Genomic DNA, 57,671 nt, shown 5'->3' on the forward strand with positions numbered 1-57,671 from the left:
TCGCGAATTAAACGAACGGAATTGATGCTCCGGATTGTCAGTGCGTATTTATCAAGTCCAGGAATACCAAATGTTTCAGGCTCTCCACCTAAAGCAATGACAAGATAATCGTACGATAGGGTACCATCCTCCAAAATAATCTTTTTCTGCTGAGTACGAATTTCCTGAACAGATGACTTCACGAGGTCGATCTTGAATTCATCGATTAGTTTCGAAATGGACACCCGAGTGTGTTCAATACTGTCCGTACCCGCCGCAGGCATATGTAGATGGGTAGTAAAATAGTGGTACTCGTGACGGTTTACAAGCGTGACATCCGCTTCATTATAATTCAAAGCCTTCTGCAAGCGCTGTGCGGTCAAAATACCCCCATAGCCCGCGCCTAAGATAACGATTTTGGGAATACTACTCATGTTCCGGCTCCTTCCAAGAGGTAAATCTGTCTTTGTATTTTTTATTGAAACAATGTACGGTCCTTTTTGTGAATTTATACACTTATATTTAGAAGAAATTCCAATCAAACTTGAAGCATTTCTAAATTGACCATATCCATTGTAAACCTTAGTGTAGCATTAATCAAACATTAAAATACTAAAAAACGTCACACTTTTATTGACTTCTAAAGTCTTTCTTTGCAGGTATGTGTCACAATGATTATAATAAGTAGGTACACAAGTATGGCAAAATGAATATATCAACTCGGAGGTGTAATATCCCGTGACCCAAGAGCAATCCAGCGTTCCTATGAGCGACCTTTTAATCATAGGTGGCGGGCCAGCTGGCATGTTTGCCGCATTTTACGGCGGAATGCGTCAGGCATCAGTAACCCTTATTGAAAGTATGCCCCAATTGGGGGGACAACTTGCTGCCCTTTATCCAGAAAAATACATTTATGATGTGGCAGGTTTTCCAAAAGTAACAGCACAAGAATTGGTCTACAACCTGTCTCGGCAAATGGATATGTTCCAATCCAATATCCGGCTGGAGGAGAAAGTGATTTCTGTTCAAAAACGGGACGAACGTCATTTTGTGGTTACAACCGATGTAGCCGAATACCACAGTAAGGCGATCATCATTACAGCTGGTGTAGGTGCATTTGAACCTCGTCGTTTGGAATTACCCAACGCTGGACGTTTTGAAAAAGCAAACCTCCATTATTTTGTAAATGATCTAAACGCCTTTAAAGATAAAAAAGTTCTGATCAGCGGAGGCGGTGACTCTGCAGTTGACTGGGCGCTCATGCTGGAACCCATCGCTGAACAGGTAACCCTGATTCACCGCCGGGATAAATTCCGTGCGCATGAACATAGCGTTGAGAACCTGATGGCTTCCAAGGTTAACGTAGTTACCCCTACTGAAATTACAGAGCTGCATGGTGATGAGTTCATTACCAAGGTTACATTGTCAAATATCAAGACCAAAGAAACTCAAGAAATTGAAGTGGACAGCGTTATTGTTAACTTCGGATTCATCTCTTCCCTAGGTCCTATTGCCGAATGGGGTATTGATATTGAGGGGAACTCCATTGTTGTTGACTCGCGTATGGAAACAAGCATTCCAGGCATTTTTGCTGCCGGCGATATCACAACTTATCCTGGTAAGCTGAAGCTGATTGCTGTAGGATTTGGCGAAGCTCCAACGGCTGTGAATAATGCTAAGGTGTACATTGATCCAGAAGCGAAGCTTTCACCGGGTCACAGCAGTAATATGAAACTCTAAATCTATTAACACAATAAAAAAGGGTATTCTTACAGACCTGTTAATAACAGCCTGTGAGGATACCCTTTTATGTTTGTTTGTGCCTCGCGGTTTTATATATGTAGCCTGCTACAAAGTTATCCTTTGCGCTTTTTAATGAAGAACCGCATGTACTGGAGAGTGTAAGTTTCGTTTGCGAATTTCAACGAGTAGAAGAGCGATGAAATCATGCTCTAGTTGCAGCTCTATTGCTCTATGGTAAGAGTCAAGCAGCATCTCATCCGACAATTCAACCATAAACTTCATCTACCTTTCCTTTATTTGGATCTGAATCTATCATATCAAACTATCATTTTTCGAACAAGCGTTCGCGTTATCCACAAGTACATGTGGAAATCCTGTGTATAAAATGTGTGTAAGCGTTATAAAGGTACTAGCTACACAGTGGACTATGGGGATAATAGTTATACACAGGATTGAACCACTTGTATACAGCTAAAAATATATTTTTATTGTAAATAAATTACAATGTTATTTACCCCAAAAGAACGCAACTAAACGCAATTTTATCTTACTACTCTATTATCGTCAATTCTTAAAATAATTGTTAATTTATTGAGGTCTTGTATTAACCTCCAAAATCCATATTTTCCCCGAATAATCCACAGCATAATCAAAGCCCAGCTCACCTATTCCCGGAAAATGCCGTTCCATAATTCCGATACATACATGGGTTAGTCTCCGCATTTCTGCTTTCTTCGCTGAAGCTTTAATCCGCGGCAACGATCTACGAAGTCCTTCACGACATGATAGCATCGTTCCCCCTTTACAAAGATTGGTTACGAACAGACCTGGCCGAGCCAATCTCCCTACCATGGAGCGAAATTCCCAAACCTCACCATTCTTAACTACTTTGACCCGATAATCAATAGGCCGTCCACCGATTCTCGCCAGGGAAATCCCTTGTTGAATCAAATATCTGCGTCTTGCCTTCACAGTATTAAGCGCACGTCTCATGGATCCAAAATCCTTGTAAATTCGAGTTCTGTCCATATAGGTGAATCCATAACCGCGACTATCCCGAAAAACTTTGATTACACCGTAACCTCCGCCACCCACAATAGGTTTAATGACAACATTTCCATATCTACGAAGCATTGCCAGGAGCGTTTCTGCCCTGTACCCCCTCGTCATTGGGATATAGGGTGCAACCCGAGCGTCGGTCAGCAACGCCTCTGTCTTCAGCCACTTACTGGCCAATTGTCTTCCTGCCATCGTCCTTTCCCTCCCTTCACAATCCAGCCTACCCTATACATTACTCAGAGAAGGTCTCGCCCTCTTGTATGATTGTCCGTGTAAGATGCCGCTCTTAGCAAAAAGGGCTTAGTGTTTAGCACAGCATCAGTCGACAGCGACAGGGTACAACCGCGGATTTTGTAGATTCAGTTCTCAAGAAATTCGACATCAATATCTTAATGGATGAGTTCACTATAACTAGAATAATCTTCAAAATCGTTGTATTATTAATAGCGGTTACATTTTCAATTTCTACTATTATAGTGAGTACTAACAGAATCACTAAAAAGCACAGCGCGGGGAGGGCTCAGAATGGCACAGTTTTTTGAGGTTTTATATTGGGTGGCTATGCTTGGGATGTCCATTGTATTGGCTGGAACGACTATCCTGATCTGCGGCATTGGCTTTAAATTTATTAAAGACAAACGCAGAGCACTGGGTACGGGCTGTATCGCCTTCTCCCTTGGAGCTGCAGCGCTCATCGTATTTATGATTAATTACAAGTTTATTATTCCAGCCTAATGTACGCAGGGGACTGCCTATAAACAGCTTACTTCTATGCACAGACGGTCCGACCCTCGCAAAAAAAACACAGAGCAGCGATTCTCCAGTTATGTGGAGAATCGCTGCTCTGTGTTTTTAAACAATAGCTATCTGCTTCAACAGTGTCGTTAACCCATGAGCATTTCGGACCCAGATGACGTTATTTGCAGATTTTCAACCTTTGAGGCGTGGTTTCGGACTCCAGTGACACTATCGCTTAGAAAGAGCTTCATATTTACTGATTTTCATAGCAATAGCGGCAATGCGGTCCGTTGGCACCACAAATATGGGAAAATGCGGCGTTTAGGGTCCTCTGTGTCCGATACCTGGCTTGCGATACATGGTTAGCGATATATCGTTTGCTTCCTATGTAAAAGAATAAAGAACTACCCCAGCGCCCATTAAATGACTTCTGAGAAACTCCCCTATTACTCATAAATCCAGCGACAGGCGTATCATATCTATGACTTGAATCCCATTTTCAAAGATTTCTTCACTGTAATGCCTAATAAAAAAATCTCTATCAATGCCGGTGATTCTGAATCCACATTTCTGATAAAGTGCCAATTGTCCAACGCTCGAATTTCCTGTGCCAATTTCAATGGTTTTGGCTCCAAGCAGCTTGGCATTCTGAATCGCATGGTTCAGCAGCTGCTTACCTATTCCTTGCCCGTGTTTATTTTCGTCGACGGCGATATTTACGATTTCTACAGTCTCCGGTCTTGTCTGCAGCACAACGTAGACTCCGATGATGCTGTTATCCACCTCAGCCACACAACATAACCCTCTTTGTAAATATCCGTTAACTAAGCTCTCCGAAGGATCTGCTAATAGAAGTAATTCTAATGGAGGCTGTTCACCAGCTTTTAATTTTCTGATTTCCATTTCCATTTCCGAACTCCTTGTGATGATTTTTGTCATTGAGAATAAAAAAAACTCCAAGCCTGTGTTGTTAGAATCCAACACGGGGCTTGGAGCCGTGATTGCTGTGATTAGCAAGGCTCTTCGTTAGGTTTCCCTGCATCCGTAGCTGTACGGAAGCTTGAACCGCAGCCGCAAGTTGCAGTAGCGTTAGGGTTGTTGATGGTGAAACCACCCGTCATGCCGGATTCTTCAAAGTCGATTTCGAGACCGTCCAGGTAACGAAGGTTCTCCTTCTCCACAACCACTTTCATGGCTTGAATGTCCATATATACGTCCTGATCGGTTTCATTATCATCAAAGCCCATAGCGTACGAGAATCCACTGCAACCGCCGGGCGTTACTCCAATACGGAGGAACATGTTCGGTACTTCTTGTTCAGCAAGCATCGCCTTTAATTGTTCTGCTGCCTTTTCACTAATATTAATCATGATCTCATCCTCCTACAAATTCGTCTCCCTTCATAAGCGGAAACTTATGTTTAAGGGACCTTCCGGCCAAAAGTTATTTCATAAAAATATAAGAAAGTATAAGTGTTGCACCTATTCTTTATGTCTTATATTTCTCGCTTAAACGCTTATCAACTTTATAAGGATGCCAATGACGTTTATGCTTGATAAATTCAGTATAACCGACTATTCCGTTACCCTCAAGTCACAACTGCCTTAGGCATGACCCTTCACAGCAAAAAACACCATCAATATCAAGCTGTTGATACCCTTAGGAGAGTAGGTTTATAATAGGGAAGGCACTCTAAGTAAAAATTCGGAAATTTGTCACGGAGGCAAGCTCGCCTCTTTCTTTTTTAGAATGAACAGCTACCACTTGGGTACGTCTGGAATTTATCTTCGAGCAATCTGCTCGTAAACTTTCAGGAGGAAATCATAATATGTCTACTCTTTTTACCCCCCACACGGATGCCCGAATGGCGAACATTATTGATAAGGTTCGCAGCGGCGAAAGATTGAATTTGGAAGATGGCGTTTATTTATATCAAAGCAACGATTTACTTACCATTGGCCAGCTAGCGAATGAAGTCAATATCGCCAAGAATCACAACCGGGTATATTTTATCGAAAACATGAGTCTATATTTCACCAATGTTTGCGAATCGCACTGTGCATTCTGCAATTTCCGCAAAGATGATGGAGAAGAGGGAGCCTATACCCTTTCCGGTCAGGAAATGGTGCAATATGTCGAACAGCATATCCACCCAGGCGTACGCGAATTCCACATTGTTGGTGGCCATAACGACAAGGTTCCCTTCCAATATTATGTGAATTCTTTAAAAGCTTTGAACGAACGTTTCCCTGAGGTTACCTTAAAAGCCTACACTGCCGCTGAAATTGATTTCTTTACCCGTATTAGCGGTTTGAGTATTCGTGAGGTACTGGAACAATTGCGTGCTGCTGGACTTAAAACACTCACCGGTGGTGGCGCAGAGATATTATCCGACCAATATCGTAAAAAAATGCGTGTAGACAAAGCTAATGTGGAAGAATATCTGGAAGTCCATCGGACAGCACATCAGCTTGGGATGAAGACCCATACCACTATGCTGTACGGCTCCATTGAATCTCATGAAGACCGTATCCGCCATATGATGCAAATCCGTGATTTGCAGGACGAAACCAATGGCTTTATGGTATTCATTCCATTGTCCATGCAGCCTAAGAATAAAAACGCTGGCATCATGCGCCGCAACTCTGCTTATGAGGATCTGAAGACCATTGCGATCAGCAGATTGATGTTGGACAATTTCGATCACATCAAAGCGTACTTCATTAACATTGGTCCTCAGCTTACTCAAGTCGCGCTGAACTTCGGTGCATCAGATGTGCATGGCACAATTCTAAAAGAACGTATCAGCCACGCGGCTGGCGCCTTAACACCGGAAGGTCTGACTCGCGACGAATTGATCTGGCTAGTGAAAGGTGCTGGACGAATTCCTGTCGAACGTGACACTTTCTATAATGAAGTTAAGGTATACGAATAAGAAGACTACCTGAGATTTGTTATCCCATATTGGAAAGGAAGTTCGGTCAGCATGAGAACAATACTCGTTCTTGGCGGTGGCTACGGCGGCCTAGCCTTAATTCAAGAATTACTCAATAATCATCTTCCTCATGATGTTGAAATTATCTTAATTGACCGAATGCCTTATCAAGGAATCAAAACGGAATATTATGCGCTCGCCGCAGGTACCGTAACTGATTATCACCTGCGCATTCATTTTCCGGTTCACCCCCGGCTTACTGTCCGGTACGGTGAAGTGAGTTCCATTGATTTGGAGAGCAAAATAGTCAGTATGGAGTCCGGTGAGATTGTATCTTATGATCTCCTAGCCATTGCTCTTGGCTGTACCGACAATTACCACAACATCCCTGGTGCTGATCAATATACCTGCAGCATCCAGACCTTTGCTGGTACTCGGGAAACCTACCGCCGTTTAAATGATGTGAAGCCTTACGGAACGATAAACATCGTAGGTGGAGGATTGAGCGGTGTTGAATTAGCCGCAGAGCTTCGGGAAAGCCGTCCAGACCTTAACATCGCTATTCTGGATCGCGGTGAACGTGTTTTATCTGCCTTTCCGGCAAAGCTGTCACAGTACGTAGAGGAATGGTTTCATCACCATCAGGTGCAAACGCTGGGACGAATCTCTGTATCTCATGTAGAGAAGGATTCGATTTTTAACGGTACCGAGGAAATCCTTTCAGATGTGACAGTATGGACCGCAGGGATTCAACCTGTAAAAGTAGTTCAAGATTTGAATGTGTCGAAGGACCGTGGTGGACGGATTATGCTGGATGAGTATTATCGTATACCGGATTATCCGGAGGTATATGTGATTGGTGACTGTGCCAGTCTGCCATTCGCACCAAGCGCACAAGCCGCTGGAGCACAGGGTGAGCAGGTAGCTCAGGTTATCCAAGCGACCTGGCGCGGTGAGACTCCTAAGCTTCATCCTATTCGCCTGAAGGGTACTTTAGGGTCACTAGGAAAAAAAGCAGGATTCGGACTTATGGGACAACGCTCCGTCAAAGGACGGGTTCCCCGCATCCTCAAGAGCGGAGTGCTCTGGATGTCGAAACGCACTTTAGGATAAGCCTATAATGGTTCATAAGTATTAAAGGAAGCTACTCTCAGATAAACACGAGAGTAGCTTTCTTACGTTATTGGTGCGTATACCCTTCGGACTCAGATGACCTTATTCGCAAATTTTCAGCCTTTGAAGGAGAGTTTCGGACTCCAGTGAAGTTATTGCTTATAATGAGGTTCATTTATGCTGTTTTTCAGGTGAATAGTGACTATGGGGTCCGATAGCAATCCAAATGTAGGAAAACACTCAATATAAGGTCGCCTGAGTCCGGTGGCACCTTCACGGTAGCCCCTGCACTCTCCAATATGTTGCCTAATCGATCAAATTGGTGGATTTTGTTCAAGTAAGGTTCCAAAAAGAGGGAGCACTCCATAATTTAGATTATGGAGTGCTCCCTCTTTTTTTCTCGAGAAATTTAGTCAAGATCTATATTAAACCAAGCCTCAAGCTCTTTGATCTTGGCCTCAATTTTCTCTTCTAGCTCTGCAACAGTGTCTGCTGCAATAATGTCACCTTCAACCATGGCGAAAGGCATTAAATAACACTCTCCACAATTGTTCAGACATCCGTATTCAATGACATCATAATCTGGATTTTCCTCCAGCTTATGCATTAGCTTGTCTGTTCCGTGACCCATGTTGCTGGAACAAAATTCAATAATTGGTCTCATGATGATCTCCCTATTCCGCCTAACCATTTTATTTTTTAACTTTTTGTACTATAATGAACTTACGAAAGGAGTGATTGAGAAATGAGTGAGAATGCACAAAGCACCGAAATGTATGATGAAGTACTAGAAGTGCTGGATAAGCTTCGTCCGTTCCTGCAGCGCGATGGCGGTGACGTAGAACTGGTCGATGTGGAAGACGGCATCGTTAAGTTGAAACTTATGGGTGCCTGCGGCAGCTGCCCAAGCTCCACGATCACCTTGAAAGCCGGGATTGAACGCGCCCTCCTTGAAGAAGTAGAAGGCGTTGAAGAAGTAGTTCAAGTATTCTAAATCCCGTTCAATAACCCTCCCGATTCTCCTGTAAAGGAGATCGGGATTTTCTTATTATAGAGGATTTAACATTCTCTCACAACCTTAGAACATAAAACCCGCAAGCCAACTTGGCTGCGGGTTCTTGTTATGACTATAGACGAATTTAGCTTCATTCCTTAAAACGCTGGAATGATCGCACCTTCGTACTTTTCTTCAATGAAAGCTTTAGCTTCTGGAGAATTCAGGGCAGCAACCAGCTTTTTGATGGCTTCGGAATCTTTATTGTCTTGACGGGTTACCAAAATGTTAGCATAAGGGGAATCTACACCCTCGATGAACAATGCATCTTTAGTTGGCACAAGACCAGCGTCTAGTGCAAAGTTCGTGTTGATCAAAGCAAGGTCTACCTCATCCAGTTGACGTGGGAGCATAGCAGCTTCCAACTCAATGATGTCGAGATTTTTCTTGTTTTCAGTGATATCTGCTTTTGTTGCAGCAATGTTTGTATCATCTTTCAAGGTAATCAGACCATTTTTTGCAAGTAGGATTAGTGCACGGCCACCGTTAGTAGCATCGTTCGGAATGGCAACTTTTGCACCATCAGCCAACTCATCGATCGATTTGATTTTTTTGGAATAAGCTCCAAAAGGTTCAACGTGAACGGATGCAACAGAGACCAGGTCGGTTTTATTATTTTTGTTTTGGTCATCCAGATACGGTTGGTGTTGGAAAAAGTTAGCATCTAACTCCTTCTCATCAAGCTGCACGTTAGGTTGAATATAGTCAGTGAATTCTTTGATTTCAAGTGTAATTCCATCTTTTTCAAGCAATGGAGCAATAGCCTTCAAAATTTCAGCATGAGGAACAGGTGAGGCACCAATCACCAATTTCACTGGATCTTTAGTAGGTTCACTTGTTGCTTCTGCGTTTGGTGCTGTTGTAGCAGCCGAGCTCCCAGCATTATTAGATGCATTGTTGTTACCGCAAGCCGCAAGCACCGCAACCAGTGTCAGGCTAAAAAATGTAAGTAGTACTTTTTTCATTGTAAATCCCCCTCTAATCTATATTTTGTATTGAATAAGGATATATATGGATGTACCTTATTTCCGTGTGTAATGTTTTACGAGTCGGTCACCGGCCATTTGTAGCAATTGCACCAGTACGACAATAAATATTATAGAAACAATCATAATCTCCGTCTCATAGCGGTGGTAGCCGTAACGAATCGCCAAGTCACCTAATCCGCCGCCCCCAACCATACCAGCCATTGCTGTATAGGAGACCAGTGTAACCAGTGTGATCGTAACTCCAGCGAGCAGGCCTGGACGAGCTTCTGGCAAAAGCACACGCATAACGATTTGGTTCGTCGATGCTCCCATACCTTGTGCGGCTTCGATGACTCCGCGGTCTACCTCTCTTAACGACGTCTCTACCAAGCGGGCAAAAAACGGAGCTGCACCAATCACCAGAGGTGGAATCGTACCGAGTACACCAATGGAGGTTCCAACAACGGCTTTGCTGAAAGGAATTAGAGCCACCATCAAAATGATAAAGGGTACGGAACGTAGAATATTTACAAGTAATGATAAGACCGAGTAAGTTACTCTGATTACTATACTATTCGATTTCCCCCATAAATACAATAGAATTCCGAGTGGCAAACCAAGAATAATTGTGAACAATCCGGAAAAAAATATCATTTTTATAGTAGCAACCGTAGCATCCATCATTTCTTGCCAATTTAGATCTGCAAAATTCATTACGAAATCACCTCCACATCAAGGCCTTGAGCAATTAGCCTGGAGATCGTTACAGCAATCGCCTCAGCTGGCCCTTCGAACCGCACAATCATCTGTCCATAAGGCACATCTTTAATCGTTGAAATGGTACCATGTAAGATTGCAAAGCTTACACCCGTATCACGCACGACATCGGATAGTGCCGAGCCGTAAGTTTTTTCTCCGAAAAAAGTAATTTTGACAGCTTGAGAGTTATCCCCGGCAGCAGCATCAAGCGCCACTCGAAGAGGTCCTTCATTCTGTGTCTCACTGCGGATGAAATCGCGTGTAACCTCATGCTGCGGCTTGAGAAATACCTCTGTAACTTTGCCTTGCTCAACAATCCCACCACCATGAATGACCGCGACACGGTCGCAGATGCTCTGGATTACATGCATTTCATGTGTGATCAGCACAATGGTCAAATGGAATCTTTTATTAATATCGAGCAGCAGCTTAAGAATGGAGTCCGTTGTCTGGGGATCAAGCGCAGAAGTGGCCTCGTCACACAGCAGTACATCAGGGTCACTGGCTAGTGCCCGGGCGATGCCGACCCGCTGCTTTTGTCCTCCAGATAACTGAGAAGGATACTTACCTTTATGTTCTTCGAGCCCAACTAAAGCGAGCAACTCTTTCACTTTTGTATCAATAGCTGTTCTAGATGTACCTGCAAGGCGCAGTGGAAAGGCAATATTATCGTATACGGTCGCCGAAGACAGCAAATTGAAATGTTGAAAAATCATCCCAATCTTGCGCCGCTGTTCCTGCAGCTGACCTTGGTTAAGACTGGTTAGCTCAACACCGTCTACCCAGACCTCTCCTTCTGTCGGACGTTCCAACAGATTAATGCAACGGATCAATGTACTTTTCCCGGCTCCAGAGTGGCCGATGACTCCGAATATTTCACCTTTCTCGATGGACAGATTCAATCCAGAAAGTGCTGTTGCCGCATTACTCCCTTTTCCATAAACCTTTGTTATCCCTTTTAGATTAATCAACTCTCGTCGCCCCCCCTTTATACTTCACTTATTCTATACAAAAAAACCTCCAACGATCGATGCAGATCGCAAGAGGCTCTGTGGGTTTATTAAGACAATGCCTTCTCATCTGCCAACGACCGCAACCTGCGCCATTGTAGGAATTAGCACCATGACATTTGTACAACGCTTCCCGCGCTGGATACAAATCGGTTGCCGGGCTTCATCGGGCCTATCCCTCCGCCGCTCTCGATAAGATAAAGTTATGAAATTATATTTTTTCTGAAATCGTACATACTTTAATGCAAGCATAAGTATAGTGAGTTTATCTATTTTTGTCAAAAGGAAATATATTGAACAATTACGATTTTATGCTCTTTGCCTTGCTTATTTCCTTACGCAGCTGTTCATTGCTGTAGCTGAATGCCGCGATTAATGTCTTACAGTTCATTTCGAGCGATTGTTTTAAATCCTGAAGATGGCTATCCAGATCCTCGAGCTGAATTTTGTCATGCAGACCTTGGTGCCGCTGCCACAAATCATCCTGCATTTCGGAATTCATATAATGAATTTCAGCATTTCTGCGCTTGCGTAAATTCTCCAATGGATCGCGGTAGGAGTTCTTAATCTCTTCCAGTTGATCCGCTAATGCAGGATGCACATTCAATAATTGAAGCTGACGCAGCACTGTAAAGTAAGAAAAGTGCGTTTTTAATTTGGATGTTTTGAGATCATAAAAATGATTCAGTACCGTCCCAAGCTTGTCCAGAAGAGAGAAAACCCGGATAAAGCCATCTTTATAAAAATAAACATAACGTGCATAATCGCCCTGTTCCACCGGTGTCATATCATCCATATAACCCGCAATCACTAATTTCCGGTAAAAAGCGGCCGCGAACCAACTTTGCTCCAGTTCATCCAGAGAGGAAATCAGCCCACGTGTCCAAATCTCCAGCTTGCGGTATTCATGGTCATTATCCTCATGGGCACTCATTTCCTTGCGCAGCAATGCTGCAAAAGTGGCCATATTCTCCATCGCATCAGCCAACACACCGCTGTTCTTTCGAGGCGGCTCTCCAAGTAATACCCGCAGCATATCCCAGTCCTCCTAAAGTTTTGTTCAGCGTCTGCTTCCATGGACTGCTTCGTACAAAACTCGCGACGTAAGCATCGGCCAATCAGCTCCACGATATACCGATTTCCACTTTATTATTCCGCGGGTGAAGCGCCTCTATCCACGGAGGGAATGTTCTACCAAGGCGGTGGAATCATTGGGTTCGTTACATTTTTTCCAGACACGACACTACTCGCGCGATTTAGCTGCCAGACTCTTACACTCATATAACATAAGACACCAAACAAACTGGCAATCAGCAAAATATGAGCCAAAGCGGCAAATATGTACAGCCTTTCATTATCTAGAGTGTAAACCACAGCCGCCCCACTAAATACCTGCATCAAGCATAACAGCACTGCAGCTATACCTAGCGCTCTAAGCTCTGGATAATCCTTATGTTTCCAAAATGCTAAATGCCCGAGCAGCGCAGTAAGCATGAATAAGATTAAAGCCGCAATCCGATGCGTAAAAACAACACCTACTCCTCCGGAAAGCTCCGGAACCCATTCTCCATTACAAAGCGGCCAACCCGAACACCCGCCTTGTGAATCCGTATGACTTACAAAGGCTCCAATATACACGACAATATAAGAATAGATGGCAGTAAAACAGGTTAAATTGCGAAATGCCTTACTTACGGGCTTCTTTTGAGCCTCCAGCTTATGATCATACTCGCGCGCTTCATGCCATCTCTTGGTTCCAAGAGCCAACATCATAGCGCTTGAAAAGGCGATCAAAGAAAAACCCATATGCAACGCCATTACAGCAGCGGATTGGGATTTAATTACTGCAAGCGCTCCCATACCACCTTGAACGATGACGAATACTAAGGTCATAAATGCATATCCCAGCAAATCGCGCCGCGTACGGGCATAACGCCAAAAAGCAAACATCGAGGCAAGTGAGAATAACCCTGCCAAACCGCTAAACAAGCGATGGGTGTATTCAATCATCGAGCCTATAGTATAAGCCGGAATTAATTTTCCATGACAGAGCGGCCATTCATTTCCGCATTCCAAGCCCGATCCAGTCTTCGTCACTACCGCTCCTCCGAGTACAGCGAGGAACATGATAAGGCAAGTAAGATAACTAAGCCATTTCAACTGATTTGTCGTCAAAAATATCACCCGCAGTTTTTAGTAATGAAGAAGCAGCCAGACTTATATTTCAAAAAACCACCGCTTTTGCACAAACAGGCGAAAGCGGTGGTTCCTTAGGAATTACTTTTGAAGGCTTTGATGCACTTGGACCGCTTTATCAAGGAAATTCTCAATCTCTTCACGGGATTTGCGCAATTTATTAACGAATCTAACCAATTCCCGTCCATCCGAATATGCGACGAAGCTTGGAATACCCATAATATTTTGTTCTTGGCTAACATCGCCCACGGCATCAACATCTACCTCAACCAGTGTAAGGCGGTCTGCATAAGCCTGCTCTACCTCTGGGATAAAAGGATCGATAAATTTACAATCCGAGCACCAGTCAGCCTTGAAGATGGCCACTGTTAATCGAGGTGATTGAATGGCTACCTGAAATTCAGCAGGAGAACTAATTTTGTCCATGATTTACTCAGTCCCTTCTTCAATATCTGTCTATTTTCTACTCTTTAAGTGAAGCAAAATGCAGTGTAGAAGTCAAACCTATTCTCTCATACGAACACGTGCAGGCTGTAACTTCATCAGCGGATTCAATAATTTTTGCAACGCCCGCGGATAACTGGAGATTTCCTGTTTAGTCAGCACACCCAGCACAATAAGCAGTACTAGATAAATAACAACAACGGCTGCCCCTACAACAAGACAAGTGATCAGAAACGCCAAACGTGCAGGCATCAGATCCGTTAACAGAATCCCAGCTTCATTCAAGCCATAACCAATCCCGCCGGACACAAGTACCGCAATCGCGAAACCGCCCCAACGTTTGCCCATAATTTCAAATGGCACAATCGATTTCAGCATCCGTAAGTTAAGCAAAGTAATGACCACGAAACAAAGTGCTGTTGCACCGATAATTCCGTAGATGCCAAATACCTTACTAAGTAATAAGCTTGCCACTAATTTTACAATAATACCCGCTAACACATAATACATGGAAATTCGCGATTTGCCCATACCTAACAAAATAGAGTTCGTTGTCATCATCGTAATCTGAAAGATCGTTCCTAAAGTAAGCATGGCTACGATACCACTGCCATCTAAACTACTGAACAAGAGACCATTAACTGAATATGCAGCAACTACGAGTGATAGAACAATCGGTGCTCCTGTTAAAATAGAGATTCGAAGTGCTAACGTCACTTGCCCTTTTAGATGTTTTTCATCCCGACGGGCATATGCAGCTGAAATAATTGGTATAAGTGATGTGCTAAGTGCTATAGAAAGAACCGGTGGAATCCCGGCGACACTCTGTGCCCGACTCCCGAAAATACCCAAAGCACGTGTGGCATCAGCTACACCAACTTGTCCACTCAGTAACGGTACAATTAAAGATGTATCAATAAAGTTCACTACTGGAACCGTAACTGAAGATAGAACGATAGGAATGGATAATTTGAATATATCCTTATAAATTCCAAATAGAGGAAGCTTTGCTTCATTCGTTTCGTATAATGCAGTTTGCCCCTCGCTACGCCGTAATTTCATAGCGTAATAGAGCATTACACCAAACGCACCAACACTACCAAATACACTACCGAATGATGCACCAGCAGCCATCCACGTGTTGTCGTACCCTTTTTGTAACAATACAAATGCCAGAAGAACAGCGGTAGATACCCTCGCGATCTGCTCCACAATTTGAGAGATGCCACCAGCCATCATATTATTCCGCCCTTGAAAGTAACCACGCATCATTGCAATAGAAGGGAAGAGTAGGAGTGCCGGAGCTATGGCCCGGATCGCCAAAGTACTTTCAGGAACTTTTGCATATTCTGCATAATAAGGAGCACCTATGTATAACAATGCGCTCATAATTACGCCAACTACAACACCAAAGATTAATGCCGCCCGATACACCTGCTGAGCTTCATTTGGTCTATTCAGTGCATAACGCTCAGATACCATTTTACTTAATGTACTTGGAATCCCTGCTGTAGCCAGCGGTAATAACATTAAATAAACTGTGTTTGCCTGTGTAAATGAAGCATTACCAACATCATTAAATAAATGCTCCAGCGGCACCCGCTGGACAAGCCCGAGTACCCTTGCCACCAAAGCTGCAGCAGCAAGGATAAGCGTGCCTTTAACAAAAGACTCTTTCTTGGACAAACTCTTTCCCCTTCTTCACTGTTAAATTAAAACCGGGCGACCCATATAAAAAAGAGGACGACCATAATTACCTGCAACACGATTTTGACCAAGGTGCTGCTAAATAAGCCGAGTATGGAGCCAACACTTACCTTAGCAGCTTTAGACGGGGAAGATCCCACGATCAGTTCTCCAATAAAAGCCCCTAGAAATGGTCCAATGATAAGACCAAAAGCTGGAATAACAAAAGGTCCCAAGATCAGCCCGATCGTGCTCCCGATAATCGATGAACGTGAACCGCCAAATTTTTTGACACCCCACGCTCCTACAACATAATCAGCAACAAAAAGAACTACAACGATCAGTGTTTGAATAATCCAGAACCAAACCCCAAAGGGCTCAAAAGAAAAGAACCAGCCGTATACAAAAAAGGCAAGATAGATTGCTAACGCACCCGGCAGTATGGGATACACAGCCCCTGCCAATCCTACAGCAAACAAAACAATGATAAGAATCCAACCCAGGATCGTCAATTCCTTAACCTCCTACTAGCATAATGCTCCATGGATTCACTTCGCAGTACTGCTTTTATTATTTGCTGCCTACAGAGGCTGCAGCTTCGGTAAAGATATACTTTTGGATGACCTCGGCAATCCCGTCTTGATTATTGGTCGCCACCACAACATCAGCCTCTTGTTTAACCGTCTTTTGCGCATTGCCCATGGCAACCCCAAGCCCAGCCTGCTGGATCGCCGCCAGATCGTTAAGGCTGTCGCCCACAGCTACAACTTGCGACATTTCTATTCCCAGCAGCTTGCAGACTTCCTTTATTCCTGCTGCCTTATTCACGCCTAGAGGATTAATCTCCAGATTGTGCGGAGAAGAGTTCGTAATCTCCAGTCCACCCATATCTTGAAGACGAAGCAACAGCTTATGACGAAGCTCATCATCTTCAGTATGATAACCGAATTTAAGCCACTCTCTACCCGTTACATCCCCATCCCAGTTATCCTGTTTAAGAACTTCGTCCAGAGAATAAGCCCAGAACCAGATGTCATCTGCTTTTGCAAGATCATACATTTCTTGTACCAGCTTGGGATCCATTAGTGATCTCCGGTATATTTCATGTGGCGCTCTCCACACCTCACTGCCGTTCACAGTGATCATCGGTGTCTCTAAACCTAGCTGCTCTGCATAGGGTAAGGCACTTACAAATGCCCGACCTGTCGACAGACAGACATGAACGCCTGCGTTGACCGCCTTTTGAATCCATTCCACCGTTGTGGGTGTAATTATCTGTTCATCATTCAGTAGGGTTCCATCCATATCCAATGCAAGCAGGCGGTATTTGGCAATCATTTGCCACCCCTCCATTCTTGTATGCTCTCTATTGAGAAGCTGTTTATTTTTTAAATCTTAGCCATAGGGTCAGAGTTACTCGGTACCTGTAGTCTCTCCCTCCTTCGCATTATCATTAGTATTATTGCCAGACTGGAGACTTTTCTTTGGAACTCCATCAAGGCCATATTCCCAATCATAGGCATCAAATATTTTACGTGCGACTGGTGCCGCACTTTGTGAACCAAAACCACCTTCAGGGATTACAACCGCCACAGCCAACTTAGGATTATTACGTGGAGCATATGCAATAAATACCCCATTATCGCGAATTTCACCCTTAGCTACTTGCTGAGAGGTTCCCGTCTTACGGGCAAAGTCATAAGGGAAATCAGAAAAAGCACTAACTTCACTTCGCATCCCCTGCTTAATTTCATTCCAGTAGGACTTATCGAAGTTTGTTACTTCATCGAGCACCTCACGTTTAAACTCTTTGACTATATTTCCATCTGCATCAGTAATCTTGCTAACCAATTGAGGTTTAATCCGCTGTCCTTCATTAGCAAGTGTTGTAACATACTGTGCAAGCTGCATTACTGTATAACTTCCTTGTTGTCCGAAAGAGGCATAGACCAGTGCGGACTGCGCACTACCAGCAGCTTCTATATTGGTATAGTTTCTTTGACCCAAGAATTCATTTGGCAGGTCAATTCCCGTAGATACACCAAGGCCGAACTCTTTCATATAGACATCCCAGATGTCTATCCCCTTGCTTTTATATTTGTCATACAATCTTTTACCGACCATATCGACCATAAATGCATTCGAGGATTTCTCAATGGCTCTAGCAGGATCCAAAGAACCATATACGTGGTTAGAAGAGTTTCTTACCTTCGTTTCATGCCCAGACTTACCAAAAGTCGCAAAACCTTTATCCTGATAATACGATGAAGTTGAAAACAACCCTTCATTCAGGCCCACGAGTACACTCAAAGGTTTAATCGTTGAACCTAGAAGCAATACAGATCTTAGTCCATTCCCTGAGGTTCCTGAAGAAATAGGAGTTATCGTGCCGTTCTGATAGTTATCCATAATACTGTTCCAGACATCTGCAGATAAAGAACCCGTTGTCCAAACATTCGTATCATAGTCAGGCATACTCGCCATAGCAACAATATTGCCAGTATCTACTTCCATCGCTACTGCATATCCCGTTAAAGCATTCGGATGCGTTCTGCCTTGTACGGTATTAGAGTGCAACCATTTGAGCTGATCTGTTATCGCCTGTTCTGTCTTCATCTGAACGTTCTTATTAATCGTTGTCCAGATGTCATTTCCTTTGACAGGCGGAACGACACGCTCAATTTTCTCCGCCATATTCTGTGGATTGACGGAAATTTCCTGATAGCCGTTTTGCCCGCGAAGCTCACGCTGATATTTCAGCTCCAGCCCATCGAAGCCAACAAATTCATCATCCTTATACGTTAGCCCTGGCTCCGGATTGTTTTTCATAGCACTTAGAATGTTTTTATAAATATTAAGACTGTTCGCGGATTTGAAGGGTTTGATATAACCAATCGTCTGTACAGCAACCGTATCTTTATCGTAATGACGAATGCTCTCCTCGACAATCTCAAGCCCCGGATATTCTCCTTTATGTTCCATGAAATAAGCAACTTCTTCAGTAGTCAGATCAGCCTTAATTCGCCGTGCCATAAAGCCAAGTGATTTACGAAAATATAAATCCAACACATCAATTACATCTTTCTCCGTCATCTTCTCTGCATTTGGATCCCCATATTTATTGAAATCAGCTACCAGCTTGGCTGCCAATGCATCAGACTTGGCCTTAGCCTCTGGGGTCAGCGTTGTTTTACCGGTGACTTTATCTGTTTCCTTAGCCGTATACTCTTTATTGAGTGTGATATACAGCGATTGAACAGGTGTGGAATAAGCTAGCTTCTCACCACCTGCAGCGTATATAACCCCTCTCATGGAAGCTAACGGTACATTTTTAGTATCTCTACTCGTCTCTACCTCAGTTAAAGTTGGACCTTCCACAAACTGCAGAACAGCTAGTCGGATGATGATTACGCAAAATATAACGAACGTGCTAAAGAAAAACACGTTGAGTCGCAGGCCAATGGAACTTTTGCTGCTGGTCTCGTCAGGAGGTGAGGCCTGCTTACGGAAAAAACTCACAGTTTTTCTCTCCTTTTTCTCTAATTTAAGCTTATTGTTCTTGAACGGGATCTGCCACAGGTGGAATATTCTTCTTCGGAACCCCATCCAGCCCATATTCCCAATCATAAGCATCAAAAATCTTACGGGCAACCGGAGCTGCACTATTGGAGCCAAAGCCGCCTTCCGGAATCACAACCGCTACAGCCAGCTTCGGATTCTCACGTGGAGCAAAGGCAATAAAGACCCCGTTATCACGGTTTATATTTTTTCTATCCGTTTTTTCAGAGGTTCCTGTCTTACGGGCAAAATCATAAGGAAAATCGTCAAAAGCACTAACTTTACTGCTCATTCCCTGTTTGATTTCTCTCCAGAACGATTTATCAAAGGTTACGCTATTAAGCACTTCTTTTTTAAATTCCTTAACCACCTTACCTTGCGCATCAGTAATCTTACTTACAAGCTGCGGTTTAATTCGCACACCTTCATTTGCAAGTGTAGTAGCATACTGGGCAAGCTGTAATGTAGTATAACTGCCTTGCTGACCAAAAGATGCGTAGACGAGCGCGGCCTGTGAGCTCCCTGCAGCCTTGAAATCTGTATAGTTAATCTGACCTGGTGATTCACCGGGAAGACCACTTTGTGTTGACACACCCAGTCCGAACTTTTTCATATATTCGTCCCAGACCTCTACACCTTTATCCCCCAGGTATTTCTTGTATAGTTGCTTTCCGACCATATCTACCATAAATACGTTAGAGGATTGCTTGATAGCATCAGCCGGATACAGTTTTCCATAGACGTGACCTGATGAATTTCTAACCGATGATTTATCATCCTTACCGAAATAGGTAATCCCCACATCGGGATAGGTGCTCGAGGTGTTAAAAAATCCTTCATTTAAACCAATTAATACACTTAACGGTTTAATGGTCGATCCCAAGAATACAAGTGAGCTAAAATCATGACCCGATCTCCCGGAAGAATTCGAGGTAATTGTACCATTCAGATGATTATTCATAATTTTATTCCAGACAGATGTAGGCAGCGAGTCCTTTGTCCATACATTCGAATCGTAATCAGGCATACTCGCCATAGCGACAATATTCCCAGTCTCTACTTCCATTGCTACTGCATAACCTGTTAAAGCATCAGGATGAGTTTCGCCTTGAACAGCATTGGTATGCAGCCATTTAATCTGATCCAATATAGCCTGTTCAGTCTTCATCTGAACATTCTTATTAATGGTCATCCAAATGTTATTGCCTTTTACAGGGGGAACGGTCTGTTCTACCTTCTCCGCCATATTTTGAGGAGTGACCGAAATGACCTGATAACCATTTTCTCCGCGCAGTTCGCGTTGATACTGCATTTCCAGACCATCAAATCCTACATATTCTTCCGTTTTATACATAAGTCCCGGTAAAGAATTGTCTTTCATTGCACTACGAATATTTTTGTACATCGCTATGTCTTCGGTTGATTTAAAAGGTTTACCAAAACCCACCGTCTGCACAGCTACCGTATCTTTATCGTAGTGGCGTACACTTTCTTCCACAATGGTGATACCTGGATATTCATCCTTATGTTCCATGAAATAAGCTATTTCTTCTGAAGTTAGCCCTGCTTTTATACGACGCGGTACATAACCCAGATACTTTTTAAAGTCCAGATCAAGTAAATCCAGCACGTCCTGCTGCGTTAACTTAGGGGCATCTGCACTTCCATATTTCTCAAACTCCGCTACTAATCTTGCTGCAAGGTCATTAGACTTATTTTTCGCTTTTTCCGTTAGTGAGGTTTCACCCGTTACTTTATCGGTAGTTTTAGCTGTATATTCCTTATTTAGGGTAAGATAGAGCGACTCAACAGGTGTAGAATAGGCTATCTGCTCACCCCCGGCAGCAAAAATAATCCCTCTCATAGCTGCCAGCGGAACAAACTTCGTATCCCGTTTGATCTCTTCTTCTGTCAGCAAAGCTCCCTCAGTAAACTGCAAACCTGCAAGACGCACAATAATGATACAAAAAATAAAAAAAGTGCCAAAGAAAAACAGATTCAATCTCAGACCTACAGAATGTTTCGAAGATTTCCCGTCCGCAGGCGGGAGCTGCTTCCCAAAGCTCACCAGCTTTCTTCCCTTCTATATAAAAATAATGTCTGAATTGCCTTAGCCAGCGACATTGCTCTTATAATGAAGGTGATTTCTAAGAAGCTGATTGTGAGCATTGCACTCGCATTTGTGTTAGAGGTTGGTATGAGTTTATTGTACCACACGGAAGGAGTGCGGCGCCCTCACTCAGAGTGCGTTCTCCCTAATATGCGTATTGTCAAAATCCTTCGGATTAAACCAATCCCCACTGCTCGCCCAAGTGGGATCCAATGGAATCCAAGCTTGCCGGTCACTTATATAAACTTCATTCCAGGCATGTGCGCCATACCCGCCTCGACCATCATAGCCTTGACCCGTTACAACGCGCACCTGCAATCCTTGGGAGCGGGCCATTACAGCGTAAAGACGTGCATAATCAATACATACCCCTATGCGTGTGTCGAAGGTATCCTGCGGGGTCTGTTCATGCCAAATTCTATTTTTTTCATAATTTTCCGCTTTGGCGTAATCATAAGTTACTCGTGTTCCTACCCAATCATACAGTAGTCTGGCTTTCTTCTCGTCTCCTTGCGCTTGTCCAATAATATCTTCAGCCGCACCCACAATATCTTGTGGAATGTCATGATCAATAACTTCATATTTTCTGCGCAGGATATCATTCATCTCAGCTGCAACGGTCTTCGTCAGAATAGGCAGCTTTTTCTGCACTGTCTCCCCAACAAAGGGCTCAAATACAGCGGCAGCGCTTTGACTGTAGATCGGAGAAGATTCAACATAACGGCTAAATTGACTTTCTGGATTTAGGCCAACACAAATGAAGAGAGCAAGCACAATAATTAAACCACGAGTCAATCCTATAATTAATCCTATGATAGCTCCGCCCATACGGCTTACTTGCGTAATCTTTCTGTCCTTAAATGTCTTGGTGCGCCGTAGCTGATGGAATGGGAGCAGCATAGACAACAATCCCAGAAGCATGCGAATTAAGATATAAGAGAGCAATAACAACAATAGAAACCGCACCAGCGGCGATTCCGCCAGCACAGACACAGCCGTATAATAAATTTGCTGCCACTGGGTCAGCTGTTTATCAGGCAGACTTATTCCTGCTGCCCAAGTCTGTACATGAGGATTGAGATAAGCCGCAGCAGGAATGGCCAGCACCAAAGAAGCTATTGTATACAGTCCTGTTCCCAGCAGACCGAATAATCTTCCGGTAGCACTTGAGAACCCTCTGCTCCAGCCTTGCAATAGTGAAAAGACTACTACCAGCAGGAGGGCGATGGAGATGATATTTGCATCACTCAGACTAGTCAACCAACCGTTTATCATATCCAATCTCCCCTTTCAGTCGCCCGCTTGCTTGTTTTTGATAATGATTTAAACTGAGGCCGTTTATTGATGTTTCCGAGCTTCCTCGATAAATGTTTGTGTGGTATCAGTAATACTCCACTTCCCAAGACTAACTCCGCGGAAAGTAACCTCTACCTTATCTTCGCCAGTAGTACCTTTCACTTCAATATTCGGAGTTGTGATCGTAAATGTTCCGTCACCATTTGAAGTGTACTTCGCATCCTGCGCCTCTTTAAGCATAACCTCTTGTGCTTCCTTCTTCACCGTACTTACCGTTCCATCTGCCACCTTATTCACAGCGTTACCAATTTGGTCCATTGTCACACCACTATAGATGAATAGACCTACAACGATAATAATGACAATCGCCCATTTCAACATCGTTTTGACCAAATTAACAACCGCGAACAACAGGATGAGCGCAATAACAATAACTAACCAATTCTCTCTAATAAACTGTGACCACACCTCTGGATCCATCAACCTCACAACACCCCTATCACCTAGTTTCGTCCTAAGGATTATCTCCTCTATAGACATGACGCCAATATTAATTATTATACATGAATGCCCATCATAATTCATGGTTCCACAGCCAGAGAAAGGTATACCTGCTTATAGGAATTAAAAAAGCGGTATAAGCCCTCTCTGTCCCACGTAAAGTACAAGTAGTTGCTTAAATTTGATCTTCTTAAAATCCGCCTTCCTGCATTAATCTTTATTGTAGGTGGCTCTCGGAGGTGTTTCCCTGTGAAAACTGCGCTGTGGCTGTACCTGTTTCTTTTTCTGGCGTTTTTTGATTTACATGCACAGTATCCTATTCTAACGCCCTTTGCCATCTCTCTTGGTGCGGGACCCGCCTTTATTGGCTGGATGATGGGCATGTATTCGTTAACCCATCTTCCTGGCAATTTGCTCGCAGGTGTACTCGTCGATCGTAATGGCAGCCGCCGCTACATCGTCTTTAGCCTTGTTACTGCGGGAGCCATTCTACTGCTGCAGGCTCATGCTCAGCTTCCGTGGCATTTGCTGATGCTACGAGCAGCAAGCGGGTTCGCGCTCGCCTTCCTCTCTCCAGCGTGCATGACCTTGCTGGCTTCATTATCATCTGATGCTACTGAGCAGGGGAAATATATGTCCGGACATGGTATCGTTCATACCTTAGCTTCAGTGGTATCCCCAGCAGCGGGGGCCTTTATCGTAGCTAAAGCTGGCTATTCCGGCACCTTCACCACATTGGGATGGCTGCTTATCGCTACAGGCATCATGGCTTTTTTCAGTGTACCGGCACCTGCCCGGCGTTTAGTTCGCCCTGTAAACTCTGCAGCACCTCCTTTAAAAAAACAGGATCTTCCTTCCGTCCCTATATCCGATGCCAATCCAGTTTCCAAACGTTATTATCTGCTGCCTTTTTTCGTTTCTTGTTCACAAGGGGTTCTGTTTTTTGAACTTCCTCTATCTCAGACCGGAAGTAATAGCATTGTTTCCACAGGCATTCTTTTATCGCTCCTTAGCTTAGGGGCTTTGGTAACACTCAGTTTGTTCTTCCTGAACCGCTTTTCCCCAGGAGGAAGAATAGCCGTGGCCTTGCTAGGTATGGCCCTTTGTTTTTTTGCGCTCGCCTCAATTCACAGCATTCCCGCTTCCGTTATTCTCTTTATGCTGGGTGCAGCTAAAGGAATATTATTTCCTGCAATGGCATCGCTCTTTATTAGTCTAGGTGGACCAGGACGTATGGGACGTACCTTCTCCATGCAGTCGATAGCCATGTCACTAGGCGCATTCGCAGGGCCTGTGGCCGCAGGACAATTAAGAGCCGTTGTTTCGCCTTATTTCATTGCCTTTCTATTGCTGATGGTTGCACTATTACTGCTTCCGCCAAAAAATTCAACCAAACTGTCTACCTACTCTTCCAAATGGAATGGGCGGGCCGCATGATTTATTGTTTTTACGACATTTCCCGGGGAATGAAGATTTTCCTGTAGAAACAGTTGTTAAAACTGCTCCTCCTTCGGTAAACTATAATGAGTCTGTAAGTTCAGACTTCATTTCCGGAGGTGATTGTCAGCAAATGTCCATTACGATTATTGTCGAAGGCAAAAACGATCGCAGCAGATTACGACGCGTGCTGGTACCGGAAGTCGAAATCCTCTGTACCTTTGGTACATTAAATACGCTCAAACTCGAGTCCCTGCGACAAAAAGTAGGAGATGGAGAAGTATATCTTTATATGGATAACGACAGTTCAGGCAAAAAAATACGCGGGATTCTCCGCGATGCCTTTCCCGATGCTGGTCACATCTATACACGCCGGGGTTATGCCGGAGTGGAAGGCACTCCAGATGAATACAATATCAATCAGCTTGAAAAAGCGGGTCTGGAAGAGTTCATCATTTACCCTGAACCCATTCCTTTTTGATTCGCGATATATTGCCTAAGAAATTAAAAACGCCTTTTTCGTTATCCTTCAATAAATGGGATTCGAAAAAGGCGTTTCTGTTATGCGGTTAGGTTCTATTCACGAGCCAATTCATTCAGCCTATCGGCAAGAAATTCAGGCGTTATGTTATCCGTATCCCCTGCGTCATACAATGCACGGAGACGATTGTCTCGATCAACCAATGCTATGCGATTGGCATGTACGAAATTTTCTTTACTATTCCCTGCAATTAGTACTTTAAAAGAATCAGTTGCCAGCTTACGAATGACTTCCTGATCCCCCCGTAAGAAGTACCAACCCTTATAATCTGCCTGGAAACGGTCCGCAAAGCTTTTAATGGCTTCACGCGTATCATTCTCTGGATCAAAAGAAATGGAGACGAACGCCGTATCTTTTCCAAAGCTGCCATCGTCGACCAGAATTTTCTGCGTCTGAGATAACAGAAACGTAGTTATAGGACATACATCCGGACATTGTGTGAAAAAAAAGTATACCAGCCGCGCTTTACCTTGTGTATCAGCCAGAGTAATCTGGTCTCCATCCACATTTTCAAGTGAAAAGTCCTGCACTTCTCCGATTACCGGCAGTTTTTCTTTTCCTAAATTCAAAGAATTAACTGCCAGATAACCAGCCATTACCAAAGCAAGCAATAGTAGAATCCAGGTCCATTTATAACGCTTAAAGGTCTGCACGGACAATAATACCCTCCCTCTTCTTAACCGTGAATCGTATTCAATACAAGTACGATCAAACTTACCGTTAGGTAGTTAATGGAGAAGAGGAAGTTCTTCTTCGCCCAGACTTCGTCATCTTTTGCTGCAAAGCCCATCAAGGTTATGATTAACCAAGCCAGGGACAGCGCTGTTGAAATCACCAGATAAAAAATCCCTGCATAATCGTAGGCGTACATTAACACTGGAATAGGCAGCAACAGTGCTACATAAGGAATCATTTGAAACTTCGTACGACGTGTTCCTTTGACTACAGGCAGCAGCGGAAATCCAGCGGCTCTATATTCTTCTTTACGTCTAATCCCGAGTGCCCAGAAATGGGGAGGTTGCCACAGAAACAACATCGCAAACATCAGCCAAGCCCCTAGATCAACTGTTCCCGTAACTGCAACGTAGCCAATTACAGGTGGCATAGCTCCAGAGATCGCACCTACTGAAGTGCTCCATGTTGATGTCCGTTTCAACCAAAGGGTGTATACTACAACGTAAACGAACATCCCTACAATCCCGAACAGACCGGCTAAAACTCCGGAAAAAGCAAACAGTACAATCAAGCCCGCAATCCCTAGCCCAATAGCATACAGCAATACGGTTTTGGGTTTCAGTCGTCCTGTAGGAAGCCCCCGATCGCGCGTTCTTTCCATCTTCATGTCCAGGTCACGGTCGAAATAGTTATTAAAAACACAGGCCGAAGCCATAACCAGCATTGTACCGAGCAGAGTCAGAACTAATCTGCCGTATTGAACATCCCAACCTGAAGCCAGCCAATATCCTGCAAAGGCAGCGATGAGGTTAGATCGGATAATACCGGGTTTTGTTACGGTAATGAAATCACGCCAACTTGCACCTTCCGGTGGAGATTTTGCAGACATAGCTGCAGAATCGGAAGAAGCTTGAAATGTTATATGATTATCCACACCAAATGATCCTCCTTCTAAACGAACTTCTAACGTTCTAGCCGAAGCACTAAATAGACTTCGCTGTTAACTTTATCATATCAAACCCGAGGAGACTTTGACAGTCATGGCACAGTATGTTCATGAATTTGACAATTACGTGACAATATTTATTTCCAGCCCGTTAATAACCTAAGCTGTATTTGGGTAATTATTAATAATGTACTTCCGAACAACAAAGGAGAACTGACCAATGGACACCGCTACACATTTAGTTATGGGCATAGGGTTAGCCGGACTTTCATTCGTAGATCCTGTCGTTGCTTCTGACCCTAAACTGGCCGGGGCCGTTATGCTGGCTACGATTTTAGGCTCACAAGCTCCTGATGCCGATACCGCATTAAGACTAAAGGACAATGCAATATATATTCGTAATCACCGGGGAATCACACACTCCTTGCCTTTTCTAATTTTGTGGCCCGCTCTGATTGCCCTAGTCTTAGGGCCTCTGTTTGGATTTACTGATTTGGCAGCTTTAAGCCATGTTGCACTCTGGGGTTTCATAGGCGTAGGCGTGCACGTCTTCTCTGATCTGTTTAACACCTATGGAACCCAGGCCGCCCGTCCATTTACTGAGAAATGGATTGCCTGGAATATCATCCACATTTTCGATCCATTTATTTTTGGCAGCCATATCGCAGCTATTCTACTCTGGATCACTGGGATTGTGCCGCCCAAACCTTTATTTATTACGCTTTATGCCTGTACCATTCTTTATTATATTTGGAGAACGGTTGTTCATGCCCGCCTTACACGAAACATCAAGCTTAAAGATATACACCATAATGCTGGTGAACGTTATATTGTAATCCCTACAATTTCACTTAAACGCTGGAACGTAGTTAAAGTGAAAAAAGACGGCAGCTATGACGTTGGACAGCTACTGAACAACCGCCTGGAATGGTTCAAACATGCGGTCTGCTCGAATCATCCCGCTGTGGAAATATCCAAGTCGCATCCAGATATTCAGTCCTTTCTATATTTCACCTCTTATGCGGTTGCCGAAGTGGAGGAGCTTCCTTCAGGATATATGGTGCGCTGGGGAGACGTTCGTTATTTACACCGCAAACAATACCCTTTTGTGGCTGTATTAGTTATGGATAACCAATATAAACCTTTAAATACTTATGTAGGCTGGCTTAGCAGTGATAAGCTCGACAAACGATTTTCCATCGACCCTGGTTCTTTACGATGAAACTGTAGACTTACTGAGAGATCTATTCTATAATCACAAAAAATCCCGGAGTATTTTATAATACTCCGGGATTCATTTTAGCAGACACGGAAAGGAAGGCTCTTAATGGGTAAAGGACTCTCACTTTGGTTCGCTTGTTCTTCTATTCTTATTCTCACTGCCGCTTCAATCGCGATCAGCTATAGCTTCTGGCTGGCACTTCTGCTTGGTTTTCTTTGCGTAATGAATATTGGCTGGGGATTTATCCTCAAAGCCAGAATTAGACGCAAACAGGAAAGCTTAAGCTCTGACTAAGATTAACGAGCTGGCAGAAAGCCCATCCGCTCTTTTACGCCATTCAACGTCTCAGCTGCAACAATACGTGCACGTTCAGCACCTTCAGCAAGAATATCAGTGATCGCACCTGAACTGCGAATTTCATGATATCTTTGTTGCAAAGGCTCAAGTGTGGATACAACCACTTCCCCAAGATCCTTCTTAAAGCCACCATACATTTGTCCTTCATAACGATCGGCAATTTGCTGGAGGGACATCCCAGAACATTCCGAGTAAATACTCATCAAGTTACTAATCTCTGGCTTGTTAGCCGGATCAAAGATCACTTCACGTCCAGAATCAGTCGTTGCGCGGCTGATTTTTTTACGGATCACATCCGGCGAATCCAACAGGGCAATATAGCTGCCTGCATTCGGGCTGCTCTTGCTCATTTTTTTAGTGCCATCATCCAGAGACATAATGCGTGCGCCCACTTCAGGGATATACGGTTCAGGAATCGTAAAGAATTCGCCAAAACGGTTATTGAAACGGCCAGCTAAATCACGGGTCAACTCCAAGTGCTGCTTCTGATCTTCACCTACTGGCACAAGATCCGCATTATAAACAAGAATATCTGCTGCCATTAAAGAAGGATATACGAATAGCCCCGCACCAACTGAATCCTTACCTGATGATTTATCTTTGAACTGTGTCATACGCTCAAGCTCGCCCATTGCCGTTAGCGTAGTCATGATCCAGCCCAATTCCGCATGCTGAGGCACATGAGACTGCATATATACATTCGAACGCACAGGATCAATTCCTGCCGCGATAAAGAGTGCAGCTACAGCTTCAGACTGCTCACGCAGTGCCGCAGGATCTTGAGCAACGGTGATCGCATGCATATCGACAACCATAAAGAAACATTGATGATCGTCTTGCAGCTTCACAAAATTTTTCAGCGCTCCGATATAGTTACCCAAAGTTAGAGAACCGCTCGGTTGTATGCCTGACATTACTTTTTTCAACATAATATAGACCTCCGTTAGATGTAATTTCCGATTTCCGAGAACGCAAAAAAAGCCTCATCCGCAAGGGACGTGAGACCGTGGTGCCACCCTTATTCGCTGCTTAACCTTTGTATAGTCAAAGGGAAACAGCCTTAGTCTTCCGTTAACGGGGAAGATCCGGCCGGTCTACTAGGGCATCTTGCTCCCGTTCAAGCGCGGCGCTCAGGGGTCCATTCATCAGGAGTGTCCTACCGGTTCGCATCAACCACCGGCTTTCTGAAGGTGCATTTCCTGTCTACTTGTCCCCGTCATCACATTCTCATCATAATTTAATGCCTTCATCATAGAACCATAAAGAGAAGTTGTCAAATCACTTAACCACTTCCGCATAAATCTGTTATGATAAGGTTATCCATGTTCTATTCGATTACAGTTACGATAAAGGAGCATATCTCATGAAACAGGTGACCAAAGGGCAGTGGGGCGGTTATGATACTTATATTTTGCACAGCCGCGAACTGGAAGTCACGCTTTTGCCGCGACTAGGAAACAACGTGATTTCATTGTTTGATGTAAAAGAACAACGGGAAATTCTGCGGCGGCCTGATGAAAGCGATCAAGCTTTCTTTATGCAAAAACCTTACCATTTTGGCATCCCGCTCTTAATTCCACCCGGAAGAATTCGTAAAGGAAAATTTCAATTCGAGGGTACAAGTTATCAATTTGACCAGAATACCGCTGGTGACAATCATATCCATGGTCTACACCGGACTCAATCCTGGTGTGTCAGCGATATTGAAGAAGACGAGGACGGTTGTGCAGTCACTACTGAATTCCTTACTGAAGATGATCCGCACTGGATGGAGCAATTTCCCATTCCACTCAAATTCGAAATGACATTCAGGCTTCAGGATGCCCGGCTCAGCCAGACTTTAAAGGTTACAAATCTCGGCGATCATCGTATTCCCTTTGGGATCGGCTATCACACCTGGTTTATGATCGATGGAGAACCTGAACGCTGGAATCTCAAGCTGCCCGTAAACAGCATTTATGAACTAAACGATGAATTGCTCCCTAGCGGCAATCTAATTCCACTTGGTGATCTAGATTCACTAAACTCTGGAATCAACCTCCAGGGAACTAATTTTGATACTGCTCTACGTATTGGTGACAAGCAGCCCGTAGAAGCCTTGCTATTACGCGATGATGGTTATGGTCTTCGTTATACAGCTGACGAGAATCATTTCCGTCACTGGGTCCTGTATACCAAAGGGCCGGCCGATCAATTTCTGTGCATCGAACCTTACACCTGGCTCCCGGATGCTCCTAACGTTTCCGATGACCCTTCCTTCACGGGCTTGCTGAAGGTAGAACCAGGTCAAAGTCTTGAGCTGTCCACTATGCTGGAAATGATCTATCCCGAGAATTAAAGCAGATATACATTATATCGGTCTTCCCTTGCGTTTACGTAAGAGAAGGCCGATTTTTTGTGCGAGCTTAGTTATTTGGGCTTTCTACCCTTACTTTTAATCGACTAATAATTACCATCCTTAAAACCTTTCGATAGCATGCATGAATTAGCCTCTTAGCGCTCATACTATCTTCACAACGGGCGAAGGAGGTGACACACATGGGTCAAGCAGGTCAAGGTCGTAGCAGCCGTTCCAATAACCTTGTAGTTCCTCAAGCAAATGCAGCGTTGCAACAATTGAAATATGAAGCAGCACAAGAGCTTGGAGTAACGATCCCAGCTGACGGTTATTACGGGAACTACACTTCCCGCGAAACTGGTTCTTTGGGAGGTTACATCACTAAACGTCTAGTACAACTGGCAGAACAACAACTGTCCGGTCGTCAGTAACATCGTTATCTTAAGTGTTTTATCCGGCAGAGGTCTTAAAAAGCCTATTGCCGACTAGCTTTCAAACCTCTCACACTTCTTCTAGAAGCTGTGGGGGGTTTTTCTAATTTATAGCCTATAGTCCCAGCTGCAAACAATTTTTATGTAAAACGTTTAACTTAAAAATTGATCAGCACTCTCGGCGTAAGCATTACGGGGAGATCGAATCATCAGATTCGCCATATTATAATTAGACTCCAGCGTAGCATCTACGATTAGCTTGCCCTGTCTTATAGCAAATTCATAGCTGATCTCACCATGAGTCCAACGGCGTTTGTATTTCAGACTCTCCAGAGCCATTAGACGAAAAGAAGACTGCTGGCTCTCCGTTATTCCTTCCTTCACTTCTGTGAATCCACCCCCCCGACCGGCTAAAGGATGATGACGTATGCCGAATTTGCCAATGGTATTATTTCGTATTTGCACAAATACCGTACCGGAAGATAGTCCTGACAATTCCTCTTGCAGTTCCCTAAACACCAAATCCATCTGTCTTGCTAATGATAGCTGTTCTGTCTTAAGCATATCTTTCCTCCTAAAAGTTTTGTGAGCTTAGCTTCTTCGAGTTTTCTTCGTCTTATAAATCGAACCCTAAATATTTGGGCTAAGAGTCCGTCGCCACTGCGGGGAATGTTTGGACTTCCAGCCGCTGTTGTCTCCAAATTTCTTGAATTCTTACGCGTATAGCGGGTGAAATTCGGAGACAAAGGCAGTCGCTCTCGCTCTTACAGTTCCAAAATTCCCCTCCGCCACTCCTTCCCCTTTTCCCAAGTTTCTGGTTCGATTTATATCGTTTTGTGAGCTTAGCTTCTTCGAGTTTTCTTCATACAAATCGGCTTAGTAAGCGCTTACTTAAGCTTTTTGAGCTGAGCTCATTTGTCTTCCATGCAAGCCTTTTATAAGGCTCAAGGCTCATTATAGACCCCTTAAATACGTCAAACAACATTATTCTACAAAATTGGGTTATTATCCCTAGTAATGCGCAAAATTCATGGATCATTCGTATATTAATTTTTATAAACCGGGGGTTTTCGACATTTAAGCATTAAAAAAAGACCCCTTAACCGGGGTCTTTGCGTGTTCACACTGAAATTCCGTTATTTTTTGTGTCCTGAAATTTGTCTTATTTTAGACATTTCATGCTAAATGCTCTGTCATCTCCAAGAACTCGTTGATATCAGCCACAATCAGATCTGTAGCTCCTTGCCAGAAATCCGGTTTTGTCAGATCTACACCCAAATGTTTGAGCACCAAATCCTCCAATGTCATCACGCCGGTATCCTGCAACAAGCTATCATATTTGTCTGCAAAGGAAGCTCCCTCTTGTAATGCCAGACGATATAAGCCTGTACTGAACATATAACCAACGGTGTACGGGAAATTATAGAAAGGTACATCTGTGATATAGAAATGCAGCTTCGACGCCCAGAAGTGAGGATGGTATTCAGAAAGCACACCACAGAAAGCTTCTTTCTGTGCTTCCACCATCAGAGCGGACAGTTCCTCAGCATTTACAAGACCTTCCTTACGTTTCTCATAAAAGCGAGTCTCGAACAAGAATCGAGCGTGAATGTTCATAAAGAATGCCACACTGTTCTGTATCTTCGTTTCAAGCAGTGCCAGCTTCTCCTCTGCATTGCCCGCAGCTTTAACCTGAGCATCAGATACAATCACTTCTGCGAAGGTTGAAGCGGTCTCTGCAACGTTCATTGCATAATTCTGATTAAATACAGGTTGATCATCAAGCAGGTAAGAATGATAAGCATGTCCCAGCTCATGGGCCAATGTTGAAACATTGGAAGGTGTACCGCTGTAAGTCATGAATATCCGTGATTCTTTACTCTCAGGGAAGGAAGTACAGAATCCACCAGGACGTTTGCCATTACGATCCTCAACCTCGATCCAGTTATTATCAAAGGCACGCTCTGCAAACTCAGCCATCTTAGGACTAAATTTACGGAACTGTGTGACGATATCCTTCGCAGCTTGATCATAAGGGATCTTGCCGGAGGATTTGCCTACAGGAGCTTCGACATCGACCCATGAGAGAGAATCCAGCCCCAGCAGCTTGGCTTTACGCTGAAGGTAGGACACAAGTATAGGTTTGCTATTCGTAATCACGTCCCACATCGTATTTAAGGTGTCCTGTGTCATACGATTGATGCTGAGCGGATCTTTCAGAACATCGTCCCAGCCTCTGCCCTTATAGAGCTTCAGGCGGAAGCCTGCTAAGTGATTTAAGGTATCCGCGCAATTATCTGCCGCTTCAGTCCAAGCCTCTTCCCATTTATGGAACATCGTTTGACGCACTTTTGGATCTGGATCATCCAGCTTATTAAAAGCTTGGCCAGCAGATAGCAGCTTTGTTCCTTCTTCATCCTCAAATGGGATCTTGATCGAGCTCACAATCGTATCATAGTGCCCGCTCCATCCATGATATCCGTCAACAGCTAATTCCAACGCTAAGCTTTCCAGCTCAGGGCTCATCTTCTCACGGGCCAAATCACGGCTCTCGCTCAGTACGAACGTTAAAGGAGCAATCTCTGGACGAGCCATCCACTCAGCCCATACCTTGTCCGTAGTCTGACGAAGTACATTGCTAAATTGCGAGCTGATCCCTTCGAATCCGGCGCGCATGCTTGTCACTTTGGCCGCCAGCCTTACCGCACCCTTGTCCATCTGATTCTGAGCGCCTAGACAGTCTGCGAAGGAAGTGACCTCCACAAGTCTTCCTGAACAGCTCTGAAGCAATGCTATAACCTCATCCAATGCTTTGGTAGACGCAACATCCGTTGGTGCCACAGCATCCTTCACAAAGCCTTGCAAGGATAAAATATCTTTTTCAAGCTTGCTCAAGAACCCTTCTAACTCTGCAGACGAAGACCCCCCCGGAAAAATAGTATCAAGTTCCCAAGTCAGTGATAACGGTTGTTTCATGTGTACTCACCATTCCTTTGCTTTCATTTGACTTTCTTTGTAATTGTCTTAACACCATGGTAAAGTGAATAACGATATCTGAACATTTATAGCCGATAAACTTTAGGAGGGCATCCATATGAAGCCACTACAAATTTCAGCGGAAACAGCCATTACGTTATCCAAGCAACTAGGCGTTCCTTTGGAACACTTGATGCATATGCCCCAACATATTTTACTACAAAAAATAGCGGAGCTATCCAAAAAAGAAAATCCCCCACAAACTGAGGGCGAAAATGAAGAGACTCCTTCTGGGAAGGACTCACAATGATTCCATTTAGTCATACCTGGCCTTATGACATCATTCTAGGCGATATGTATGTGCAATACTGTCCATTCTGCAACTCAGAGAATGTGCTTCTGCCTATGAAGCCTAAAGAATTACAAATCGTTCGTGACGGCAAGAAAAAACTGCTCGTCTTCCCCTGCTGCAGCGCCAGTCCTACAGTTATAGATAATGACGGCGATTACCTTTTGTTCGATCGAGCTGTCAGATAAGCAAATCCTAACATTTTCTTTCTACAAAGCGCAGAGGAGAATTTAATTCTCTTCTGCGCTTTTTGTTGTTCGCAAACATTATGAACTTGAAGACAAGCCTTCGATATCAACTTCAACATCTAGAGCCTCAGCACGCATTTGCTCCCGTAAAATAACCCACTGCTCACGTGCCGCTCGAATCATCGCCGCATCCATGATCTTCTGATCATTGATCAGACGGGAGAACCACATTACAGCCACTGAGTATTCTCCGATCCGCCGATTAAGTTCGCCGATCAGGTACATGAGCCGGGCATCATTGCCGGCAATGCCATCTATTTCATAGACCTTAACATACTCGTCCAAAGAATAGCGTAAAAAACGCTTCTCCTGCTCAGTCTCCCCTTGATAGCGATAGAGCCAAGCAATATGATGCAGCAGACTTGCGATAATCCGATCTTTATCGTTAATACTCTGAGCACATAAAAGCGCCAGCTTATAGGTCTCGAGCGCAGTTTCCCAGTCTCGTTTCTCTCCAAAGTCACGGCTCTTCCAGCGTTTTCCTACCTGTTCATTAAATGCCTTACGCTGGCGTTCCGTCAGCTTGTCAGCCGAATTTTCTGTGGAGGCAAACCCGCAATTGGGGCAGACCCGTACAACATAATAATCCGGATTCTCATTTTTATAATACGCGCAGAAATCAGCATCACGCCGAATAGCCTTTTTTAGACTAGGACGTACCCGCGAGGTTGAAAATTCATTTTCACAGTTGCAACACTTGACCTTAATAGAATATAGGGGTATTAACTCTGTCAAGTACTCTCATTCCTTTCAGGATCAACCTGTCCCTTATTATTCCTGGGGCATGTTAACAAAATGATGTGCAGGACCTGCAAGGCGGCTAAGCACGAATGAACGCAGTGGTTCTTCGACTCCAGTCTCCACCAGTGCCTCTTTCATACATTGTAGCCACTCCTCAGCACGTTCTGGAGTAATAGGAATATGCATATGCCTTGCTCTCATCATGGGATGTCCATGTAATTCCGAATAAAGTGGACCCCCGCCAAAAAACTGTGTCAGGAATTGATATTGCTTCTCCAGAACTGGAGTAATATCTTCAGGGAACAAGGGTCCCAGCTGCGGATGAAGCTGTACCTTGGCATAGAACACTTCCACCAACCGATGTAGTGCTTCAGCCCCCCCTAGATTGTCATATATACTCTCATTTGGATTCATTGAGGTTACCAGCCTTCTTCCATATTAATGAAACGTTACTTATTTTATTATACCAAAGATAAGCATAACACGGATATCCGTCGAAAGTGCTCTCTAAACTACAGAAAAAAGGCGCTAAACTATAGTTCAGCGCCTGAAGAGTAAGGTTAGTAGGTCCTAAATTCCTCATCACCAGGAGGGACGAGAGAGACCCGGATTACATATACAAAAGCACAAACGAGAACTCCGGCTATAACGCTCATCGCCATCACTCCATCCCATTTAATCGTGTAACAGAGGGTGCATTTATTTATTACATAATATCATAATTCCTGCGAAAAAGCACAGATAATTGTAACCGCTTTCTCCATTTTTTTGTGCTGTTTGTCCCTCTTTTTGCATACATCTAACCATAGACCAGGAGGCGTTAATTATGACTTTTAAAAAGATTGGCGGCCCGCTGCTGGGATTCATATTGGCAGGTTGTATGCTGCTTATGTTACTTCATCCTGAAGCATCTCTTGCCGCAGCCTTACGTGGCCTGGCCATCTGGTGGGACGTGCTCTTCCCTTCACTGTTTCCCTTCTTCGTCATTTCTGAAATCATGCTAGGCTTAGGCATTGTCCATCTCTTCGGCGCTTTACTTGATCCACTGATGCGTCCCCTCTTCGGTATACCAGGCAGCGGTGGTTTTGTCGCGGCCATGGGATATGTATCAGGATATCCCGTTGGAGCCAAATTAACCGCTAAGCTGCGGGAGCAGAAGCTGATCAGCAGAATCGAAGGTGAACGCCTTGTAGCATTTACAACCTCCTCCGATCCTATTTTTCTATTAGGGGCGGTATCCGTTGGGTTCTTTCGCGATGCTTCTTTGGGGCTAATATTGGCACTAGCCCACTACGGAAGTGGCTTAATGGTTGGTCTCCTAATGTCATTTCATGGACGTAAGGAACAAAAGACCCCCACCCAAGACCCAACAAAAAGTAGTTCTGACGTCCCCTCTGCTCCAGCAAAACAAGGATTCGGCAGAATACATGCCGCACTCCTTGCGATGTCCGAAGCCCGGCGCAAGGATGGACGTAGCTTCGGGGAGCTGTTAAAAGGAGCGATCCAATCCTCGCTACAGCTTATTATTGTCGTAGGGGGTCTGGTTGTATTCTTCAACGTGCTAATGGAGCTGCTTGCCCGTGCCGGAATCCTGCCCTCACTATTTAGCCTGGCCGGATCTCTCGTCTCCCTTGTTGGAGGGCCTCCCGAATTAGCTCAGGCCTTGATCAGCGGATTATTCGAGGTCACCATAGGTGCTCGTTCTGCTGGTGAAGCCGCTTCTTCCATCCCGCTTCAATTCAAGGTCGCAGCAGCTGCCTTTATTCTCTCTTGGGGTGGATTATCTGTACATGCCCAAGTCGCCAGTATTTTGAACGGTACCGGGCTGCGTTATCTGCCGTTCTTAACTGCGAGACTAATACATGCCGTACTCGCAGCAGGTCTCGTGGTGCTGCTATGGAAGCCTGTGATGGGATCAGGATTGTCTTCTGCTTGGGTCTCTCTGCCAGCCTCCACCGCCTTCACACCTTCAGCCTCTGGTGTCACTGCCAGCCTAGCTCTACTGAGTCTTATACTGGCCGCTGCTCTTCTAGTGTCACTGCTTATTCCTGTCTTTATGGCAATGCTCCGATTGATGCGCCGAAGTTGATTACATATTGTGTTCCGGGGCAAGATTGATTATGATCGGTGTATGACGGAATTATATAAAGGAGCTTGTACATCTTGAGATATTATGTTCTGGACCGCGGTGATGAGCTGTCAATCAAACTTGCCGAGCAATTTCACAAGCTGGCGGCGGAGCGGGATTTGCAACTGGATGCCGAGTCTCCGGAAATCGTCATCTCGATAGGTGGAGACGGCACAATGCTGCACGCTTTTCATACCTTTATCGATCAGATTCCCAACTTAGCCTTTGTAGGTGTGCACACAGGACACCTCGGCTTCTATGCGGACTGGCAAGCAGAAGAGCTGCCCACCTTAATCGATTATATGTGCGGAACCGGTGATTCTGAGCCGCAGAAACCGCGCATTGTGAAATATCCATTAATAGAGCTGGAGATTCACAAAAAATCGGGATCTTCGTCTCACATTGCCCTCAACGAATTTACCCTTAAAGGGGTGGATGGAACTATAATGATCCAAATCGACATCAATGATGTCACCTTCGAAATGTTCCGGGGCGATGGACTTTGTATTTCAACTCCCTCTGGCAGCACCGCTTATAACAAAAGCCTTGGGGGCGCTATGGTTCACCCTTCAATAGAAGCGCTGCAGATTGCCGAAATCGCGTCTATTAACAACCGTGTATTCCGGACAATGGGCTCTCCGCTACTACTGCCGAAGCATCATCATTGTGACATTTTTTCATGTAAAGACCAGCGTTTGCTGCTCACCGTAGATCATAACAACATTCCTGTTGATGACCTGATTTCAGTACGCTGTCAAGTTTCAGACAAAAAAGTCAGCTTTGCAAGGTATCGTCCGTTTCCGTTCTGGAACCGTGTCCGTGAAGCTTTCTTAGTCTGAGATCAGGGGATCAAAAAGCTGGAGATTTCAATATCTCCGGCTATTTTTGGTGTGACAAAACTAACACCAATTGATAGACATAGAGAGAAATCAAATGGTATAATGAGGCTATTTTACAAAGAGTTACATAAAAGGAGAGAGTACTGTTGAAAAAATTATTATCCCTCTTGAGCATAAGTCTTCTGGCCCTGATACTGGCGGTCCCGGCTTTTGCTGCTTCAAAACCGATTGATGTTTATATCAACGGCAGTAAGGTTTCCTTTACCGCAGGAACCCCATACTTAGCGAACAATTCTGTACTTGTCCCTTTCCGGGTCATCTTCGAAAAGCTTGGACTGCAGGTGCTTTGGGATGCCAAGACTGGAACAGTAACAGGTAAAAGTTCAAATCTGGCGATCAGCCTGAAAATTGGCAGCAACCGCGCAACCGTTAACGGAACCGTGAAAAAACTGACTACCGCACCAGTCTCCTCAGCTGGCACTACATACATTCCTTTACGTTTTATCGCAGAGGCAACCGGAGGCACAGCCGTCTGGAATTCAACCAGCAGAAGCGTGCAAATTACCACCCCAGTATCCAAAGATAAGGACGAAGCAGCGATTACAGCATTAATCCGTTTGTCTAATAAATATTTCAATGAAGAAAAAGCAATTAGCTTCTATTCCCTTATGGATTCAGAATCCTCTAATGCGGACTCGGTGGCGGATCTTAATGCATCCTTTGAGATTTTTGACATAAAAAATACTATTGAGAGTTTGGAAATCATTGATATTTCAGGCAATGACGCTACTGTCTATACACTGGAAAGCTCTCGCCGGACAGGTGGGGCCTATACGCCAGATACAGAGGACGAATACATGTATACACTTGTCCGCAAGAATGGAAGCTGGAAAATATCATCTGTGGAATCCCAAAGCTCCGTGATACTGCTGACTCGTGAACAAGCTCTAAAAACAGCAGCTAACATTCCTCAAAATGATGCGGATGCCATCAAAGGTAATATCACCAAATATTATCAAGCTATGAATGAACAAAATTCGGCCGCTGTTCTTTCCACCATGACTTCATACGGAGAAGAATATGATACTTCCCTTAAGGAAGATCTGGAAGATTTCTTTACTTCATATGACGTCATTTATACTCCAAGCGTTTCGAGTATCTACTATTTTAGCGCCAAAGAAGCAGCTATTTATGTAGAAAGCAAAGAGAAGGATGCCAGTGAAGAGGAAACTTTTGAGCAAGGCACGATCTTCATTTTATCCAAGTCGGATAACGGGGTATGGACTACTGATAACACCTACAGCGTTTACTATAAACTTGTGAAATCCTAACAACCATACGTCACAGAAAGTTAATTCGTGCAGTGTATACTTTCTTATCTTATAAATTATATAAAAAGGGCGTATGATTCCATGAAATCCAATAAAGTAATAAGTGCACTTCTAGGCAGCTGTCTGGCTTTATCCCTAACTTTTGCTCCAGTGGTGTCTGCTGCCGATGCCGCTCAGGCATCTACAGATAACCGTGATCTTATCAATGAAGTCATGAATATTCTGGAGAACTATAACCTCTCCGGTGTAGATAAGGATACCTTGATTCGTGGAGCCATTGACGGCATGGTGAACACCCTGGATGATCCCTATAGCCAATACTTCAATACCGAGGAAGCGGCACAATTTGAACATGATGTTGATCTGGAATACGTTGGTATTGGTGTTAGATTGCAATATACCGCAACAGAACTCTACATCGAAGACATAACACCCGGTTCGCCTGCAGAACAAGCAGGTCTGAAACGCGGCGATACGATAGTCAAAATTAACGGAATCCCCGTTGAAGAGACTGAAGGTGACGAGTTAAGCGGAGCCGCAGGCACCAAGGTCACTCTGCAGGTGCTCCGGAATGGAGTGTCTAAATCATTTCGTGTAACCCGGAATGAAATCAGCTCAACTTCCGTTACCGGAACCATTGTTGGACAGAAGATAGCCTACATCACACTGAGCGGTTTCACACAGAATTCCGATGAAGAATTCGCCGCCATGCTGAAAAAGATGCGCGCAGCAGGTATGAAATCGATGGTGCTTGATTTGCGTGACAACTTAGGCGGCTATATGGATTCGGCATACAACATTACCTCCAATTTTATGGATAAAGGCATTATGATGTATACCTCTGATCAAACCGGAGCACTTACTCCAGTAACGATTACCAGCGGCAGCAAAATAGGCGTACCCGTCGTTATTCTAACGAATGAGTACACTGCCAGCGCTTCTGAGGCGCTTACTGGCGCATTACGTGACAATAAGCTCGCTACCGTCGTAGGCACTCGTTCTTTCGGCAAAGCACGTATTCAGAGCCTGCTTCCAATGTCTAATGGAGACATGCTGAAGCTGACTACGCAGAAATACCTAACTCCAAATAAAGAAGACTTTAATCACATCGGCCTTGCACCGGATATTGAGGTTAAAGGCAAAACTGCACAGCTGATTACCGCTCTTCAGATTGCAGGAATGAAAAGCATTGAGGTTTCCGGTGATCATCATATCTTGAACGTCAACGGGGTTGCCTTTGCTGGTAATGTGGGTCTAATAAAGCAAGGAGATAAGACTTATGCTTCTTCGCTCGTATTAGGTGCACTGATCGAAGGCGACATCACATGGGATGCCAAGAACAAAAAAGTCATCGTAACGAACGGGGCAGGTAAAGCGACCGGCTTTACGTTATCCTCCAAAGAGGCGCTTTCTCAGAACGGTGAGACCTTCATTGAATTAAATGCCTTTAAGAAGAAGTTCCCTGCGCTTGTATGGAGTTACAATGCAACACAGAAACAATTGAAATTATCTGTAAAATAGATCCTTAATCTCACTAATCATTAAGCTGCTGAATCAAGCACCAATGAGTAAAAACAGGAGTTGTCACATAAGCCATGAAATGGCCGTTGGGACAACTCCTGTTCTTTGTTTAGTTTGATAATATTTGCACCTACGAAACATCTGTAGCACCTATCGGACATGGATGACCCTAAACGCAATATTAATCCATATTTGTTATGCTATCGGACTCCATAGTCGCTATTGGTATGAAAAACACCATAATTACGCCTCTTTCTAACGAATAGCTTCATTGGAGTCCGAAACCCTGCTCAAAAAGCTGAAAATTCGCAAATAACGGCATCTGGGTCCTTAAGCCTTAGGGGATGATGAAACTGCTGGGTCAAGCAGCCAACGACTAACAGCATAGAGCAGCAGAGCAACACACAGCAGCACAGCAACACCGAGCGGCACAGCAACACCGAGCAGCACAGCAACACTGAGCAACACAGCAACACTGAGCAGCACAGCAACACTGAACAGCACAGCAACACTAAGCTACACAACAACACTGAACAGCACAGCAACACTAAGCTACACAGCAACACTGAACAGCACAGCAACACTGAGCCACACAGCAACACACAGCAACACAGCAACACCGAGCCACACAGCAACACTGAGCAACACAGCAACACTGAACAGCACACAGCAACACTGAGCAACACCGCAACACTGAGCCACACAGCAACACCGAGCCACACAGCAACACCGAGCCACACAGCAACACCGAGCAGCACAGCAACACCGAGCAGCACAGCAACACCGAGCAACACAGCAACACCGAGCCACACAGCAACACCGAGCAGCACAGCAACACACAGCAACACCGAGCCACACAGCAACACTGAGCAACACAGCAACACTGAACAGCACACAGCAACACTGAGCAACACTGAGCAACACCGCAACACTGAGCCACACAGCAACACCGAGCAACACAGCAACACCGAGCCACACAGCAACACCGAGCAGCACAGCAACACCGAGCCACACAGCAACACCGAGCAACACAGCAACACACAGCAACACAGCAACACCGAGCGGCACAGCAACAGCAGAGCAGCGATCTCCAAGTACCGGGAGAAACGCTGCTCTGCTATTTTTTATAAGAAAAAAAGCTGGCTCATTCGTAGAAGGACTCTACTTATGGTTCAGCTTTCATCATTAAGGTTGTGAATTTTCTATGTTTTGGTTGTTTTGGTTGTTTTGAGCGCTTTGAGGTTTTGGTGTGTTTTGGGGCTTCTGAGACTGACCTTGTGGCGGTCTGCCTTGGAAATCCTTTTTGGATTTCTTGCCCTGTGAATCCTTGCCCCGGTGATTTCGGCTCTGATGTTCTCTCACAGGTCTATCCTTCGCCATATTGTCCTTTGAAGAAGTCATCTCTTTAAATGCCAATGAGTGATTCGAGCCTTGCTTAGAGGATGTTTCTTTAACAGAGAACTCTTTATCTGCAGCCGCTTCATCACTAGCTTCCCCTTCTTGCTCCAAGGCCTCTTCATCACTCGGCTCTGGTATTTCTTTGATTAAAATATCCTTGAACATGCCTTCCTGTGGTACCTCTTTCAATTTATGCAGCACAAAATAAGCGCAGCCAAAATTGCAATATTCATTAATATAATCAACCATACCCGAAATCGCTGTATCCCGATTCACCTTAGGATGGTTGTCCCGGTAAAAACCTTTCAAACGCAACTGACTGTAACCCCAGTCACCGATAATATAGTCGTATCTTTCCAGCACCTCGCTATATCTCCCGCGAAACGCCTCCGGATTCCAACCATCCTTATGATCCAACATAAGTTCATAGCCTTTTCCGCCTATTACGATCAAACCTTTTGTCGCCTGCCTTTCTTTGGGTATCGTAGCGTTGATTATACCGCCATCTATGTGGAATATTGGGCTTTCGGTCGCTGTTCTAGAACCGCTCCTACAGCACCAATATTCCCCTCCGATGACGCAAATCAACGATTTTTATGGGTAACCTAAGAGCAGAGATATCAGAACGCTGTCGCTTCTTCCTCCTCTTACTAACATTCTCCGTGAATTAAACCACAGAAAAGCAATAATTAGCTAGAAGAAACCGCACGCTCCTCGCGAGCTTGAGCTGCAGACTTCACCTGCTCATGCGCATGATAAGAGCTGCGAACTAGCGGGCCTGATTCCACGTGGCTGAAGCCACGCTTCATTCCCTCTTCCTTCAACAGTGCAAATTCCTCCGGTGGATAATATTTCTCCACATTTAAGTGTTTTGGAGTGGGTTGCAAATATTGTCCTAAAGTCAATATATCACAATTTACGGCTCGCAAATCATCCATTGCTTGTAAAATCTCATTCCACTCTTCACCGACACCAAGCATGATGCTCGATTTGGTTGGAATATTGGGTTTCATTTCCTTGGCTCTGCGCAGCAATTCCAAGGAACGAGGGTACTTCGCTTTAGCCCGTACACGATCTGACATCCGTTCCACGGTCTCAATATTATGATTAAGAATGTCTGGATTACTGTTCATGACAATCTCAAGACTATTCCGGTCTCCTAAAAAGTCTGGAATAAGCACTTCAACACTACATAACGGAAGGCGTTTACGAATCGCCGCTACCGTCTCAGCAAAAATCTGAGCGCCACCATCCGCAAGATCATCGCGGGCCACACTAGTCACCACACAGTGACGAAGATTCATTTTCTCTGCAGCTTCAGCTACACGTTCAGGCTCCTGCAGGTCCAGTTCTGTAGGCATCCCTGTATTCACTGCACAAAAACGGCATGCGCGTGTACAAATATCACCTAAAATCATGAAGGTAGCCGTACGGTTTGCCCAGCATTCATAAATATTCGGACACCTAGCTTCTTCACATACGGTATGTAAAGTTTTGGAACGCATCATGCTTTTGATTTCCTGATAGTTGTCACCGGTAGTTAGCTTAATCTTAATCCAATCCGGTTTAGGTTGCTTTGCTGTTTTATTAGACAAAATGATAAACCCCGCTTCCTCCTGAATGTGATGCTGCAGATGAAAGTTGCTGCCTCATATTATAACATGTGCGATTTACAATTGCCTGTTTTTGTGAAATATGCAGGGTGTATCATCTGGAGTTTCCAGCGAGATTTTTCTGGTACCTTTAGACAAGAACGGATAAAAAGTAGCATTTTGCACCAATCTATAAAAAAGCTTCATCCGAAGTGACTACATTCAATTTAATGCCCGGACAAAAGGAGGCTGTTATCTTGCTGGCCCTATTTAAGAATATTAAAGACCGGAGAACCCTGTTATGCCTGTCCGCGGCCGCTATCCTCTGGGGTGGTTTAAACCTTCCCGTTTCAGCAGCTGTAGCGCGGCCTACAATCCAACCGGTGATGAGCAGCGGGGATCCCGCTAGTGCTAGCAAAGAAGCGCAATGGTCTGGCCGTAGACAGCTTTATGAGCAAATGAGCGCAGCTACTGGTATCCCGTGGTTTAGGTTCGCAGCCATTGATCAATATGAACGCACGCTCGCCAAAAAGGGAGCCTCAGGGCAGCCTGTCTCCACGCGCCTTACAGCCATAAAGATCCCGGCACCGGTATGGGCAGGTCCACTCAATCCGGATCAGGGGGATACTTCCCCGAACTCCATTAGCTTCTTTGATGGTTTTGGCAGTGATGGCTCAGGAGACGGCATTGCTGATCCAGAGAATGATGCGGACGTTCTCTATAGCATGGCTAGACACTTATTGAAGTATGGACAATCCGCTAGTGATTTCAGTATCGGGGTCTGGGAGTATTATCACAATGGCCGCGCCTCGCAGCGCATTACCCAGTTCGCGAAGTTATATGAACATTTTGGACGGCTGGACCTATCCGGCAATGCCTTCCCGCTTCCCTTAAGTAACCTTTATTCTTATCGTAGCACTTGGGGCACTGGAAGAAGCTGGGGTGGAGCACGTATCCATGAAGGAACAGATTTATTTGCACCTCAAGGAGTGCCAGTCCGAAGCACCTGCTTTGGCTTAGTGGAGACAAAAGGCTGGAACCGGTACGGCGGCTGGAGAATCGGGATTCGCGATATTGAGAACCGTTACCATTATTACGCTCATCTATCTGGATATAACAAAACCATTTCTCGCGGAGATATAGTTACCCCCGGTGAAATTATTGGCTGGGTAGGCAGCTCGGGTTACGGCAATCCCGGAACACAAGGGAAATTTCCTCCGCATCTACATTTTGGCATTTACCGCGATCGCGGAATTACCGAATGGGCTTTTGATCCGTTTCCGTTGCTGAAACAATGGGAGAATCAGGAATATAGAGACTTAAAGAACAAAAGAAGCAAAAAAAGTGCCGTAAATTAGAATAAGGTCCCTTTCCTTAGAGAGGGGCCTTTTCTTTTTTAATACAACATCAAACAGCCGAATGGTTCAATGCTGACCGTAAGCTTATTATTATTTTTAAAAATTACTCCAGACAATAAATCAGTTAATTCGTTCTTATCAGTTCGATATGGGCTAAGCTCTAGTTGGTAAGGGTTTGGAGAATTATTGATAATCAGCCCTATCTTTTCGTGCTCCACACCTCGTATGTAACCAAGCACATTACGAACTTCATCAGTAAACCAAGGACGGAAGGAGCCTTTGCGCAGAACCTCATGACTTTTTCTCAGAGAAATCAACTGTTGATACCACTTATGCAGCACTGCATTCTGAGCTTGTTCTTGCCATATCATAGCTTTTCTACAGTGGGGGTCCGTCGCCCCTTCCATCCCAACCTCATCCCCGTAATAGATCATTGGAATGCCGATATAGGTCATCTGGAAAAAAACAGCCAGCATCATACGTTCAACAGCGGTACCCAAGCGGTCCCAACCACGCCCACCTTCTTTACACGCTGTAAGAAACCGCAGGGTATCATGGCTGCCAAGCAACTGAAACATAGCCGAATTCGCCTTCATTATACAACGCCTCCTGATGGAGCAATTGCTCCATAAAGCGAACTGGCCCCGTCGATTGTTCCGCAAAAAATTCTAACACTGCATCACGAAGCACATAATTCATTCCTCCATCGAACTGATCCCCTCTAAGCCATGGCCCAGAAGCATGCATAATCTCACCGATCAGCAGGATTTCAGGATATTCAGATTTGAGTTCTTGCCGAAACCGGGACCAAAAACGCGGATTAACTTCATTGGCCACATCCAGACGCCAGCCGTCAATCCCTGTCTCGCGCACCCAATACTTCGCAACCTCAATCATGTAATTCGCCGTATCCGGATTATCCATGTTCAGCTTTGGCATATGCGCTTCAGCTTTGGCAAACGTTTCATAATTGGGTACAGGAGTCTGCGTAACCGGAAAGGAATGAATGAAGAACCAATCTTTATACGGAGATTGCTCTCCTTTTGCCAACACATCCTTAAACGCGAAAAAGCGATCTCCCGAATGATTAAACACAGCATCTAAAATCACTTTGATTCCATGCCTGTGCGCCTGGCTGACCAGTGCCTTCAATCCTTCCGTATCCCCAAATACTGGATCAACCTTATAGTAATCGGAGGTATTATATTTATGTTCTGAAGGAGACTCAAATACAGGCGTCATATAAACAACGTTTACTCCTAACTGTTGCAGGTAGGGCATTTTGTCAGAGATGCCTTGTAAGGTCCCTTCGTTATAACTGCTGGGATAGATTTGATAGGTTACTGCATCCATGCTCCATGAAGGTAACTTCAACGCCTCAGAATGATGGAGATATGCATATTGAAAAGAACCCGCGCGTTCCCGGTTCTCCGACGCCCCTCTCTCTCCATACCAGACATATTCACCAGCAGGATTAGTTACATGGAATAGATATCTGCATTTTTTAGTAGGGGTCTCAATGACCGCTTCATGTATCTCATAAACACCTGCCGACCCAATCCGCTCCATCTGCAAAGGAACTTCATGCCCCGGAGAATCATAACGGTCTGAGTAGATGACGGTACAGGATAATTGTTGTCCAGCTTGCGTGAACAGTCTGAGCTTCAAGATGCCCGTACCCATAGGATAGGCAAACGGATCTTCACTTGTATGATATAAAAACCATGTATGAGGCATAACTTCTAAACTCCTTTTTATACTTTTATCGTTAAATCTATGAGACTTATTGTGATTAGAGAGACTGCTAAATTTGTGTTATTATGGTTACAAATACCGTTCCGGATTATGAGGGGAAGACAATGAAAGTAACCATTTCTGATATTGCCAAAGCAGCCAATGTGGCTAAATCTACCGTATCCAAAGTATTAAACGATTCCCCCAAAATATCACAGGAAACGAAACACAAGGTTCGCGAAATTATGAAGCAAATGAACTATACACCAAGTAGTATCGCTACCGGATTAGCCAGACAAAGCAGCTGTAATATTGGTCTCCTGGTCGATATGTCCAAGGAAAGTGAATTTCTAAACCAGTTTTTCTACAACATCATCGGTGGAATAGAAAGTGTAATTGCACCTTTAAAATACGAGCTGACTATTTCCAATGTACAGCATAGTAGTCCGGAAGGACATTTTCTAAATAGACTTGTATTCAGCAAACGTGTCGACGGAATCATAGCGAATAACTCCGTACTCACGGAAGAGCTTTGCGAAGAACTAAACCGCTTGGAGTTTCCCTACATCTCCATCGGCGAAATTATGACTCTCGGAAGCTGGGTTGATTTCGATAATGAAGCAGGCGGCAGCATGCTGACCTCACATTTAATAAAGCAGGGGTACTCCAAAATAGCCTTCATAGGCGGGCAGCAGCAGGAAAAGATTTATACCCATCGTCTGAGTGGATATTTGCAAGCATTGCAGCAAGCAGATCTTGCCGATCAGCAGCAATGGATTATCAATTGTAAGGCTGATGAACATGAGAGCTATCTTGCTGCACTTGAGCTTCTACAGAGCGAAGATCGACCAGACTCCGTAGTATGCATGAACAGCTATGTTGCCTTCGGGGTGCTTCAAGCTGCAAAATCACTGGATATTCATGTTCCCTCACAGCTCGGCATTGCCGCATTTGATGAATATCCTCTGTCCCGTTACACTACGCCTCCTCTAACCTCGCTGAATATCGACACCTTCCAGCTGGGGGTATCTTCAGGCGAGCTGCTGATGCAACGCATTCGTAATAACAACATACCTTCTAGGCATTTGCTTCTCGAGCCAGAACTCATTCCTCGTGAGTCAACTATGAGATCCCAGTTCCCGGCGGGAACTTAGTGAAGAGGCAGGAAGCTTGGTTGCGCTGAGTGCTGTTTCGGTTTGATTGTCTTGAGTAACTAACTGAGCTTGGTTGCGCTTGTATAGCTGACTGAACTTTATTGCGCTGCATGCTGTTTCGGCTTGATTGTCTGGAGTAACTGAGCTTGATTGAGCTTGTATAGTTGTCTGAACTTTATTGCGCTGCGTGCTGATTCGGCTTGATTGTCTGGAGTAACTGCTTTAGCTTGATCGAATTTGAGTAGCTAACATGGCTACATCGGATTTAATTGCATTTTGTGCAATAGAAATCCTTATAGGATGGATAACATTCGATTTAATTGCACTTTGTGCAGTCAAAACTCATAAAATCGGTAAAAAACAGCCTTTTTCCTGAATTCTACTGCACAAAATACAGTTAAATCTTTCTACCAGCTTCAAACAGAAAGTTTAATTGTACTTTCTGCAATTAAAAAGCTTCATACTGCTTACCAAGGAGCGGCCCCATACGGGAGCCGCTCCTTGTTGTGTTTAAGCTGTAGATATTATGAAGCTTATAGATCCTTCCAGCGCTGAACCGTCAGATTTACGGTTTGTGCACCGCCTGATGGCGTAAGGGTTCGATTGGAAAGATCCGATCCATTCGAATTCACCTCCACATTAGTCCAAGCGCCTCGTGTAACTTTGTATTGAATTGCTGTTCCCGCCGGTAGACTTAGTGTGATGGAGTAAATACCGTCACTACCCTTCGTCAGTTGGTAGTTCGGATCTGCCGCATTCCAGCTATTAAAGGAACCGGAGAGATAAACGGGACCACTCACAGGAGTAGACGCAGGAACAGTTACTCGGAATGTAACACTATCTGCTTGTGGCTCTCCTGCGGTGATGTTGCCATTCACCATACTCCAGGTGCCCGCAGCAAAATGATAGTTATTGCCTCCATTGTTATCCCATGTGCCACTGCCATTATTAAAGGCTGCGGTCAGCCCAGCTGCCGTGTCCAACTGAATCGTAACCGCCTTATATCCTGTAAAAGCAGAAGCTTGAAGCTGCTCGCCTGGAGACGTCGTCCAGACCGTTGAACCATCGAGCTTATAATGGATATAAGAGCTGCTATAAGCCGCATTCTTATAATAGATCGTTGCCGTGCTGCCGACAGGTGTTGCCGTTGGTGTTGGTGTTGGCGTTACGGTTGGTGTCGGTGTCGGCGTTACCGTCGGAGTTGGTGTCGGCGTTACCGTTGGCGTCGGTGTTGGCGTTACGGTTGGTGTCGGTGTCGGCGTTACCGTCGGAGTTGGCGTTGGTGTTACCGTCGGTGTCGGTGTCGGCGTTACCGTTGGTGTCGGCGTCACGGGTCCACCCGATTGAATATTGCCAGTTGGTGTATAGGTCCAGGTGCCGGTACTAAATAAATAGTTGCTGCCCCCATTACTGTCCCAAGTGCCGCTGCCATTGTTAAAGCAAGCTTCAAGCTGGCTGGCTGAGCCGATATTAATCGTTATTTTGTTGTAGCCTGCTACATCAGAGACAGGTATCGCCACACCCGGTGATGTCGTCCAAGTTCCGCCTGCAGGGCGATAATGAATATAAGGCGAGGCATAGCCCTGCTTATAGTAAATAGTGACACTGTTCCCCGCTGGTGTTGTCACTGAAGCAATCGCGCTAAGGAGGGATAGATTGCCTGCTGCATCCATTGCTTTTACCGTATAGTCATACGTAGTACTGGCAGATAATCCGTTATCTGTATATGAAGTAGTTGCGGATGTACCCACTTTTACGCCGTTGCGATAAATTTCATATCCGGTCACACCTACATTGTCGGTGGAAGCGGTCCAGCTTACTAAAGCACTGGATGCATTTTGAACGGTTGCGGTCACGTTAGTGGGTACAGTTGGAGCAACTGTATCTGTAGGAAGCTGTTGTTTTGCATAGATTTTGGCTGCATTTGCACCCACGGTTACAGTGATCTGCTTGCCAGTTGCTCCACCCGATTGTACGGTTACCGTATCCGAAGTGTTCAACTGGTTATAAAGAACCGTCCCGACTGCCAAGCTGCTCTCTGCACGCAGTGGAATGGTAACGGTCTGCGAGCCGCTGGATTTATTACTGAATACGGAGATAACTTCCTGCCCCAGATTAGTTCCAGTGTCAATACGACGTGAAAAAGCATATAAGTTCTGTGCAGACCACATTTCACGTTGAGTGCCTGTACGGAGTGCCGGATTATTTTTCCGAATCTCATTAAGTTTGGCTACGTGCTTGTAGGTGCTGGCATTCTCATTAAAATAATTCTCTATTACATTGCCGTTTGCATCCCGTTTCACCATTGACCAGCGGTTCCAGGTATCGGCGATGCCTCCCGTCATAATCTGCCCGTTACCATTGCCTTTGTTCTGTTCCGTACCTTGGAAGACAACGGGTGTTCCACGCACTGTAAAAATAAAACTCAAAGCGTTCTGCAGCTTATCTACGCTTCCTCCAGCTTCTGTGAGAAAACGATTGCGGTCATGATTGTCGATAAAGGTAACCATGTGATTGGCATTTCCGTTATAGTAGGAATCCTGTGCCAAGGTGCTTTTAATATTGGAGTCAAAAGACTGCCCATATGCGAAGCTATTTAGAACGGAGAAGAACATTGGGAAATCAAGCATGCCCCACTCCTTGTTGTTGCCGACCCAGCGCGAGACAAATTCAGCATTGCCGTCAAAATTCTCGCCAAAGGTATTAACCCCCAGATAATTTTGCAATTCACCAATATCAGTCGGCTTCATCAGCTTGGCTGCATCTACACGCGCACCATCTGCCCCTGTATAGTCAAACCAGCCTTTAATCGAATCAAATATGGCCTTTTTAGCAGCAGGGACATCGAAGTCAATGTCATCCAGTCCGCCTAGATCATGATTTTCTAAGTAATCCTGTGCCCATTGATCGTATCTTCCGTCTGCCAAAGACCAGTTGATATCTCCGTTATGGTGATACCAAGCCGGGTTATTGAAAGGAGCTGCTGGCTGCAAACTAGGGATATCATAGTAGGCTTGGGTACCCAGCATATAATCCCCGATATGGTTTGGCACAACGTCTATAACCACCTTGATGCCAACCGCATGTGCGGAATCCACTAACTCCTTCAGCTTCTCCTTTGTACCGAAGTAGGGATTGGCTGCGTTAGGGTCCTTAACGTTGTACCCGTGATACGCCGTGTTTTTACCACTGCCGTTGTTCTCCCGATTCGTCATTTGCGGCTCCGCCACTGGGGAAATCCAGATCGCGGTGTAGCCCATATTTTTAATATAAGACAGCTTGTCGATCACCCCTTGCCAATCTCCGCCTTTCATATAACGGAAATCTTCTTCAGAGTTCTCGCCATAGCGAATTGCCGCTCCCGTAGCATTGTTGGAAGAGTCCCCGTCATTAAACCGGTCAACCATAATCTGATAAATGGTATCATTCTCGTTAATCGTACCGATGCTGGCTGCATCTGCCTGTTGTGGCGCTAAGACGAATAAATTAATCACAGTAGAAAGAAGAATAGATGTAATCAGAACGGGCACGTACCATAACTTACGTTTCATCGCGCGCATCTCCCTCTCTTATTAAAGCGTATTCATAACACACTAAAACCTACTTCTTGGATTAAAAACGACCTTTCCAGCGATGTTTTTGGCATAGAAACAAACGAATTTTAGGGAAACCGGTTTCCCTACTAAAAATTACCATGACTCCAGACGCGTTGTCAAGCCTTAAAATTGAAATGTACAACAAAAAAAGAGCTCCTATTTAGGAAGCTCTTGGAGTTGAATATTTACTGTTTGAGTTCAGCGTCCCGCCGTCTGAATAAACTGCAAGACCTCATTCATAATTCGGTCCTTCTCTTCACAATGGCACACCATATGACCACTGTTGTCGACCATCAGCACCTGTTTTTGGGTCGCCTTGATCATATGATGTCGTAGGTAATCGGCGCTTCTAGTCTTCACTAGATGATCTCTTTTTCCTTGCACGATCAGGGTTGGAGTCTCAATATGCGGATAGACAGAAAAGCTCTCACGAACCAATCGCTGGAACTCTCGAGTTGCTTTTGGAGGCGTTGAACTGAATTTACTAATATAAGTTTTTAGCATGGAAAAGCTCCCAAGGGTCTTAATAATTTCTACAGGATTCAGCGGAAACACAGGGGTAGACAACAAAGTGAGAGATTTAATCCAAGGTTTATAGCGCACGGAAAGATGTGAAGCAATAAGAGCACCGGTTGAAAAACCGATCAGATGAACGCCGTCATTTGTCTTTAACAGCTCTGTTAATTCATCCTCAGCACTTTGCTGCCAATCATGTCGATCCGAATGCAGGAGATCATTCCTGCTGCCCCCGTGCCCCTTCAGGGTAAATGTTCTGGAACGATAATTATGCTGCTCCATAAACTGGGACAAGGGAGAGATTTCATGCTCACCTCCGGTAAAGCCATGAATAAATAAACAACTTTCCATAATTGTCCCTCTTTTCACATTCCATACTGAATTCCAACTTTATTGTATAATGCCAATCCCCTTTATTTTCTATTCATTCCAACCTTCTATGTAAAACCTTAACCAAATGATGTCAAGGTTTACCACCGTTATAGGTTCAAAAAAAAATATAAACTCTATTGCTCCCACCAAAGAAGACCAAGTGCAGAAGTAATCGTTAAGCCTACAGCCGAGCTAGATGAAGTTACGTTAGCACAAATAGCAGTCCCCGGCGGAACGATGATGCTGCCCGTAAAGTTCTGTGAGAAAGCGCCTGGAGCTAATTGATAATTGTAAAGCGTCGTCCCCCCGCTAATTGCCGCTGTTGAAGATTGAACGGTCATCGCACTTGTAGCCGCGCTTCCGAGATTATTATTGGTTGGTGTCAAGGTTGCAGGAGAGGTTAACGTCCCTCCTTTTACAATTGTAAAGCTTCCAGACATAGCCGATAGCAGAGAAGATCCGCCGATACTGCCGCTAATACGAGAGATATATACGGTTTTCCCGCTACCAGCAGCATTACTAATCCGAATAGAAGTAATTGCAGAAATAAGACTAAGTACGACCAAACTAGACGCGGATGTGTTGGTAGAATACAAGACCGCAGCCTTCGAAGCACTTATTTCAGGTGGCGCGCTGATATCCGGAGATTGGAAGGTATTGACCATATCCACAAAAAGAGGTTGATCATTGTCGTTAAACACATATTGATTAGGCATGATTATCCCCTCCCATTTCTAATATTCCCACCAACTAATAGATGTTGTCGCTGCTGAAGTTCCCGATGCAATCGTGATGGACGTGGTTATAGAATTTCCGGGAGGAACAACGATTTGTCCAGTAAAATCAACAATGACGGGCCCCGCTGCCAGTAATAAAGATACTAGAGTGGCCGGACCTCCCGTAGGGGCAGCAGTCGAGGTTCTGGCCGTCATCACACTGGTTAACGCACTTCCAAAATTAAAATTTATCGGTGTAACGGTAGTCCCGGTGACCGTAGCGTTCCGAAGCAGAGATAAAGTAACAGCAGCTGTTGCCGAGCTAGCTGCAACCCGGGATACATACAATGTACGTCCGCTGCCTGCCGGATTACTAATCTGAACAACTAACGGTGCAGCAGTCGTTACCGTAGAAGTAAAAGGGATTCCAAACAATAGCCCCGCCTTAGCCGCTCCTCCCTCCGGAGCTGAATCTATACCAGGCAACATACGTGTTGACTTGTTCTGTAAAGAGTGGCTGGCTACTCTGATTAAAGACTGAATCGTTTGGCATGCGCTATCCTCCCCGTACTTGAGCTTATCTTATTTTATGCCGCTCTAAGTAACAGGTTGTTTGGGAATGTGCGTATTTTTGCTTTTCCAGCCCAATCACCTCTTATTTTTCACCATATATTATTATCACCATTCGAATGGCTAAGGATTGTCCCTAACGGTTCGCGGCTTATTGAACTGCGGTTTATTGATGCTCAGGGCTCAAACGACGGTTAGGGTCCTTTTATGGATAGGGTTCCAGAAAACCCGTAGGAGGTGAATGAAATCCATAACGGTCTGGAACTAAAAAAGCGCAGCAAAATAAAACACTCAAAAAAACAGGGGAATTGTTCTAGAAATCCGCAATCATTTCCACCTCCAAAGGGTCGAAGAAACCGCCGTAAGGTGACGATCAGTCCTTTATTTTCCGAGCATCAATTTATCGGATTCCCCGTGTCCAGCTCCATTTCACCTCTGCCTTGGCAAAAAAGCGGAACTAAAACGATGATCTCTTACGCAGTTATGAACCAAGGAGACCACCCTGTTAGCGTCCGCTTGGAGATTAGTCCGAACAGTTTTGATTCTTTTATAGATTCAGAAGAGATCGTGGCTGCAAAAGAAATGAAGGTGCTAGTGCCAAGCAGATTTTTAAAGTGGACTCGGATATCCGCCTCCACGCAACAGTCAACGGGTTTAGGCAAAATTGATGTATACGTCCAAGCCCAGTCTATAGGTATGAGTTAACAATTTTATAAGAGAGGGACGAGGAACTTTGCCTAACTACAGCTCTTTTCAAGCTAATCCCGATAATCTACGAACGCTTATTTTTGGCCGGGATGCCTCGCTGATTGATCATCCGCTCACTACAGATCCAGGCGGAAATCTAACGACAATTATCCTAGATGGTACGATTTCCAATATACTCGGAGCTACCATCACTGCGGGTACTTTGTCCTCCGCAGGTACGGTTACCAACATTCTTAACGGGACCATTACTAGCGTACTCGGAGCTACCATCACTGCGGGTACTTTGTCCTCCGCAGGTACGGTTACCAACATTCTTAACGGGACGATCACTAGCGTACTCGGAGCTACCATCACTGCGGGTACTTTGTCTTCCGCAGGTACCATTACTAACATTCTCGAAGGTACCATTACTAACGTGCTCGGGGCTACCATCACTGCGGGTACTTTGTCCTCTGCAGGTACGGTTACCAACATTCTCGAAGGTACCATTACTAACGTGCTCGGAGCTACCATCACTGCGGGTACTTTGTCCTCAGCAGGAACAGTTACCAACATTCTTAACGGGACGATCACTAGCGTACTCGGAGCTACCATCACTGCGGGTACTTTGTCCTCAGCAGGAACAGTTACCAACATTCTTAACGGGACGATCACTAGCGTACTCGGAGCTACCATCACTGCGGGTACTTTGTCCTCCGCAGGTACGGTTACCAACATTCTTAACGGGACGATTACTAGCGTACTCGGAGCTACGATTACGGCTGGTACCATTACTAGTGTACTAGGCGCAACTATTACCGCGGGGACTTTGTCCTCAGCAGGTACGGTCACCAATATCCTTAACGGGACCATTACTAGTGTGCTAGGAGCTACGATCACAGCTGGTACCCTATCCTCAGCAGGTACCATTACTAACATTCTCGAAGGCACGATTACTAACGTACTTGGAGCTACGATCACTGCGGGTACTTTGTCCTCAGCAGGTACAGTAACCAATCTCTTAAACGGGACCATTACCAGCGTACTTGGAGCTACGATCACTGCGGGTACTTTGTCCTCAGCAGGTACAGTAACCAATCTCTTAAACGGGACCATTACCAGCGTACTTGGAGCTACTATCACAGCCGGTACTCTGTCCTCAGCAGGTACGGTCACCAACCTCTTAAACGGGACCATTACCAGCGTGCTTGGAGCCACCATTACGGCTGGTACGCTCAGTAGTGTGACCTCTATTTCACAACGCAGCTTTATCGAACAGACGACGACGGGTATTGCAACTGCTAATGCCTATACTCCACTGCCAGCAGTGACTACGAGCGTATTGGGGACCTATTCCTTTTTCATCAATAACACTGGAGCTAACCCAGTCAACACACGAGTAGAAATCAGTGCTGACGGAACGAACTATTTCGTCGATACCACAGGAGATAATCCTTTAGCAGCAGGTTCTATCGATGTCATAGTTCCAGCCCGATTCCTGAAATATACACGCTTATCCTATCAATCAACGAATGCAGGGGCCGCCTCAACAATCAATGTAAGTTTCAACGCACAGGGAACGTAATGCAGATGCCCATCATATGTTGTAACGAAAGAGTGCATGGATATCCATGCGCTTTTTCTTTTGATAGCAAAAGCTGATTTCTACTTCTACATATGTAACAAGGAGGAAACAACGTGAACAATATTACGCTTGGCGTCCACCTCATCGTTAACAATGAAGCTGATCTTCTGCCCCACTGTCTCACAAGCGTAGCAGGTGTTGACGAGATTGTGATCATAGATACAGGCTCTACTGACGAATCCATAGCTATTTCCCAAGCGCACGGGGCTAGAGTATTCCAACGGGAATGGACAGAAAACTTTGCTGCAGCACGTAACGAAGGTCTCGATCAGGCGGATACCGATTGGATTCTAGTCCTTGATGCCGATGAACGCCTGCAAACTCCACTTCCGGAACTCCGCAGCCTCCTGCAAAACACGCAAGCTCAGGCTTTTACAGTACACATTGATAATTGGCTTGGCGTTCGGCCTGAGGATAAGGTAAAGCACAGTGCGGTTCGTATATTCCGAAATGGACAGGGTTATCGATATAGCGGAAGAATTCATGAAGGAATTGACGCTGCAATTCTTAAATCACATAACATCTCGGCGATTGTGCATAGTGATATTGAGATTGAACACTTCGGATATTTGCCGGAAATCATGGCACGAAAAAATAAAATCAAACGCAATGAGCATCTGCTGCGACTCGCTTTAGCCGAACAACCGGAAGATCCTTTTCACTCGTATAATTTAGCAGTCACCTGCTGTCAGGACGGTCGTCTTCAGGAAGCAGAGGCATTACTTCGCCAGACCCTTCACCATGTGCCACTTGAAGCTTCTTACCGTCCTACGATGATTAGAGATCTCTGTAAAATTTATCTGACTCAAGGAAAAACCAATATCATAGATCCCTTGCTGTTGCCTGAATTGGAGCGTTATGAGGATTACCCTGACCTGCATTTTTTATTAGGCCAATCTTTGGAGAGTCAAGGCTTGTTAGAACGTGCTTTTCAAGCTTATCAGCGTGCAGCATCCATTTCTGGAGATCAGGTTAGTCAAAAATATGTATCTGAGCAAGGGATGAACACCTTCCGCCCACTTTATCGACTAGGCTTAATCTCAGAGCGGCTTGAGCTTCAGGAGGACGCTGCGAGATTCTACCACCGTGCGCTTCAACACCACT

Annotated in this window: 57 protein-coding genes, 1 riboswitch and 1 other annotated feature (2 of these 59 running past the window's edge); of the genes, 22 read left to right on the forward strand and 35 right to left on the reverse strand. The window is 44.8% G+C overall.

The window, feature by feature from the left end; translation table 11 throughout:
- A protein-coding gene (locus tag MHI32_RS25590) for an NAD(P)/FAD-dependent oxidoreductase (protein WP_036685230.1) crosses the window boundary here: on the reverse strand, positions 1 to 413 show its beginning. Its footprint begins 781 nt before the window's first position; only the first 413 of its 1,194 coding nucleotides appear in the window; it begins with the start codon at positions 411 to 413; its stop codon lies off the left edge, out of view.
- A gap of 331 nt (positions 414 to 744) precedes the next feature.
- Here MHI32_RS25590 and MHI32_RS25595 point away from each other — a divergent pair, with 331 nt between their 5' ends.
- A complete protein-coding gene (locus MHI32_RS25595; RefSeq protein ID WP_340012768.1) occupies positions 745 to 1,719 on the forward strand; it encodes an NAD(P)/FAD-dependent oxidoreductase in 975 nt (324 codons plus the stop codon).
- Between the two features lie 132 nt (positions 1,720 to 1,851).
- On the opposite strand, the gene sda is transcribed toward MHI32_RS25595, so the two are convergent.
- A complete protein-coding gene (gene sda, locus MHI32_RS25600; protein ID WP_036685584.1) occupies positions 1,852 to 1,995 on the reverse strand; it encodes a sporulation histidine kinase inhibitor Sda in 144 nt (47 codons plus the stop codon).
- A 315-nt stretch (positions 1,996 to 2,310) separates the two neighbouring features.
- Positions 2,311 to 2,973, reverse strand: a complete 663-nt coding sequence (locus MHI32_RS25605; protein ID WP_076127972.1) for a YheC/YheD family protein — start codon at positions 2,971 to 2,973, stop codon at positions 2,311 to 2,313.
- A gap of 333 nt (positions 2,974 to 3,306) precedes the next feature.
- Here MHI32_RS25605 and MHI32_RS25610 point away from each other — a divergent pair, with 333 nt between their 5' ends.
- Positions 3,307 to 3,516 (forward strand): hypothetical protein, encoded by a 210-nt coding sequence (locus MHI32_RS25610; RefSeq protein WP_340011242.1) that lies wholly within the window; start codon positions 3,307 to 3,309, stop codon positions 3,514 to 3,516.
- A gap of 453 nt (positions 3,517 to 3,969) precedes the next feature.
- Here MHI32_RS25610 and MHI32_RS25615 read toward each other — a convergent pair whose 3' ends face one another.
- Both MHI32_RS25615 and MHI32_RS25620 read right to left on the reverse strand, forming a co-directional pair.
- Positions 3,970 to 4,422 (reverse strand): GNAT family N-acetyltransferase, encoded by a 453-nt coding sequence (locus MHI32_RS25615; RefSeq protein ID WP_076128052.1) that lies wholly within the window; start codon positions 4,420 to 4,422, stop codon positions 3,970 to 3,972.
- A 107-nt stretch (positions 4,423 to 4,529) separates the two neighbouring features.
- Positions 4,530 to 4,889: an iron-sulfur cluster assembly accessory protein gene (locus tag MHI32_RS25620; RefSeq protein ID WP_076184761.1), complete on the reverse strand. Its 360-nt coding sequence runs from the start codon at positions 4,887 to 4,889 to the stop codon at positions 4,530 to 4,532.
- Positions 4,890 to 5,347: 458 nt separating this feature from the next.
- Here MHI32_RS25620 and mqnE point away from each other — a divergent pair, with 458 nt between their 5' ends.
- Positions 5,348 to 6,454 (forward strand): aminofutalosine synthase MqnE, encoded by a 1,107-nt coding sequence (gene mqnE, locus MHI32_RS25625; RefSeq protein WP_340011244.1) that lies wholly within the window; start codon positions 5,348 to 5,350, stop codon positions 6,452 to 6,454.
- A 51-nt stretch (positions 6,455 to 6,505) separates the two neighbouring features.
- Positions 6,506 to 7,567 (forward strand): NAD(P)/FAD-dependent oxidoreductase, encoded by a 1,062-nt coding sequence (locus tag MHI32_RS25630; protein ID WP_076099373.1) that lies wholly within the window; start codon positions 6,506 to 6,508, stop codon positions 7,565 to 7,567.
- A 409-nt stretch (positions 7,568 to 7,976) separates the two neighbouring features.
- Here MHI32_RS25630 and MHI32_RS25635 read toward each other — a convergent pair whose 3' ends face one another.
- A complete protein-coding gene (locus MHI32_RS25635) occupies positions 7,977 to 8,231 on the reverse strand; it encodes a YuzB family protein (protein WP_036685247.1) in 255 nt (84 codons plus the stop codon).
- An 81-nt stretch (positions 8,232 to 8,312) separates the two neighbouring features.
- Here MHI32_RS25635 and MHI32_RS25640 point away from each other — a divergent pair, with 81 nt between their 5' ends.
- Positions 8,313 to 8,561, forward strand: coding sequence for a NifU family protein (locus MHI32_RS25640; protein ID WP_036685249.1), 249 nt, complete (start codon positions 8,313 to 8,315; stop codon positions 8,559 to 8,561).
- Between the two features lie 158 nt (positions 8,562 to 8,719).
- Here the strand turns inward: MHI32_RS25640 and MHI32_RS25645 are convergent, their stop codons facing one another.
- The 13 genes from MHI32_RS25645 to MHI32_RS25705 all read right to left on the reverse strand — a co-directional run bounded on the left by MHI32_RS25645 (position 8,720) and on the right by MHI32_RS25705 (position 23,128).
- Positions 8,720 to 9,586, reverse strand: a complete 867-nt coding sequence (locus MHI32_RS25645; RefSeq protein ID WP_036685252.1) for a MetQ/NlpA family ABC transporter substrate-binding protein — start codon at positions 9,584 to 9,586, stop codon at positions 8,720 to 8,722.
- A gap of 57 nt (positions 9,587 to 9,643) precedes the next feature.
- The gene (locus MHI32_RS25650) at positions 9,644 to 10,303 is read right to left on the reverse strand and encodes a methionine ABC transporter permease (RefSeq protein WP_076099375.1); all 660 of its coding nucleotides are present in this window, start codon (positions 10,301 to 10,303) and stop codon (positions 9,644 to 9,646) included.
- Positions 10,303 to 11,319, reverse strand: coding sequence for a methionine ABC transporter ATP-binding protein (locus MHI32_RS25655; RefSeq protein ID WP_340011248.1), 1,017 nt, complete (start codon positions 11,317 to 11,319; stop codon positions 10,303 to 10,305). Before MHI32_RS25655 ends, MHI32_RS25650 begins: the two co-directional genes overlap by 1 nt.
- Before the next feature lie 102 nt (positions 11,320 to 11,421).
- Positions 11,422 to 11,557, reverse strand: a riboswitch (SAM riboswitch).
- A 102-nt stretch (positions 11,558 to 11,659) separates the two neighbouring features.
- Positions 11,660 to 12,394 (reverse strand): Cthe_2314 family HEPN domain-containing protein, encoded by a 735-nt coding sequence (locus MHI32_RS25660; protein ID WP_340011250.1) that lies wholly within the window; start codon positions 12,392 to 12,394, stop codon positions 11,660 to 11,662.
- A 155-nt stretch (positions 12,395 to 12,549) separates the two neighbouring features.
- The gene (locus MHI32_RS25665; protein WP_076302420.1) at positions 12,550 to 13,533 is read right to left on the reverse strand and encodes a heme A synthase; all 984 of its coding nucleotides are present in this window, start codon (positions 13,531 to 13,533) and stop codon (positions 12,550 to 12,552) included.
- 102 nt (positions 13,534 to 13,635) lie between these two features.
- Positions 13,636 to 13,980 (reverse strand): thioredoxin family protein, encoded by a 345-nt coding sequence (locus MHI32_RS25670; protein WP_036685265.1) that lies wholly within the window; start codon positions 13,978 to 13,980, stop codon positions 13,636 to 13,638.
- Between the two features lie 78 nt (positions 13,981 to 14,058).
- Positions 14,059 to 15,684, reverse strand: a complete 1,626-nt coding sequence (locus MHI32_RS25675; protein WP_076277561.1) for a polysaccharide biosynthesis protein — start codon at positions 15,682 to 15,684, stop codon at positions 14,059 to 14,061.
- 26 nt (positions 15,685 to 15,710) lie between these two features.
- Positions 15,711 to 16,196, reverse strand: coding sequence for a DUF456 family protein (locus tag MHI32_RS25680; protein ID WP_038573189.1), 486 nt, complete (start codon positions 16,194 to 16,196; stop codon positions 15,711 to 15,713).
- Between the two features lie 58 nt (positions 16,197 to 16,254).
- Positions 16,255 to 17,022, reverse strand: coding sequence for a Cof-type HAD-IIB family hydrolase (locus MHI32_RS25685; protein ID WP_036685270.1), 768 nt, complete (start codon positions 17,020 to 17,022; stop codon positions 16,255 to 16,257).
- A 75-nt stretch (positions 17,023 to 17,097) separates the two neighbouring features.
- On the reverse strand, positions 17,098 to 19,203 hold the full coding sequence (locus tag MHI32_RS25690) for a penicillin-binding transpeptidase domain-containing protein (RefSeq protein WP_076279678.1): 2,106 nt from the start codon (positions 19,201 to 19,203) through the stop codon (positions 17,098 to 17,100).
- Between the two features lie 31 nt (positions 19,204 to 19,234).
- The gene (locus MHI32_RS25695; RefSeq protein ID WP_340011254.1) at positions 19,235 to 21,310 is read right to left on the reverse strand and encodes a penicillin-binding transpeptidase domain-containing protein; all 2,076 of its coding nucleotides are present in this window, start codon (positions 21,308 to 21,310) and stop codon (positions 19,235 to 19,237) included.
- A gap of 171 nt (positions 21,311 to 21,481) precedes the next feature.
- Positions 21,482 to 22,627 (reverse strand): transglutaminase-like domain-containing protein, encoded by a 1,146-nt coding sequence (locus tag MHI32_RS25700; protein WP_340011256.1) that lies wholly within the window; start codon positions 22,625 to 22,627, stop codon positions 21,482 to 21,484.
- A 63-nt stretch (positions 22,628 to 22,690) separates the two neighbouring features.
- Positions 22,691 to 23,128 carry a hypothetical protein gene (locus MHI32_RS25705; RefSeq protein WP_076127990.1) on the reverse strand — a complete coding sequence of 146 codons (438 nt, stop codon included), beginning with the start codon at positions 23,126 to 23,128 and terminating at the stop codon, positions 22,691 to 22,693.
- Between the two features lie 270 nt (positions 23,129 to 23,398).
- Here MHI32_RS25705 and MHI32_RS25710 point away from each other — a divergent pair, with 270 nt between their 5' ends.
- Both MHI32_RS25710 and MHI32_RS25715 read left to right on the forward strand, forming a co-directional pair.
- Positions 23,399 to 24,586, forward strand: a complete 1,188-nt coding sequence (locus MHI32_RS25710; RefSeq protein ID WP_340011259.1) for an MFS transporter — start codon at positions 23,399 to 23,401, stop codon at positions 24,584 to 24,586.
- Between the two features lie 133 nt (positions 24,587 to 24,719).
- A complete protein-coding gene (locus tag MHI32_RS25715; protein WP_036685586.1) occupies positions 24,720 to 25,067 on the forward strand; it encodes a DNA primase in 348 nt (115 codons plus the stop codon).
- Positions 25,068 to 25,162: 95 nt separating this feature from the next.
- Here the strand turns inward: MHI32_RS25715 and MHI32_RS25720 are convergent, their stop codons facing one another.
- Together MHI32_RS25720 and cyoE are read right to left on the reverse strand one after the other, a co-directional pair.
- Entirely contained in the window at positions 25,163 to 25,780 is a 618-nt protein-coding gene (locus MHI32_RS25720; protein WP_036685589.1) for an SCO family protein, read from the reverse strand.
- 23 nt (positions 25,781 to 25,803) lie between these two features.
- Positions 25,804 to 26,736, reverse strand: coding sequence for a heme o synthase (gene cyoE, locus MHI32_RS25725; RefSeq protein ID WP_036685285.1), 933 nt, complete (start codon positions 26,734 to 26,736; stop codon positions 25,804 to 25,806).
- A gap of 232 nt (positions 26,737 to 26,968) precedes the next feature.
- On the opposite strand from cyoE, the gene MHI32_RS25730 reads away from it, so the two are divergent.
- Both MHI32_RS25730 and MHI32_RS25735 read left to right on the forward strand, forming a co-directional pair.
- Complete coding sequence (locus MHI32_RS25730) at positions 26,969 to 27,970, forward strand: metal-dependent hydrolase (protein WP_076218717.1); 1,002 nt, start codon at positions 26,969 to 26,971, stop codon at positions 27,968 to 27,970.
- Between the two features lie 105 nt (positions 27,971 to 28,075).
- On the forward strand, positions 28,076 to 28,264 hold the full coding sequence (locus tag MHI32_RS25735; RefSeq protein WP_036685291.1) for a hypothetical protein: 189 nt from the start codon (positions 28,076 to 28,078) through the stop codon (positions 28,262 to 28,264).
- 2 nt (positions 28,265 to 28,266) lie between these two features.
- Here MHI32_RS25735 and trpS read toward each other — a convergent pair whose 3' ends face one another.
- Positions 28,267 to 29,253 carry a tryptophan--tRNA ligase gene (gene trpS / locus MHI32_RS25740; RefSeq protein ID WP_036685592.1) on the reverse strand — a complete coding sequence of 329 codons (987 nt, stop codon included), beginning with the start codon at positions 29,251 to 29,253 and terminating at the stop codon, positions 28,267 to 28,269.
- Positions 29,254 to 29,316: 63 nt separating this feature from the next.
- Positions 29,317 to 29,556 (reverse strand) — a binding site (T-box leader).
- Between the two features lie 134 nt (positions 29,557 to 29,690).
- Here trpS and MHI32_RS25745 point away from each other — a divergent pair.
- Entirely contained in the window at positions 29,691 to 30,665 is a 975-nt protein-coding gene (locus MHI32_RS25745; RefSeq protein ID WP_076184767.1) for an aldose 1-epimerase, read from the forward strand.
- 200 nt (positions 30,666 to 30,865) lie between these two features.
- On the forward strand, positions 30,866 to 31,096 hold the full coding sequence (locus tag MHI32_RS25750; RefSeq protein ID WP_036685295.1) for an alpha/beta-type small acid-soluble spore protein: 231 nt from the start codon (positions 30,866 to 30,868) through the stop codon (positions 31,094 to 31,096).
- Positions 31,097 to 31,249: 153 nt separating this feature from the next.
- Here MHI32_RS25750 and MHI32_RS25755 read toward each other — a convergent pair whose 3' ends face one another.
- Together MHI32_RS25755 and MHI32_RS25760 are read right to left on the reverse strand one after the other, a co-directional pair.
- Positions 31,250 to 31,660, reverse strand: coding sequence for a hypothetical protein (locus tag MHI32_RS25755; RefSeq protein ID WP_036685297.1), 411 nt, complete (start codon positions 31,658 to 31,660; stop codon positions 31,250 to 31,252).
- Between the two features lie 612 nt (positions 31,661 to 32,272).
- A complete protein-coding gene (locus MHI32_RS25760; protein ID WP_340011262.1) occupies positions 32,273 to 34,072 on the reverse strand; it encodes a M3 family oligoendopeptidase in 1,800 nt (599 codons plus the stop codon).
- A gap of 118 nt (positions 34,073 to 34,190) precedes the next feature.
- On the opposite strand from MHI32_RS25760, the gene MHI32_RS25765 reads away from it, so the two are divergent.
- Both MHI32_RS25765 and MHI32_RS25770 read left to right on the forward strand, forming a co-directional pair.
- Entirely contained in the window at positions 34,191 to 34,382 is a 192-nt protein-coding gene (locus tag MHI32_RS25765; protein WP_340011264.1) for a YycC family protein, read from the forward strand.
- Positions 34,379 to 34,609: a hypothetical protein gene (locus MHI32_RS25770; RefSeq protein ID WP_036685307.1), complete on the forward strand. Its 231-nt coding sequence runs from the start codon at positions 34,379 to 34,381 to the stop codon at positions 34,607 to 34,609. Before MHI32_RS25765 ends, MHI32_RS25770 begins: the two co-directional genes overlap by 4 nt.
- A 78-nt stretch (positions 34,610 to 34,687) precedes the next feature.
- Here MHI32_RS25770 and MHI32_RS25775 read toward each other — a convergent pair whose 3' ends face one another.
- Positions 34,688 to 35,404 carry a DUF2225 domain-containing protein gene (locus tag MHI32_RS25775; protein ID WP_036685310.1) on the reverse strand — a complete coding sequence of 239 codons (717 nt, stop codon included), beginning with the start codon at positions 35,402 to 35,404 and terminating at the stop codon, positions 34,688 to 34,690.
- A gap of 36 nt (positions 35,405 to 35,440) precedes the next feature.
- Positions 35,441 to 35,824: a globin gene (locus MHI32_RS25780; RefSeq protein WP_076134176.1), complete on the reverse strand. Its 384-nt coding sequence runs from the start codon at positions 35,822 to 35,824 to the stop codon at positions 35,441 to 35,443.
- Between the two features lie 412 nt (positions 35,825 to 36,236).
- Between MHI32_RS25780 and ylbJ the strand changes: the two genes are divergently transcribed.
- The 4 genes from ylbJ to MHI32_RS25800 all read left to right on the forward strand — a co-directional run bounded on the left by ylbJ (position 36,237) and on the right by MHI32_RS25800 (position 41,229).
- Complete coding sequence (gene ylbJ, locus MHI32_RS25785; RefSeq protein WP_036685315.1) at positions 36,237 to 37,499, forward strand: sporulation integral membrane protein YlbJ; 1,263 nt, start codon at positions 36,237 to 36,239, stop codon at positions 37,497 to 37,499.
- Between the two features lie 74 nt (positions 37,500 to 37,573).
- Positions 37,574 to 38,377 carry an NAD kinase gene (locus tag MHI32_RS25790; RefSeq protein ID WP_036685317.1) on the forward strand — a complete coding sequence of 268 codons (804 nt, stop codon included), beginning with the start codon at positions 37,574 to 37,576 and terminating at the stop codon, positions 38,375 to 38,377.
- Positions 38,378 to 38,523: 146 nt separating this feature from the next.
- A complete protein-coding gene (locus tag MHI32_RS25795; protein WP_339188434.1) occupies positions 38,524 to 39,708 on the forward strand; it encodes a copper amine oxidase N-terminal domain-containing protein in 1,185 nt (394 codons plus the stop codon).
- An 81-nt stretch (positions 39,709 to 39,789) separates the two neighbouring features.
- Positions 39,790 to 41,229 (forward strand): S41 family peptidase, encoded by a 1,440-nt coding sequence (locus MHI32_RS25800; RefSeq protein ID WP_076128004.1) that lies wholly within the window; start codon positions 39,790 to 39,792, stop codon positions 41,227 to 41,229.
- 330 nt (positions 41,230 to 41,559) lie between these two features.
- Here MHI32_RS25800 and MHI32_RS25805 read toward each other — a convergent pair whose 3' ends face one another.
- The 3 genes from MHI32_RS25805 to lipA all read right to left on the reverse strand — a co-directional run bounded on the left by MHI32_RS25805 (position 41,560) and on the right by lipA (position 44,222).
- A complete protein-coding gene (locus tag MHI32_RS25805; RefSeq protein WP_340011267.1) occupies positions 41,560 to 41,733 on the reverse strand; it encodes a hypothetical protein in 174 nt (57 codons plus the stop codon).
- Between the two features lie 681 nt (positions 41,734 to 42,414).
- A complete protein-coding gene (locus MHI32_RS25810) occupies positions 42,415 to 43,080 on the reverse strand; it encodes a YutD family protein (RefSeq protein ID WP_081387240.1) in 666 nt (221 codons plus the stop codon).
- 236 nt (positions 43,081 to 43,316) lie between these two features.
- A complete protein-coding gene (lipA, locus tag MHI32_RS25815) occupies positions 43,317 to 44,222 on the reverse strand; it encodes a lipoyl synthase (protein WP_036685320.1) in 906 nt (301 codons plus the stop codon).
- 254 nt (positions 44,223 to 44,476) lie between these two features.
- Between lipA and MHI32_RS25820 the strand changes: the two genes are divergently transcribed.
- A complete protein-coding gene (locus MHI32_RS25820; protein WP_076220521.1) occupies positions 44,477 to 45,577 on the forward strand; it encodes a M23 family metallopeptidase in 1,101 nt (366 codons plus the stop codon).
- Positions 45,578 to 45,615: 38 nt separating this feature from the next.
- Here MHI32_RS25820 and MHI32_RS25825 read toward each other — a convergent pair whose 3' ends face one another.
- On the reverse strand, positions 45,616 to 46,173 hold the full coding sequence (locus tag MHI32_RS25825; RefSeq protein WP_340011272.1) for an alpha-amylase family glycosyl hydrolase: 558 nt from the start codon (positions 46,171 to 46,173) through the stop codon (positions 45,616 to 45,618).
- Positions 46,130 to 47,314, reverse strand: a complete 1,185-nt coding sequence (locus tag MHI32_RS25830) for an alpha amylase N-terminal ig-like domain-containing protein (protein ID WP_340011273.1) — start codon at positions 47,312 to 47,314, stop codon at positions 46,130 to 46,132. The genes MHI32_RS25825 and MHI32_RS25830 overlap by 44 nt, the downstream gene beginning before the upstream one ends.
- A gap of 122 nt (positions 47,315 to 47,436) precedes the next feature.
- Between MHI32_RS25830 and MHI32_RS25835 the strand changes: the two genes are divergently transcribed.
- On the forward strand, positions 47,437 to 48,465 hold the full coding sequence (locus MHI32_RS25835) for a LacI family DNA-binding transcriptional regulator (RefSeq protein WP_340011276.1): 1,029 nt from the start codon (positions 47,437 to 47,439) through the stop codon (positions 48,463 to 48,465).
- 533 nt (positions 48,466 to 48,998) lie between these two features.
- On the opposite strand, the gene MHI32_RS25840 is transcribed toward MHI32_RS25835, so the two are convergent.
- From MHI32_RS25840 to MHI32_RS25855, 4 genes are all read right to left on the reverse strand, one after another.
- The gene (locus MHI32_RS25840) at positions 48,999 to 52,016 is read right to left on the reverse strand and encodes a carbohydrate binding domain-containing protein (protein WP_340011278.1); all 3,018 of its coding nucleotides are present in this window, start codon (positions 52,014 to 52,016) and stop codon (positions 48,999 to 49,001) included.
- A 243-nt stretch (positions 52,017 to 52,259) separates the two neighbouring features.
- Positions 52,260 to 52,928 carry an alpha/beta fold hydrolase gene (locus MHI32_RS25845; protein ID WP_036685332.1) on the reverse strand — a complete coding sequence of 223 codons (669 nt, stop codon included), beginning with the start codon at positions 52,926 to 52,928 and terminating at the stop codon, positions 52,260 to 52,262.
- Between the two features lie 155 nt (positions 52,929 to 53,083).
- The gene (locus MHI32_RS25850) at positions 53,084 to 53,665 is read right to left on the reverse strand and encodes a hypothetical protein (protein ID WP_036685335.1); all 582 of its coding nucleotides are present in this window, start codon (positions 53,663 to 53,665) and stop codon (positions 53,084 to 53,086) included.
- 18 nt (positions 53,666 to 53,683) lie between these two features.
- The gene (locus MHI32_RS25855; RefSeq protein ID WP_340011281.1) at positions 53,684 to 54,154 is read right to left on the reverse strand and encodes a hypothetical protein; all 471 of its coding nucleotides are present in this window, start codon (positions 54,152 to 54,154) and stop codon (positions 53,684 to 53,686) included.
- Positions 54,155 to 54,601: 447 nt separating this feature from the next.
- On the opposite strand from MHI32_RS25855, the gene MHI32_RS25860 reads away from it, so the two are divergent.
- The 3 genes from MHI32_RS25860 to MHI32_RS25870 form a co-directional block, all read left to right on the forward strand.
- Positions 54,602 to 54,940: a DUF6385 domain-containing protein gene (locus MHI32_RS25860; RefSeq protein WP_076128014.1), complete on the forward strand. Its 339-nt coding sequence runs from the start codon at positions 54,602 to 54,604 to the stop codon at positions 54,938 to 54,940.
- 28 nt (positions 54,941 to 54,968) lie between these two features.
- Positions 54,969 to 56,507: a DUF6385 domain-containing protein gene (locus tag MHI32_RS25865; RefSeq protein WP_340011282.1), complete on the forward strand. Its 1,539-nt coding sequence runs from the start codon at positions 54,969 to 54,971 to the stop codon at positions 56,505 to 56,507.
- Between the two features lie 113 nt (positions 56,508 to 56,620).
- Positions 56,621 to 57,671 carry the 5' portion of a glycosyltransferase gene (locus MHI32_RS25870; RefSeq protein ID WP_340011283.1) on the forward strand. It continues 995 nt past the right edge of the window, so the window shows 1,051 of its 2,046 coding nt (coding positions 1-1,051); its start codon is at positions 56,621 to 56,623; the stop codon falls past the right edge of the window.

Origin of the sequence: Paenibacillus sp. FSL H7-0690 (genome assembly GCF_037980415.1) — a bacterium.
GTDB lineage: Bacteria > Bacillota > Bacilli > Paenibacillales > Paenibacillaceae > Paenibacillus_AQ > Paenibacillus_AQ odorifer.

Bases quoted from the DNA above. Each gene is read 5' to 3' on its own strand.
- MHI32_RS25595 (WP_340012768.1), top strand. From the start codon at position 745: ATGAGCGACCTTTTAATCATAGGTGGCGGGCCAGCTGGCATGTTTGCC.
- sda (WP_036685584.1), bottom strand. From the start codon at position 1,995: ATGGTTGAATTGTCGGATGAGATGCTGCTTGACTCTTACCATAGAGCA.
- MHI32_RS25605 (WP_076127972.1), bottom strand. From the start codon at position 2,973: ATGGCAGGAAGACAATTGGCCAGTAAGTGGCTGAAGACAGAGGCGTTG.
- MHI32_RS25610 (WP_340011242.1), top strand. From the start codon at position 3,307: ATGGCACAGTTTTTTGAGGTTTTATATTGGGTGGCTATGCTTGGGATG.
- MHI32_RS25615 (WP_076128052.1), bottom strand. From the start codon at position 4,422: ATGGAAATCAGAAAATTAAAAGCTGGTGAACAGCCTCCATTAGAATTA.
- MHI32_RS25620 (WP_076184761.1), bottom strand. From the start codon at position 4,889: ATGATTAATATTAGTGAAAAGGCAGCAGAACAATTAAAGGCGATGCTT.
- mqnE (WP_340011244.1), top strand. From the start codon at position 5,348: ATGTCTACTCTTTTTACCCCCCACACGGATGCCCGAATGGCGAACATT.
- MHI32_RS25630 (WP_076099373.1), top strand. From the start codon at position 6,506: ATGAGAACAATACTCGTTCTTGGCGGTGGCTACGGCGGCCTAGCCTTA.
- MHI32_RS25635 (WP_036685247.1), bottom strand. From the start codon at position 8,231: ATGAGACCAATTATTGAATTTTGTTCCAGCAACATGGGTCACGGAACA.
- MHI32_RS25640 (WP_036685249.1), top strand. From the start codon at position 8,313: ATGAGTGAGAATGCACAAAGCACCGAAATGTATGATGAAGTACTAGAA.
- MHI32_RS25645 (WP_036685252.1), bottom strand. From the start codon at position 9,586: ATGAAAAAAGTACTACTTACATTTTTTAGCCTGACACTGGTTGCGGTG.
- MHI32_RS25650 (WP_076099375.1), bottom strand. From the start codon at position 10,303: ATGAATTTTGCAGATCTAAATTGGCAAGAAATGATGGATGCTACGGTT.
- MHI32_RS25660 (WP_340011250.1), bottom strand. From the start codon at position 12,394: ATGCTGCGGGTATTACTTGGAGAGCCGCCTCGAAAGAACAGCGGTGTG.
- MHI32_RS25670 (WP_036685265.1), bottom strand. From the start codon at position 13,980: ATGGACAAAATTAGTTCTCCTGCTGAATTTCAGGTAGCCATTCAATCA.
- MHI32_RS25685 (WP_036685270.1), bottom strand. From the start codon at position 17,022: ATGATTGCCAAATACCGCCTGCTTGCATTGGATATGGATGGAACCCTA.
- MHI32_RS25700 (WP_340011256.1), bottom strand. From the start codon at position 22,627: ATGATAAACGGTTGGTTGACTAGTCTGAGTGATGCAAATATCATCTCC.
- MHI32_RS25705 (WP_076127990.1), bottom strand. From the start codon at position 23,128: ATGGATCCAGAGGTGTGGTCACAGTTTATTAGAGAGAATTGGTTAGTT.
- MHI32_RS25715 (WP_036685586.1), top strand. From the start codon at position 24,720: ATGTCCATTACGATTATTGTCGAAGGCAAAAACGATCGCAGCAGATTA.
- MHI32_RS25730 (WP_076218717.1), top strand. From the start codon at position 26,969: ATGGACACCGCTACACATTTAGTTATGGGCATAGGGTTAGCCGGACTT.
- MHI32_RS25735 (WP_036685291.1), top strand. From the start codon at position 28,076: ATGGGTAAAGGACTCTCACTTTGGTTCGCTTGTTCTTCTATTCTTATT.
- MHI32_RS25745 (WP_076184767.1), top strand. From the start codon at position 29,691: ATGAAACAGGTGACCAAAGGGCAGTGGGGCGGTTATGATACTTATATT.
- MHI32_RS25750 (WP_036685295.1), top strand. From the start codon at position 30,866: ATGGGTCAAGCAGGTCAAGGTCGTAGCAGCCGTTCCAATAACCTTGTA.
- MHI32_RS25755 (WP_036685297.1), bottom strand. From the start codon at position 31,660: ATGCTTAAGACAGAACAGCTATCATTAGCAAGACAGATGGATTTGGTG.
- MHI32_RS25760 (WP_340011262.1), bottom strand. From the start codon at position 34,072: ATGAAACAACCGTTATCACTGACTTGGGAACTTGATACTATTTTTCCG.
- MHI32_RS25765 (WP_340011264.1), top strand. From the start codon at position 34,191: ATGAAGCCACTACAAATTTCAGCGGAAACAGCCATTACGTTATCCAAG.
- MHI32_RS25770 (WP_036685307.1), top strand. From the start codon at position 34,379: ATGATTCCATTTAGTCATACCTGGCCTTATGACATCATTCTAGGCGAT.
- MHI32_RS25780 (WP_076134176.1), bottom strand. From the start codon at position 35,824: ATGAATCCAAATGAGAGTATATATGACAATCTAGGGGGGGCTGAAGCA.
- ylbJ (WP_036685315.1), top strand. From the start codon at position 36,237: ATGACTTTTAAAAAGATTGGCGGCCCGCTGCTGGGATTCATATTGGCA.
- MHI32_RS25800 (WP_076128004.1), top strand. From the start codon at position 39,790: ATGAAATCCAATAAAGTAATAAGTGCACTTCTAGGCAGCTGTCTGGCT.
- MHI32_RS25825 (WP_340011272.1), bottom strand. From the start codon at position 46,173: ATGAAGGCGAATTCGGCTATGTTTCAGTTGCTTGGCAGCCATGATACC.
- MHI32_RS25830 (WP_340011273.1), bottom strand. From the start codon at position 47,314: ATGCCTCATACATGGTTTTTATATCATACAAGTGAAGATCCGTTTGCC.
- MHI32_RS25835 (WP_340011276.1), top strand. From the start codon at position 47,437: ATGAAAGTAACCATTTCTGATATTGCCAAAGCAGCCAATGTGGCTAAA.
- MHI32_RS25840 (WP_340011278.1), bottom strand. From the start codon at position 52,016: ATGAAACGTAAGTTATGGTACGTGCCCGTTCTGATTACATCTATTCTT.
- MHI32_RS25845 (WP_036685332.1), bottom strand. From the start codon at position 52,928: ATGGAAAGTTGTTTATTTATTCATGGCTTTACCGGAGGTGAGCATGAA.
- MHI32_RS25850 (WP_036685335.1), bottom strand. From the start codon at position 53,665: ATGCCTAATCAATATGTGTTTAACGACAATGATCAACCTCTTTTTGTG.
- MHI32_RS25855 (WP_340011281.1), bottom strand. From the start codon at position 54,154: ATGTTGCCTGGTATAGATTCAGCTCCGGAGGGAGGAGCGGCTAAGGCG.